Source organism: Clostridium sp. KLE 1755 (assembly GCF_000466465.2).
In the GTDB taxonomy this organism is placed as follows: Bacteria; Bacillota; Clostridia; order Lachnospirales; family Lachnospiraceae; genus Eisenbergiella; species Eisenbergiella porci.
Map to the genome: position 1 here is coordinate 2,381 of NZ_KE992777.1, position 41,585 is coordinate 43,965.

Annotated in this window: 32 protein-coding genes; 26 read left to right on the forward strand and 6 right to left on the reverse strand. The window is 47.8% G+C overall.

Going from position 1 to position 41,585, the window contains the following annotated elements; all coding sequences use genetic code 11:
- Positions 1 to 88 precede the first annotated feature (88 nt).
- The 16 genes from HMPREF1548_RS25625 (at position 89) to HMPREF1548_RS25700 (ending at position 19,791) form a co-directional block, all read left to right on the forward strand.
- Entirely contained in the window at positions 89 to 355 is a 267-nt protein-coding gene (locus HMPREF1548_RS25625) for a hypothetical protein (protein ID WP_021639686.1), read from the forward strand.
- Between the two features lie 2 nt (positions 356 to 357).
- Positions 358 to 2,328 carry a threonine--tRNA ligase gene (gene thrS, locus HMPREF1548_RS25630; protein ID WP_021639687.1) on the forward strand — a complete coding sequence of 657 codons (1,971 nt, stop codon included), beginning with the start codon at positions 358 to 360 and terminating at the stop codon, positions 2,326 to 2,328.
- A 107-nt stretch (positions 2,329 to 2,435) separates the two neighbouring features.
- Complete coding sequence (locus HMPREF1548_RS25635) at positions 2,436 to 3,962, forward strand: glycosyltransferase family 39 protein (protein WP_021639688.1); 1,527 nt, start codon at positions 2,436 to 2,438, stop codon at positions 3,960 to 3,962.
- 84 nt (positions 3,963 to 4,046) lie between these two features.
- Entirely contained in the window at positions 4,047 to 4,358 is a 312-nt protein-coding gene (locus HMPREF1548_RS25640) for a DUF1540 domain-containing protein (RefSeq protein WP_025491291.1), read from the forward strand.
- Between the two features lie 346 nt (positions 4,359 to 4,704).
- Entirely contained in the window at positions 4,705 to 6,036 is a 1,332-nt protein-coding gene (locus HMPREF1548_RS25645; protein WP_021639691.1) for a substrate-binding domain-containing protein, read from the forward strand.
- A 97-nt stretch (positions 6,037 to 6,133) separates the two neighbouring features.
- Complete coding sequence (locus HMPREF1548_RS25650; RefSeq protein ID WP_021639692.1) at positions 6,134 to 7,642, forward strand: sugar ABC transporter ATP-binding protein; 1,509 nt, start codon at positions 6,134 to 6,136, stop codon at positions 7,640 to 7,642.
- A 15-nt stretch (positions 7,643 to 7,657) separates the two neighbouring features.
- Positions 7,658 to 9,313, forward strand: coding sequence for an ABC transporter permease subunit (locus tag HMPREF1548_RS25655; RefSeq protein ID WP_021639693.1), 1,656 nt, complete (start codon positions 7,658 to 7,660; stop codon positions 9,311 to 9,313).
- Between the two features lie 139 nt (positions 9,314 to 9,452).
- Entirely contained in the window at positions 9,453 to 11,063 is a 1,611-nt protein-coding gene (locus tag HMPREF1548_RS25660; RefSeq protein ID WP_021639695.1) for a response regulator, read from the forward strand.
- A complete protein-coding gene (locus tag HMPREF1548_RS25665) occupies positions 11,053 to 12,897 on the forward strand; it encodes a sensor histidine kinase family protein (protein WP_025491292.1) in 1,845 nt (614 codons plus the stop codon). Before HMPREF1548_RS25660 ends, HMPREF1548_RS25665 begins: the two co-directional genes overlap by 11 nt.
- A gap of 34 nt (positions 12,898 to 12,931) precedes the next feature.
- Complete coding sequence (locus HMPREF1548_RS25670) at positions 12,932 to 13,900, forward strand: sugar ABC transporter substrate-binding protein (RefSeq protein ID WP_021639697.1); 969 nt, start codon at positions 12,932 to 12,934, stop codon at positions 13,898 to 13,900.
- A 14-nt stretch (positions 13,901 to 13,914) separates the two neighbouring features.
- The gene (locus tag HMPREF1548_RS25675) at positions 13,915 to 14,955 is read left to right on the forward strand and encodes a galactose ABC transporter substrate-binding protein (RefSeq protein WP_021639698.1); all 1,041 of its coding nucleotides are present in this window, start codon (positions 13,915 to 13,917) and stop codon (positions 14,953 to 14,955) included.
- 353 nt (positions 14,956 to 15,308) lie between these two features.
- Positions 15,309 to 15,815, forward strand: coding sequence for a translation initiation factor IF-3 (gene infC, locus HMPREF1548_RS25680; protein WP_035324002.1), 507 nt, complete (start codon positions 15,309 to 15,311; stop codon positions 15,813 to 15,815).
- Positions 15,816 to 15,868: 53 nt separating this feature from the next.
- The gene (gene rpmI, locus HMPREF1548_RS25685; protein ID WP_021639700.1) at positions 15,869 to 16,066 is read left to right on the forward strand and encodes a 50S ribosomal protein L35; all 198 of its coding nucleotides are present in this window, start codon (positions 15,869 to 15,871) and stop codon (positions 16,064 to 16,066) included.
- A gap of 22 nt (positions 16,067 to 16,088) precedes the next feature.
- Positions 16,089 to 16,445, forward strand: coding sequence for a 50S ribosomal protein L20 (gene rplT, locus HMPREF1548_RS25690; RefSeq protein WP_021639701.1), 357 nt, complete (start codon positions 16,089 to 16,091; stop codon positions 16,443 to 16,445).
- A gap of 749 nt (positions 16,446 to 17,194) precedes the next feature.
- Entirely contained in the window at positions 17,195 to 19,204 is a 2,010-nt protein-coding gene (locus HMPREF1548_RS25695; RefSeq protein WP_021639703.1) for a beta-galactosidase, read from the forward strand.
- A 128-nt stretch (positions 19,205 to 19,332) separates the two neighbouring features.
- A complete protein-coding gene (locus HMPREF1548_RS25700) occupies positions 19,333 to 19,791 on the forward strand; it encodes a DUF5680 domain-containing protein (protein WP_021639704.1) in 459 nt (152 codons plus the stop codon).
- A gap of 25 nt (positions 19,792 to 19,816) precedes the next feature.
- On the opposite strand, the gene gloA2 is transcribed toward HMPREF1548_RS25700, so the two are convergent.
- Entirely contained in the window at positions 19,817 to 20,197 is a 381-nt protein-coding gene (gene gloA2, locus HMPREF1548_RS25705) for an SMU1112c/YaeR family gloxylase I-like metalloprotein (protein WP_021639705.1), read from the reverse strand.
- Between the two features lie 223 nt (positions 20,198 to 20,420).
- On the opposite strand from gloA2, the gene HMPREF1548_RS25710 reads away from it, so the two are divergent.
- The 10 genes from HMPREF1548_RS25710 (at position 20,421) to HMPREF1548_RS25755 (ending at position 37,007) form a co-directional block, all read left to right on the forward strand.
- The gene (locus HMPREF1548_RS25710; RefSeq protein WP_021639706.1) at positions 20,421 to 21,671 is read left to right on the forward strand and encodes an AfsR/SARP family transcriptional regulator; all 1,251 of its coding nucleotides are present in this window, start codon (positions 20,421 to 20,423) and stop codon (positions 21,669 to 21,671) included.
- Positions 21,672 to 21,957: 286 nt separating this feature from the next.
- On the forward strand, positions 21,958 to 22,419 hold the full coding sequence (locus HMPREF1548_RS30710) for a hypothetical protein (protein ID WP_021639707.1): 462 nt from the start codon (positions 21,958 to 21,960) through the stop codon (positions 22,417 to 22,419).
- 47 nt (positions 22,420 to 22,466) lie between these two features.
- The gene (locus HMPREF1548_RS25720; RefSeq protein WP_021639708.1) at positions 22,467 to 30,437 is read left to right on the forward strand and encodes an InlB B-repeat-containing protein; all 7,971 of its coding nucleotides are present in this window, start codon (positions 22,467 to 22,469) and stop codon (positions 30,435 to 30,437) included.
- 340 nt (positions 30,438 to 30,777) lie between these two features.
- The gene (locus HMPREF1548_RS25725; RefSeq protein WP_021639709.1) at positions 30,778 to 31,101 is read left to right on the forward strand and encodes a PadR family transcriptional regulator; all 324 of its coding nucleotides are present in this window, start codon (positions 30,778 to 30,780) and stop codon (positions 31,099 to 31,101) included.
- A complete protein-coding gene (locus HMPREF1548_RS30715) occupies positions 31,098 to 32,651 on the forward strand; it encodes an HAAS signaling domain-containing protein (protein ID WP_021639710.1) in 1,554 nt (517 codons plus the stop codon). The genes HMPREF1548_RS25725 and HMPREF1548_RS30715 overlap by 4 nt, the downstream gene beginning before the upstream one ends.
- A 141-nt stretch (positions 32,652 to 32,792) precedes the next feature.
- Positions 32,793 to 33,818 (forward strand): DUF4097 family beta strand repeat-containing protein, encoded by a 1,026-nt coding sequence (locus HMPREF1548_RS25735; RefSeq protein ID WP_021639711.1) that lies wholly within the window; start codon positions 32,793 to 32,795, stop codon positions 33,816 to 33,818.
- Between the two features lie 57 nt (positions 33,819 to 33,875).
- A complete protein-coding gene (locus HMPREF1548_RS30975) occupies positions 33,876 to 34,289 on the forward strand; it encodes a PspC domain-containing protein (RefSeq protein WP_021639712.1) in 414 nt (137 codons plus the stop codon).
- 22 nt (positions 34,290 to 34,311) lie between these two features.
- A complete protein-coding gene (locus tag HMPREF1548_RS25745) occupies positions 34,312 to 34,818 on the forward strand; it encodes a flavin reductase family protein (RefSeq protein WP_021639713.1) in 507 nt (168 codons plus the stop codon).
- Positions 34,819 to 35,108: 290 nt separating this feature from the next.
- Entirely contained in the window at positions 35,109 to 36,230 is a 1,122-nt protein-coding gene (locus HMPREF1548_RS25750; RefSeq protein WP_025491304.1) for a sensor histidine kinase, read from the forward strand.
- A 51-nt stretch (positions 36,231 to 36,281) separates the two neighbouring features.
- Positions 36,282 to 37,007, forward strand: a complete 726-nt coding sequence (locus HMPREF1548_RS25755) for a response regulator (protein WP_021639715.1) — start codon at positions 36,282 to 36,284, stop codon at positions 37,005 to 37,007.
- Between the two features lie 94 nt (positions 37,008 to 37,101).
- Here the strand turns inward: HMPREF1548_RS25755 and HMPREF1548_RS25760 are convergent, their stop codons facing one another.
- The 5 genes from HMPREF1548_RS25760 to pdxS form a co-directional block, all read right to left on the reverse strand.
- Positions 37,102 to 38,334, reverse strand: a complete 1,233-nt coding sequence (locus HMPREF1548_RS25760; RefSeq protein ID WP_035324007.1) for a DUF4317 domain-containing protein — start codon at positions 38,332 to 38,334, stop codon at positions 37,102 to 37,104.
- A 96-nt stretch (positions 38,335 to 38,430) separates the two neighbouring features.
- Positions 38,431 to 39,417 carry a pyridoxamine kinase gene (locus tag HMPREF1548_RS25765; RefSeq protein WP_021639718.1) on the reverse strand — a complete coding sequence of 329 codons (987 nt, stop codon included), beginning with the start codon at positions 39,415 to 39,417 and terminating at the stop codon, positions 38,431 to 38,433.
- Positions 39,418 to 39,622: 205 nt separating this feature from the next.
- Entirely contained in the window at positions 39,623 to 40,222 is a 600-nt protein-coding gene (locus tag HMPREF1548_RS25770; protein ID WP_021639719.1) for an ECF transporter S component, read from the reverse strand.
- A gap of 18 nt (positions 40,223 to 40,240) precedes the next feature.
- Positions 40,241 to 40,834 carry a pyridoxal 5'-phosphate synthase glutaminase subunit PdxT gene (gene pdxT / locus HMPREF1548_RS25775; protein ID WP_021639720.1) on the reverse strand — a complete coding sequence of 198 codons (594 nt, stop codon included), beginning with the start codon at positions 40,832 to 40,834 and terminating at the stop codon, positions 40,241 to 40,243.
- 13 nt (positions 40,835 to 40,847) lie between these two features.
- On the reverse strand, positions 40,848 to 41,585 hold a 738-nt coding region (gene pdxS, locus HMPREF1548_RS25780), incomplete at its 5' end, for a pyridoxal 5'-phosphate synthase lyase subunit PdxS (protein WP_021639721.1).

Here is a 41,585-nt window from a genome sequence, read left to right on the forward strand (position 1 = left end):
AGCGGGGTGCCGGTGGAGTTGCCGGCGGACAGTGCCGGCGCGGGAAAGCGCAGGTGCGGGGCCGGCTGTGTAGGAAAGGAGATTTTGTATGAGTAATTTGAGCGGGATTTCTGAGTATCTGAATCTGGCTGAGGTGAAGGAGTCGGTGCGTGAGGGCGCGGATTCTGTGAAGAAGCTGATGAAGGAGCCTTCAGGGCTGACGAAAACAGAGATGTCTCTGCTTTTGGCGGTTTTTCTGATGGCAGGGGTTATCATAGGTTTTATCTGGGCGCCGATTAAGAGGGGCCTGATTATTGCCGGTAATGATGTGATTACCGGGGAGGATGAGAAAGAGAACAAAGGAGAAAATGCGTAAAAATGAAAATCACATTAAAAGACGGTTCCGTAAAGGAATATGCGGAGAGCAAAAGTATTATTGAGATTGCGGCTGATATCAGCGAGGGTCTGGCAAGGGCGGCCTGCGCGGGACTGGTGAACGGGAAGGTGGAGGATCTGCGCACGGTGCTTGACGGGGATTGCGAGCTGGCGATCCTGACGGCCAGGGATAAGGAAGGGCTGACTGTGGTCCGCCATACGGCTTCCCATGTGCTTGCTCAGGCGATGAAGCATGTGTTCCCTGAAGCCAAGCTTGCTATCGGGCCGAGTATTGATACCGGCTTTTATTATGATTTTGAGCACGAGCCTTTTTCCAGGGAGGATCTGGATAAGCTGGAAGCTGAGATGAAGAAAATCATCAAGCAGGGTGAGAAGCTGGAGCGTTTCACCCTTCCCAGACAGGAAGCCATTGCTTTTATGGAAGAGAAGGGCGAGCCTTATAAGGTGGAGCTGATCCAGGATCTTCCTGAGGATGCAGAGATTTCCTTTTATAAGCAGGGGGATTTCACGGATCTGTGCGCAGGGCCGCACCTGATGAGCACCAAGGGGATCAAGGCCTTTAAGCTGACCTCTTCTTCAGGCGCTTACTGGAGAGGGGATTCCAACAGAACCATGCTTCAGAGAATTTACGGAACAGCCTTCAATACCAAGGAGGAGCTGGCCGAGTATCTGGAATATCTGGATAATATCAAGAACCGTGACCATAATAAGCTGGGACGGGATATGGAGCTGTTCGCAACGGTTGACGTTATCGGACAGGGACTTCCGCTTCTGATGCCCAAGGGGGCCAAGATGATTCAGACGCTGCAGCGTTGGATCGAGGATGAAGAGGAGAAGAGAGGCTATATGAGGACCAAGACTCCTCTGATGGCGAAAAAGGATCTGTATATTATTTCCGACCACTGGAATCATTATAAGGAAGGCATGTTTGTGCTGGGAGATGAGGAAAAGGAGGATGAAGTATTCGCCCTCCGCCCCATGACCTGTCCTTTCCAGTATTATGTATACAAGCAGAGCCAGAAATCCTACCGTGATCTGCCCTGCCGCTACGGAGAGACTTCCACATTGTTCAGGAATGAGGATTCAGGAGAGATGCACGGGCTTACCCGTGTGCGTCAGTTCACCATTTCCGAGGGCCATCTGATCGTAAGGCCGGATCAGATTGAGGAAGAGTTCCGCGGCTGTGTGGATCTGGCAAAATACTGCCTGACCACGCTGGGCCTGGAGGAGGATGTGACCTATCGTCTTTCCAAGTGGGATCCCAATAATAAGGATAAATATCTGGGCGACGAGGAAACCTGGGATTATGTGCAGAATATGATGCGTGATATTCTCCATCATATCGGCATTGAGTTTACGGAAGAAGACGGCGAAGCGGCCTTCTACGGACCGAAGCTGGATATCCAGGCAAAGAACGTGTACGGCAAGGAAGATACCATGATCACCATCCAGCTGGATATGTTCCTGGCAGAGCGTTTTGATATGACTTATATTGATGCCAACGGGGAGAAGAAGCGTCCTTATATCATCCACAGAACCTCCATGGGCTGCTATGAAAGAACTCTGGCCTGGCTGATTGAAAAATACGAAGGCAAGTTCCCCACCTGGCTGTGCCCGGAACAGGTGCGTGTGCTTCCTATTTCTGAAAAATATGAGGAATATGCGCAGAAGGTGAACGCGACGCTGAAGGATAACGGTATTTTAAGCACGGTGGACAGCCGTTCCGAGAAAATCGGTTATAAGATCCGCCAGGCGAGACTGGACAAGCTGCCTTATATGCTTGTGGTGGGACAGAAGGAAGAGGAAGACGGCACGGTTTCCGTAAGAAGCCGTTTTGCCGGCGATGAGGGCGTGAAGCCTCTGGATACCTTCATCAATGATATCTGCAGGGAAATCAGGACGAAGGAAATCCGTAAAATAACGGTGACAGAGGACGGAAAGCCTGCAAAATAAGCCATCCCTTTTGGCATCGGCAGTGATTTCACAGCCGGGAAAAATCCGCACGGCACATCTGCGGCGGTTTTTTCCCGGCTGGTTCCTGGTATGACGGAGATGGATAGATGAGTAATGAAAAAAAGACATGGCGGCAGACAGCAGGTATCCTGCTGTCTGTGTGCGCCCTGGGAATGGCCTGCTGCAGTTTGTTTTTATGCTTCAGCAGCGATATCTGGTATGATGAGCTTTTTACGGTGGGCTTCGTTTCCCAGCCGGTGGGGCGGATGATTTCGCTTGCGGCCAGGGACGTTCACCCACCGCTTTATTATCTGATGGTAAAGGCTGCTGTGGAGCTGGTGCATTTATTTGCGCCGGGGGCGGATGCCGTAATTATCTGCAAGGTGGTTTCCGTGCTGCCTTATCTGGCGCTGCTGGGGTATTCCCTGACTCTTATAAGGAAGAAATACGGTTGGCTTTGTTCAGGGCTTTTTTCCTTCTGCATCCTGGCGATGCCGCAGATGGCTAACTATACGACGGAAATCAGGATGTACGGCTTTGCCCTGTTTTTTATTACGGCGGCATTCCTGCATGCGGGAGAGCTTCTGGAGGGAGGCGGAAAAAGGCATTGGGCCGCCTTCACTGTTTATGGGATCGCAGCGGCCTATACCCATTATTTTGCAGCGGTTGCGGCGGCGGCGCTGTATGTGGGCGTGGCTGTGCTTTTGTCCATTAAGAAGAAGGAAGAACGGGTGAAGTATCTGCTGGTATGGCTGTTCTGTGCGGGAATCTCCGTACTGGCATATCTGCCCTGGCTGCCTGCGGCCGTTTCCCAGGTGTCCCAGGTGCGGGAAAGCTACTGGATTCTTCCGCTGACCTTAAGCTGCTTCGGCGGCTGCGTAAAATTCATGCTGAAGCCCTCCACCGGGTATCAGCTTTTGGATTACGGCCTGGCGGTGGTCCTTTTTGCTTTGCTGGCGGCTTTCCTTATCCATGCGTTTTTAAAGCGTAAGGACAGGGAACGAAATCCGGGACGGGACGGATATGCTTTTTTGGGACTCTGCGTGCTGGCGGGGACTGCGCTTTTCGGGATTGCGGTGTCTTTCCTGATGAGGCCGGTTTTCATTTACCGCTATATGCTTCCTGCGGCGGGCTGCTTCTGGTTCTGTTTTTCCTATTTCCTGAGCAGGCAGAAGAAGGCTCTGGTGTTGGTGCCTTCGCTGCTGGTGCTTCTCTTTGTGGGGGCGGCTGATTATTCCGCCTTTGTGCAGGGAGAGGTGATGAAAAAAGAACAGATGACGAGAACCGAAGAGGAGCTGGCCAAAATAGGGGCGGAGGATATCGTCCTGTTTAATTTTGACCAGGTGCAGGCCGTAACCGGCTGGTATCTTCCAAGGGAAAGCTATCTGTACGGAGGAACGCCGGAAACGCTGATAAGGGAGATGTTCCCGGGAGTATGTGCCGTGCCCGGGGAGGAATGGATAGATCAGCAGCTGGAGAGCGGAAAAAATGTGTGGTTCATCGGCAGCGGCCTAGCCAGGGACGGAATCCTTAAGGAATGGCAGAAACGGGGAATTAAGTCCGTGGAGACTGCGGACAGCTGCCTGCTGGAACGCTACTGGTTCAATATATACCGTCTGGGCCGGCAGCCATGAATAAAATCCTGAAAAAAAGACAAAATAATTCTGAAACCATAAAACAGGTTTATTTTGATATGATTTTTCAGGAGGCAACCAAAAATGGCAGAATTGAAATGTGTAGTAGAAAATTGTACCTATAATAATGACAAGTGCTGCTGCAAGGGCGATATTATGGTAGGAGGCAAGGAAGCGCAGAAGGAAAACGATACCTGCTGCGAAAGCTTCAAGGACAGGACCGGTGAGTCCGCATCCAACGCCATGAATCCCTGCAGGACTATCAGCATCGACTGCGAAGCTGTAAAATGTGTGTATAACACAAATTACAAGTGCTATGCGGAGCATGTGGACATCAAGGGCTGCGGCGCCTGTGACTGCGGTGAGACAGCCTGTGCTACCTTTAAGGAAAGATAAGCTGTAACTGATATTATCCCTGCGCTTACATGGAGGGAGCTGATTAATGCCGCCTGAGGCGGCAGCATTTATTTTCACCGGTTTTTGCAGGATATAAAAGCAGAAGCGGGAAAACGTATCATTGTGCGTTTTCCCGCTTTTTTTATTGCTTTAATCAGAAATGTTACATTATAGATAATGCTTATAAAAAATGAATAAAAATGTTATATTTGCAGCATATACGTTGAATAAAAATAGAAATTTCAATGATAATCGAAAAATATTCTATATAATACTGGATAAATATCATATAAACTATCCATATTGACAAATACAAAGAAGCGTGTCAAACAGAAGGGAGAAAAATATGAAGAGAAAATTGGGGTGCATGACAATGGCAATACTGATGGGGCTGTCTTTGGCCGCATGCGGTGCCAGCAAAACACCTGCGGCGGCTGATACACCGGCTGCGGGAAAGGAAACGACAGCTGCTGCGGCAACAACGCCGGCAGAAGCGGCGCCGGCCGACACAGGGACAATGGCGAACAAGGACAAGCCGCTGGTATGGTTTAACCGCCAGCCTTCCAGCAGCGCCACAGGCCAGCTTGACATGACAGCGTTGAATTACAACAAAGATACTTATTATGTAGGCTTTGACGCCAACCAGGGTGCGGAGCTTCAGGGTACCATGGTAAAAGATTATATCGAAAAGAACATTGATACTATTGACCGTAACGGCGACGGAACCATCGGCTATGTGCTGGCCATCGGCGATATCGGACATAATGACTCCATCGCACGTACAAGAGGCGTTCGTAAAGCTCTTGGCACAGCTGTTGACAAAGACGGCAACATCAACAGCGAACCGGTGGGAACCAATACAGACGGCACGGCGTCGGCCGTACAGGATGGAACCCTGGAAGTGAACGGCAAGACTTACGTTGTCCGCGAACTGGCTTCCCAGGAAATGAAGAATTCCGCAGGAGCGACATGGGATGCAGCAACAGCCGGCAACGGCATCGGCACCTGGTCTTCTTCCTTCGGCGATCAGATTGATATCGTTGTTTCCAATAATGACGGAATGGGCATGTCAATGTTTAACGCCTGGTCTAAGGACAACAAGGTTCCTACCTTTGGTTATGATGCAAACAGCGACGCAGTGGCCGCTATCGCAGAGGGCTACGGCGGAACCATCAGCCAGCATGCGGATGTTCAGGCTTATCTGACGCTTCGTGTCCTGCGTAATGCGCTTGACGGAGTGGATATTAACACAGGCATCGCCACAGCGGATGCGGCGGGAAATGTGCTCAGTGATGACGTATATGTATACAGGGAAGATGAGCGTTCCTATTATGCATTGAACGTGGCTGTTACTGCTGACAATTATAAGGATTATATGGATTCCACCATGGTTTATGCGCCGGTATCCAATCAGCTGGATGAGGCTACAAGCCCTGTAAAGAAGGTATGGCTGAATATTTATAATTCTTCCGATAACTTCCTTGGATCCACCTATCAGCCGCTTCTTCAGAAGTATGATAAGCTCCTCAACCTGGATGTTGATTACATCGGCGGTGACGGACAGACAGAATCCAATATTACCAACCGTCTGGGCAATCCCAGCCAGTATGATGCATTTGCCATTAATATGGTTAAAACAGACAACGCGGCGTCTTATACAAGCCTGCTCGATCAGTAAAACTCATGGAAATGAAAGCCGTGCAGGCAGGTTATTAGGGAGAAGAAATTCTCCCTAATAACCTCTTTTGGGAAGTTATAGCAGAGGAGTAAAAAATATGGCAGATAAGAAAGATGATATCGTCTTATCAATACGCGGTATGAGCAAGTCCTTCGGCCGGAACAGGGTTCTGGACCGCATCAGCCTGGATGTAAGGAGCGGGACCGTTATGGGCCTTATGGGTGAGAACGGCGCCGGAAAGTCAACCATGATGAAGTGCCTGTTCGGTACCTACCAGAAGGATGAGGGGACTATTTTCCTGAATGGGAAGGAAGTGAGCTTTTCCGGTCCCAAGGATGCGCTTGAGAACGGGATTGCCATGGTTCATCAGGAACTGAACCAGTGCCTGGAACGGAATGTGGTTGATAATCTGTTTCTCGGACGTTATCCGGTGAATTCCATGGGTGTAATTGATGAAGGCAGAATGAAAAAAGAGGCTTCCGATCTTTTCCGGAAGCTGGGTATGACCGTAAATCTTACGCAGCCCATGCGGAATATGTCCGTGTCACAGCGTCAGATGTGTGAAATTGCCAAGGCTATTTCCTATAATTCCAGAGTGATTGTTCTTGACGAGCCTACATCCTCCCTGACTGTGCAGGAAGTCGATAAGCTTTTCGGGATGATGAGGATGTTAAAAAAACAGGGGATCGCGCTGATTTATATTTCTCATAAAATGGATGAGGTTTTTGAAATCTGTGACGAGATATCGGTACTGCGTGACGGCAACCTGGTTATGACGAAGAAAACCAGCGATGCCAATATGAACGAGCTGATTGCGGCCATGGTAGGCCGTTCGCTTGATAATCGTTTTCCGCCGGTGGACAATGTCCCCAAAGGGGTGGTTTTATCCATCCGGAACCTGTCCACTAAATTCGAACCGCATCTGCAGGATGTTTCCTTTGACGTAAGGGAAGGAGAGATTTTCGGCCTGTACGGGCTGGTGGGCGCAGGGCGTACGGAGCTGCTGGAAACGATTTTCGGGGTCCGCACCAGGGCGGCGGGCCGGGTATATTTCAATAACCGCCTTATGAATTTCAGCAGCGCAAAAGAGGCCATGGAGCATGGGTTTGCCATGATTACCGAGGAACGAAAGGCCAACGGGCTTTTCCTGAAGGGGGATCTGACCTTTAATACCACGATTGCAAACCTGGAACAATATAAAAGCGGTGTGGCTCTTTCCAATGCGAAGATGATAAAGGCCACCGGAAATGAAATCAGAATCATGCATACCAAATGTATGGGGCCGGATGACATGATCTCCAGCCTTTCCGGCGGCAACCAGCAGAAGGTTATCTTTGGGAAATGGCTGGAGCGGGAACCCAAAGTGTTCATGATGGATGAACCTACAAGAGGAATCGATGTGGGTGCGAAATACGAAATATACGAGCTGATCATCAATATGGCGAAGCAGGGAAAGACAATTATTGTTGTTTCTTCTGAAATGCCGGAGATATTGGGAATCACCAACCGTATCGGCGTTATGTCGAACGGACGTCTTTCAGGAATTGTGAATACAAAAGAGACAAACCAGGAAGAGCTGTTGAGACTCAGTGCAAAATACCTATAAAGGGGAGATTGTGATATGGATAATGAAAATAATAAAACCCTTACGGCGGAACAGGAAATGCAGCTGCGTAAGCCAATTGAGGATTATGTGGGTGAAATCCAGGAAAAGATTGACAGTCTCAGAGTGGATGGATCAAACAGGGTGGTTTCCCTTCAGAGTGAAATTGACGCAATAAAGAGAGATCATGGCCTTACGAAGGAAGAAAAAACAGCACAGACTGAAGAAATCAAGTCTGAGATGTTAAAAGCAAAAGCGGTGGAAGCAAAGAATAAGGAAGAAATTTCCAAGTTAATTGCTGATGCGGAAGGGTATCTGAAGGCCCATTTTAACAAAGACTATTATCAGGCGGTGAAAGAAAGCTGCTCACAGGAATATGTGGCCGCGCAGAAAAAATATGCCGATAATATTGCAAAGCTTGAGCAGGAGCATAAAAAAACCCTGGCAAAGCTTACCGATCATAAGGAAATAAAAAACGAAAAGTATGTTTATAAAAATCTCCGTTTCGATGCCAAAATGGAGCTGGAAAAAGAGCTTGCGCAGATCAAGGACAGAAGGCATGCGGCAATTGTCTGGAAATATCATCTGATCGATATGCTGCGAATGTCTAAATTTACTTTTATGCAGATGCGGGCGCAGAAATGGGAGAATTACAAATATACCTTCAACCGAAGGACATTCCTGCTGCAGAATGGCCTGTATATCGCGATTATCCTGATTTTTATCGGACTGTGCATAGTTACACCCTTTGTAAAGCATGTTCCCCTGCTTACCTATAACAATGTTTTGAATATTCTCCAGCAGGCTTCTCCCAGAATGTTCCTTGCCCTGGGCGTTGCCGGCCTGATCCTGCTGACCGGGACGGATCTTTCCATCGGACGTATGGTTGGCATGGGGATGACGACGGCAACCATCATCATGCATCAGGGAATCAACACAGGCGCGGTATTCGGCCATGTATTTGACTTTACGGGCGTTCCCCTGGGCCTGAGAGTGATTTTTGCGCTGATAATGTGTATTCTTCTTTGCACATTTTTTACAGCCATCGGCGGCTTCTTTACCGCCAAATTCAAAATGCATCCTTTTATTTCCACGATGTCAAATATGCTTGTAATTTTCGGCCTTGTTACATATGCCACAAAGGGCGTGTCCTTCGGCGCCATCGAACCTTCCATTCCCAAGGTGATCATTCCGAGGCTCAATGGCTTCCCCACAATTATTTTATGGGCGGTGGCGGCCATTGCCATCGTATGGTTTATCTGGAATAAGACCACCTTCGGCAAAAATCTGTATGCAGTGGGCGGAAATCCGGAAGCGGCGGCAGTTTCCGGCATTTCGGTGTTCGGCGTGACTATGGGGGCATTCATCCTGGCCGGTATCCTTTACGGCTTCGGTTCATGGCTTGAATGTGCAAGAATGGTGGGTTCCGGCTCGGCAGCCTATGGCCAGGGCTGGGAAATGGATGCCATCGCGGCCTGCGTGGTCGGCGGCGTATCCTTTACCGGCGGCATCGGCAAGATTTCGGGCGTGGTAGTCGGCGTGCTTATTTTTACAGTGCTCATTTACTCCCTTACCATCCTTGGAATTGATACAAACCTTCAGTTCGTATTTGAAGGTATCATCATCATTACTGCAGTCACCCTTGACTGCCTGAAGTATGTACAGAAAAAATAGTGCCTGATATTGCAAAGAGAGCCGGAAGCAGTTCTGGCTCTTTTGTGCATGGCGCCCGCATTTACATACCTTTTGGCATTTGTTATAATCATAGTAAGGAAAAATGCGGCGCCCGGATACATGCATATGGAGAATAAATATGGATACATATACGGTGCTTCTGGCGGACGATGAGGAAGAGGTCATCAAGGCCATCAGAAGGAAAATTAATTGGGAGGGACTGGGCTTCTCCGTCATCGGATTTGCCAACAATGGTGTCAAGGCGCTGGAAATGGTGGAGGAGTTTCAGCCGGATGTGGTTTTGACGGATATCAAAATGCCTTATATGGACGGCATGGAGCTGGCAAAACGTATTAAGGCGGAGTTTACCACCACCAAAATCCTTTTCCTCACAGGCTTTGATGAGTTTGAATATGCAAAAGAGGCCGTCCATCTGGAGGTGGAGGAATATATTCTCAAGCCTGTAAACTCTACGGAGCTCATCAATGTTTTCACCCAGCTGAAAATAAAGCTGGATCAGGAAATCAGTGAAAAGCGCAACGCGGCGGTCCTGCAGAAGTACTATATGGATTCGCTTCCGTTCCTGCAGGCAAACTTCTATTCCACGCTGATTGAGGGCAGGCTGCGCGAGGAGGAAATCCCCAGATATCTGTCCAATTATCAGATTTCCTTTGAAGGACCTTTTTACTGCTGTCTTGTGGTGCACACATCCTCCAGCCAGGTGCCGGAGAACATGAATCCGCTGCTGCTGGCCGCGTCCGTCCAGAAGCAGGCCAGGGAGCATCTGGGAGAAAAATGGCAGGCAAAATGCTTTTCCTATCTGGAAAACACAGTTTTAATTGCGCAGCTTCAGAGTAAAAATGAAGTGCCGGAGCTGACGGATGAATGCGACAGGTTCTGCAGATATGCACGGCGTATCATCGGCGCGGTTGTCACTGTGGGGATCGGACAGGTCTGTGAGCGGCTCACCGGTTTATCCCAGTCCTACAGCAGCGCGAGGGAAGCTGTTTCTTACCGGGTTATCTACGGCGTTTCCAGGGCCATCAATATGAAGGAGATTGCGCCTCACGAAATAAGCAAACCGGACGGCACGCCTGATACGGAGCTGTTTAGCCTGTTCGGCATGATCCGCCTGAATTCCAAGGAGGATATCGTGGGAGCGGTCAAGCGCTATATGAAGCATATATCCTGTCCGGCCCAATCCCTGCAGCAGTATCATATCGCCCTGATGGATTTGATAAGCGCCCTGTACAGATTTGCGGTGAATAATGATATTGATGTCCCGGATTTTGCCGGGAATATCAGGAATCTGTACCTGCGGCTTCTGGATTTGGAACCGGAGGCGCTGCTGGCATGGCTTATCGGCATCTGTCTTTTGTTTCGGGAAACTTTAATCAGCGCGCGGAGCAAATCAACCCAGTCCTTTGTATTTAAGGCAAAGGAATATGTGGGCAGCCATTATTCGGATGAAGAATTTTCACTGGATAATATCTGCGAGATTCTGGGCGTGTCCAATTCCTATTTTTCCACTGTTTTTAAGAAGGAGACGGGAAACTCCTTTATTGGCTATCTGACGGAATACCGGATGGATCGGGCGTCAAGGATGCTGATTGAAACAAATGAAAAAAGCTATATCATTGCAAAGAACGTAGGTTATACCGATCCCAATTATTTCAGCTATGTGTTTAAACGGAGGTTCGGCGTATCCCCTTCAAAGTACAGAATGGAGCATGGCTCATGTGAGAAATAAATATTTCCGGCGTATGAAAAAAAATAAGTCCAGAGGGATTCAATCCACAATTATGCTGGTGTTTTCCGTAATATCCATTTCAATTATGCTGATCCTGGGAATTGTGATGTACTTCAGGTTTTCTACCCTGTCCCGGGGGAAAACGATACAGAGTACGGAAAAGCTGATGGAGCAGGCAGGGGAAAATCTGGAGGATTACCTGGTCAGCATGCGGCAGATTTCGGATGCGGTCTATTATAATGTCATAAAAGAGAATGACTTTTCCGATCAGAGCGATGTGATTCAGCAGGGAATGGATCTTTTATACGAGGCCAACAAGGGGAATCTGCGCAGCATTGCCGTGTACAACGGCAGTGGGAGCCTGATTGCGGCGGAGCCGGTTGCCAGCCAGAAGGAGGATCCCAACGTCACCAGGCAGGGCTGGTATATACAGGCCATGGAGAAAATGGAAAACATGCATTTTTCCACGCCTCATATCCAGAACCTGTTTGACGACGGCACGCTCCGTTATTATTGGGTGATTTCCCTGAGCCGGGTTGCGGAGTTTACCATACATGGGGATCCGCAGATAGGCGTATTGCTTGTGGATATGGATTATTTCAGCATTTCCCGTATGATGAGGCAGATCAATACGTTAAATAACGGGCAGTATTATTATCTGTGCGACAGCAACGGGCAGATTATCTACCATCCGCGCCAGATTCAGATAAGCGACGGGATTGCGAGCGAAAACAGCGCGGCGGCTGCAAAATACAGGGACGGCGTCTGCGAGGAAACCTTTGAAGGGGAGCGCAGGACGGTAATTGTAAATACCATAAGCTATACCGGCTGGAAGCTGGTCGGTGTGATTCCCGATTCCACATTTACCCACGGCATGATTAATGTCCGGTATTTTATCGTCATGCTTATGCTGCTGATGGTAATGACCCTTGTAATTATTTACCGGGTGGTTTCGGTCAGGATATCCAGCCCGATATGCAGGCTGAATGATTCGGTTATGGGCTATGAGGCGGGAGGAAAGCCGGAAATCTATATAGGCGGCTCTTCGGAAATCAGATACCTGGGACATTCCATACAAAGCTCCTATGAAAAAATAGAAACGCTCATGAAGAGGAGCGTCCAGGAACAGAATGAAAGAAGGAAAAGTGAGCTGGATGCGCTGCAGAGCCAGATTAATCCCCACTTTCTGTATAACACCCTGGACTCCATTACGTGGATGGTGGAAGGCGGACGGAATGACGAGGCCGTATTCATGATTTCCCAGCTGGCAAAATTCTTCCGGATCAGCCTTTCCCAGGGATGCACGGTAATCAGCATAAAGGATGAGCTGCAGCATGCGGAAAGCTATATGAACATCCAGAAGGTGCGGTATAAAAATTCTTTTTCCATTGTATTTGACATCGACCCTGATGTATGTTCCTGCTGCACGGTAAAGCTGATTTTACAGCCGATCCTGGAAAATGCCATAGCTTATGGAGTCAGCGGCATGGACGACTGCGGGGAGATCCGGGTGACAGGACGGATACAGGAAGGCAGTGTCATCCTGTCGGTGACGGATAACGGAATCGGGATGTCGGAGGAGGAGGTGCGCTTCCTTCTTACGGACAGCGGCAGGGTCCGTAAACATGGCTCCGGGGTCGGCCTTGTAAATGTAAATAACCGGATTCAGATCCTTTTTGGAAAAGAGTATGGTATTTCGGTGGAAAGCGAACCGGATGAGGGCACCACTGTCTCTGTCTGCCTTCCGGCAGTTCCGTATACGGAAGAAAACAGGAAGATTCTGGAGAAGGGGCATATATTCAACCGGGATGAAATGATGAACAAAGAGATGTAGGGCAGAGTGCCAATACGCTCTGGGGCAGGTGGAGATGAAGAACAGCAAAAAGATGTTTATTATGGCTGAAGCCCTTTTGACCGTCATGGTGATTGCCGTGGCCTTTATCATGGTGCGGGAGAAAAACGGGAAAGAGCTGGACCGGATTTCTGTGATCATCCAGGATTCTGAGGACAATCAGTGGGCGGCCTTCCAATACGGACTGAAAATGGCGGAGCAGGATCTGGAGGTCAGGATGTCTGTTGTCAGCACCGGCGGCGCATTAACGGTGGAAGAGGAAAAGAGCCTGATAGAGAGGGAAATAGATAACGGGGCAGCTGCGGTCATCGTGCAGCCTGTACCGGGCGCTGAAGAAATGCTGAGGAAAATGGCAAACCGGATTCCCGTGCTGCTGACAGAGCAGACGGCGGCTGAGAGCGGAGGGGATTCCCGGCTGCCTGTTGTAGAGCCGAACCAATATGCCATGGGAGCCGCTTTGGCGGAGGAGCTGCTGAAGGATTACAGCGGCAGCCTGGATGGAAAAGTCCTGGGGATTTTCTCTAAAACAGGGGATTCACAGGCGGTTCATGAGAGAAAAAGGGGATTCCTGGAGGCCCTGAAAAACACGGAGGCAAGTATCAGCTGGTCTGTTGCGGCTCCTTTTTCGGAAGAAGGGGAAGCGTTACTGGAGGATCAGCCGGCTGTGGATTTTGTGATTGCCCTGGATGACAACAGCTTTACCATGGCCGGAGAATATGCCGCCGCGAATGATCTGCATGGGGCGTTGGTGTATGGAATCGGGAATTCCACGGAGGCGGTCTATTATCTGGATACGGGGATTGCGGGCTGCCTGGTGGTGCCCGATGAATTCAATGTGGGCTATCAGAGCCTGACGGAGGCGGCGGAGATTCTTACACATTATTTCCACAAAATGCATGACCGGACGGTTTCCTACACCGTCCTTCGCAGGGATACGCTGTTTTCCAAAGAAAATCAGGAAATCATTTTTACGATGAGCCAGTAGAATGAGGGGATTAGATGAAGGTTAGGAAATATTGTGCAGGATTGCTGCCAATTCTCATGGCGACGCTGCTTTTGGGAGCCTGCGGCAGGCAGGCGGCCGTGCCGGATAAGGTTTATGTGGGCGTGGCATGCTATAATGAAAGCGATGTATTTATCGGGGAATTGCTTGACTGCCTGAAGGAACAGCTGAATGAGCTGTCTGAGGAAGGTGTGGAAACAACGGTGACGATCCGGGATGCTGCCGGTTCCCAGCGTACCCAGAACGATCAGGTGAAGGCGCTGATCGATGAAGGGAGCAATGTCCTGTGTGTCAATCTGGTGGATCGTGCCGATCCGTCGGAGATCATTGATCTGGCAAGGGAGAATGATGTGCCTGTCATATTTTTTAACAGGGAGCCGGTTGCTGAGGATATGATGCAGTGGGAGAAGCTTTATTATGTAGGGGCAAAAGCGAAACAGTCGGGGGTGATGCAGGGGGAGCTTGCGGCTGAGCTGATACATTCGGACAGACGGGTGGACCGCAACCGTGACGGGAAGATCCAGTATGTGGTGCTGGAAGGGGAGCCTGGGCACCAGGATTCCATCATCCGTACGGAAAATGCGGTGGACACGCTGAAAAATAACGGGATAGAGCTGGAAAAGCTCAGCTACGGCATCGCCAACTGGAACCGGGCGCAGGCCCAGAACCGGATGATGCAGATGATTGGACAGCATTCCAATGAAATTGAACTGGTTCTTGCAAATAATGATGATATGGCGCTGGGAGCCATTGACGCCTATGCGAAGCTGAATATCACGGAATCCGCTATCCCTGTTTTTTTCGGGATTGACGGCACGGACGCGGGGCTGAAGGCGGTTATGGATGCAAAGCTGGCCGGGACCGTATATAATGATAAGGAAGGACAGGCGGCGGCTATGGCAAAGCTGGCGTTTTCCCTTGTATACGGGAAAGGGCTGGAGGAAATGAAGTTTGAGAACGGGAAATATATCTATCTTCCTTATTATAAAGTTACCATAGATAATGCGGAGGAGTTCCTTAATAAGGCCGGAAAATAAAATATAAAAAATAAAATGAAATGCGTTGACATTAGAGTCTGTATGTGATAGAGTAAACAAGTACGTGAGTACAGAACTGGCAAGCAGAGTATCCGCTCTCACCCTATAGCGATTGGGCTCATAGGTGTTTACAGGTTCAGGAAACCGGCAGGAAACTGCAGGGATTGAGGGAATTCAAGTGGATAGTCTGACTATCCGCTTTTTTTGTGTGTTATGCAGATGCGGCGGATAAGGCTGGTGAACCGAGTGGTTCCGGTTTATCTATCCGGCGGCTGTGCCGGAGAAAGTTGCTTATTTTTAGATTGAGGACGCACGGAGGGTGCGGATCCTTTGTTTCTTAGGAGGGAAAGACTATTAGCGAATTATTAATTAACGAACAGATCAGAGACAGGGAGATACGTTTGGTCGGGGAAGACGGTTCCCAGTTAGGAGTTATGTCTGTCAAAGAAGCTATGAAAATGGCAGAGGAAGCGGGGCTTGACCTGGTCAAGATTGCGCCTACGGCAAAACCGCCTGTTTGTAAGATTGTGGATTATGGCAAGTACAGATACGAGCTTGCACGTAAAGAGAAGGAAGCTAAGAAGAAGCAGAGAATAATCGAGATTAAGGAGATCCGTATGTCTCCCAATATCGATACCAATGATATGAATACCAAGGTTACCGCGGCGAAGAAATTCATTACCAAAGGAAATAAGGTTAAAGTGACACTGCGGTTTCGCGGACGTGAAATGGCCCATATGCAGGCAAGCAGACATATTCTGGAAGATTTTGCACAGATGTTGTCGGATGTGGCGGTAGTTGAGAAGGCTCCCAAGGTGGAGGGCCGTACAATGACTATGTTTTTAACTGAAAAGCGTTAATACGTACAGTTAAAATAGATTTTTCAGGATAATGAGTATAGGAGGATTTTGTTATGCCCAAAATGAAGACAAGCAGAGCAGCTGCAAAACGTTTTAAAGTTACCGGAACCGGAAAATTAAAAAGATCCAAAGCTTACAAGAGCCATATCTTAACTAAGAAATCCACAAAGAGAAAGAGAAATCTTAGGAAACCGGCTATTACGGATGCAACCAATGTTAAGAATATGAAAAAGATTTTACCGTATTTATAAGTCGTAAGGAGGAAATTAAGAGATGGCAAGAATTAAAGGCGGCATGAGTGCCAGAAGAAAACATAACAAAGTATTAAAACTTGCGAAAGGTTACAGAGGAGCAAGATCCAAACAGTACAGAGTAGCAAAACAGTCTGTTATGAGAGCTCTCACTTCTTCTTACGCAGGACGTAAAGAAAGAAAGCGTCAGTTCAGACAGCTGTGGATTGCCCGTATCAATGCAGCAGCAAGAATGAACGGTTTATCTTACAGCAAATTTATGTACGGCCTGAAGCTGGCTGGTATCGATATGAACAGAAAGATGCTGGCTGAAATGGCAGTAAACGATGCAGAAGGATTCGCTACGCTTGCAGAGCTGGCAAAGTCCAAAATTGCATAACAGTAATTTCTCGCTGAGAAAATTGCAGGGCTCCGGAGTGAAAACCGGAGTCTTTTTTTCTTGTAGGATAGGTTGCGGTATGTTATAATGAAAAAAGCGGACAGGCTCCGATGAAAGATAACGCCGGGCCCTGGCCGAAAGGAGAAATGGAGGACGTCGGGAGATGGAAGTATTGCTTTTGATGGGCGGTATGTTATTGATTATTATTGTTGCTGTTGTTGTTGCAGCGGTTTCTTCCGTTGTTTCGGCTGTGGCTGCAAGCGAAGACGAAGAAGAATTTTAAGAAGGAAAAGTTACGAAGAATACAGTAAAAAGCAGATGGTTTTCGCCGTCTGCTTTTTTCGTACAGATGAATTGTCAGCCAGGTTTGTGCGGAGATACGGAGTTTTTGTAAATTGTAATAAAAGTAAGAAGATATTTTCCGCATACAATAGCTATAATGGAGCCGATAATGATTGCTGCTGCCATATTAACACCTCTTTCTTTGTGGAAAATGTATGCTTTCTATTTGTATTATAACACGTATATGGGTAAATAGATAAAAAAGATGGTTAAGATATTGCTAAGGCTTTTTACAGGGGCGTTGAAGGAGGGGAAGAAGCCCTGCCGGCCATTTTTGTATCCGGCAGGGAGAGGTATTTGCCCAAATGTGGACAGGTGACCACATATATCCGTCTTGCAGTCGGGGAGGAAGCTTTATATGATGGAAGCAGAATAACTGCCCAGAAAATTTACAGGAGGTTTGTGCCATGGAGGAATTATTATACGGGGCGGCATATTACGATGAGTATATGCCCTATGAACGGCTGGATAAGGATATCAGCATGATGAAAAAAGCGGGGATTAATGTAATCAGGATCGCGGAGTCAACCTGGAGTACGGAAGAGCCGGAGGAGGGAGTGTTTGATTTTTCCCATGTGACTAAGGTTCTGGATGCCTGCGAACGGGAGGGGCTTTATGTGATCGTGGGCACCCCGACCTATGCGATTCCGGCATGGATGGCCAAGGCCTATCCGGAGGTCATGGTTACGGACAGGAGCGGCAGGCGGCCTTATGGCGCCAGGCAGATTATGGATATCACGCACCCGGCCTACCGTTTTTTTGCGGAACGGATTATCCGCAGGCTGATGGAGGCTGTGGCGGGTTACCGGTGTGTCATCGGTTTTCAGCTGGATAATGAGACAAAGCATTTCGGTACGAGCAGTGAAAATGTGCAGCAGATGTTTGTTCGTCATATGCGGAAAAAATACGAGGGAGACCTGGAACGTTTTAACCATGATTTCGGCCTGGATTACTGGAGCAACCGGATTAATTCCTGGGAGGAATTCCCCAGTGTGACGGGGACCATCAACGGCAGCCTGGGCTGTGAGTTTGAGAAATTCCAGAGGCAGCTGGTTACTGATTTCCTGAAACGCCAGGCAGAGATTGTCGGGGAGTATAAAAGGGCGGACCAGTTTATCACCCATAATTTTGACTTTGCCTGGAAGGGCTATTCCTATGGGGTGCAGCCGGATGTGGATCATTTTAAGGCGGCAGAGGCGGTGACCATTGCAGGCTGCGATATCTATCATCCCAGCCAGGACAAGCTGACCGGGAAGGAGATTGCCTTTGGCGGCGATCTGACCAGATCCCTGAAAAAGAACAATTATTTCCTGATTGAAACGGAAGCACAGGGCTTCCCGGAGTGGACGCCTTATGAAGGGCAGCTTCGTCTGCAGGCCTTCAGCCACCTTGCCAGCGGAGCGGATTCCGTGATGTACTGGCACTGGCATTCCATCCACAATGCCTGCGAAACCTATTGGAAGGGCCTGCTCAGCCATGATTTTGAGGAAAATGCGGTGTACCGTGAGGCTTGCCGGATTGGTGGGCAGTTCCGTGAGCTGAGCCCCAGCCTGCTGCATCTGAAAAAGGAAAATAAAGCGGCAATTATGGTGAGCAATGAAGCGCTGACCGCCCTGAAATGGTTCCCGTTCCCCGGAAACGGCGCAAACAGGACAGATTATAATGATGTGGTTAGATGGATTTATGACGCGCTGTATGAAATGAATATTGAATGTGATTTTGTGAGCACGCAGGAGGAAGAGCTTTCGCGCTATGACGTTCTTTTTGTGCCCGCCCTTTATTCTGCACAGGAAGACTGCCTTAAGAGGATAAGGGATTTCGCCGGACAGGGAGGCTGTGTGATAGCCACCTTTAAAACCGCTTTTACCGATGAAAATGTGAAGGTGCGCACCCAGGTGCAGCCGTATCTTCTGAAGGACTGCTTCGGGGTGAAGTACCACCAGTTTACGGCGCCTTCAGGAGTGAGGCTGACGGGAGATTCCTTTGCGCTTGCGGATGAGGAAAGAAACGCGGAGCTGTTCATGGAACTGCTGGAAACGGAGGATGCGCAGGTGATTTCCGGGTACGATCATTATGCCTGGAAAAAATATGCGGCGGTTACCAGGAAGGACTTCGGTAAGGGGCTGGGGATTTATTTTGGGTGTATGACTTCTCCGGCATATCTGAAGGCTCTGCTGGCTTCTTTATGGAAGGAAAAGGGCTGGTGGACCTGGAAACAGGAAATCCCATTCCCGCTGGTTATCAGAGAAGGAACGAATGGCAAGGGAAAGCGGATTACCTACTATCTGAACTATTCCGGCGAAGCGAAGGCGTGTGCCTGCGGAGGAAGCGGCAGGGAGCTGTTTTCCCAAAAAGCGGTAACGCAGGGAGAAATCCTGACCGTTGCACCCTGGGATCTGCTTATTGTGGAAGCATAATATTTTCATTAGTTTCCCGGCGGCCTGTTATCAGGCGGCCGGGAAAGCTATGTGTAAGGACGGAGAAAGGCTTCTGGTATGACAGAGTGCAGGCGTTATTCCATGCTTTATGAAAAGGGAACCTCAGGTTGTCAGAATGGCAGGCGGTGGATTTCCTGCTTCGGGCGAAGCGGCAGACCTATACCGGGAATGGCGGGGAGGAAAAAGAACCCTGCAGGCCGGGCGCCCATGATTTCCGTTATGAGGAAGAAGATTATTTTTATATGGACACGTATCTGGGAGGACGGCTCTTCACCGGAGAGGAAGCGGTCTGGCAAAAGCAGGAAAAGGCAGCGGTACCGATTTGGTCAATGAATTATTCCGGCCGCACGCTGGCCGACAGCTTCGATACAGGCTTTCTGAAGGAAGCGCTGGGCCTTGTGGATGAAAAAAAGCCTTTCCGGGGCCCTGCGCTTTACCGGAAAGGCGAATACCTGTACCACTGTTCTTCCTGCGGCAGTTTGGAATGGTTTCAGGGACAGGAAGAAATTTATTATGGTACCGTTAAAATTTATGAGTGCATTTTTCATGGAGGGGCTGTTGCATAGCCCTTCTTTTTTTACAATATGTTGGTTATTCGTGCAGTTCCAGGGGCAGGCCGTCAGGATCCTTAAAAAAGGTCATTTTTTTTCGGGTAAATTCATCGATCCTTACAGGCTCCGTCTCAATCCCCAGCCCGTTTAATTCCCTTATTGTGTCCTCAATGCAGGAAACATGGAAGGCAAGATGCCTCAAACCGCAGGCCTCCGGATAGCTTGGACGCGCCGGGCTGCCGGGGATGGCAAAAAGCTCAAGCTCACAGTCTCCCAGCCTCAGGTCCAGCTTATAATCACCTCTGGCCTCCCGGTAATTTTCCCGGATAATTTCAAAACCCAGCAAATCCACGTAAAAATGCCGGGAAGCCTGATAGTCGGAACAAATCAGGGCAACATGGTGTATGGTATCCAGTTTCATAAGTTTCTCCTTTTATAATTATGATCGGGTAAAGATTTTACACGTTATATCCGGAGCCTTCCAGCAGAGGGAAAGTGCGGAAAATAGCCGGATTTAAGTATATTATACTATGCTTCTGTATTTTTTACCAACATCCTTTTCGTTGACAAAGCGGAATATTGTTTCTATACTTAACTTAGAAACAGTTGAATGGATTTAGCTGCGACATGGAAGAAGAGGATCTATGAAAGAGAAAAGGATTGTCAGTATTAACATGTTCGGTGGTTTTTCGGTTTCCTGCGGAGGGACGCCTGTTGTTCTGGATTACGCAAACACTACGAAGATGATACATCTTCTCATCTGTGTGCTTGCTGTCGGCAAAGAAGGAATTCCCAGAAAAGAACTCATCAGCCGGCTTTACGGACATGATGAGCTGGAGGATCCGACCGTGACTCTCCGGGTCAATGCTCACAGGCTCCGTAAATATCTGAAAACGAAGGAATGCTTCGGTGATGCAGATTGTATTAAAATCAAAGCGGGAAGCTATTTCTGGGATCGGGAGGAACAGCCCGTTGTTTTGGATACGGAAGTTTTTCTTGAGACGGCCGGTTTGGCTCTTAAGGAAATGGACGAGGATGAGAAAATTGCCTTGCTGATAAAAGCCTGCCATATTTATCAGGGAGAGTTCCTTCCTGAGCTTGCGGGGGAAGAATGGGTAGCCGTATCCGGCATGGAATATCAGAAATTGTATTTTGACTGTCTCAGGGAAGCGGAGGCGCTTCTGAAAAGCAGAGGGCGTTTTGAAGAACTGCTGGATTTGAGTACCCGGGCCTGCAGTATTTATCCGTATGAGGAATTTTATCTGGGCCAGATAGACTGCCTGATGTCTCTGGAGCGTTTTAAGGAAGCCATGGATGTTTATGAAAAGGCCACCTCCTTCTATTTTGAAGAACTTGGGCTGACGCCGTCGGAAGAGATGATGGAACGCTTCCATGCCATGAGCGATAAGGTTCAGTTCAGGGCTGCAGTGGTAACGGATATCAAGGACGGGCTGCAGGAGGAAAAGGAGAAATACGGCGCGTATTTCTGCACCTATCCCGGCTTTACGGACTGTTATCATATCGTATGCCGTATGCTGGAAAGGAACGGTCAGGCGGCCTTCCTGATGCTGTGCACCATGGTAGACCGGGAGGGACAGCCTCTGACAGATGAGAACAAGCTGGAAAAATATATGGAAAAGCTGAAACAGGCAATTGGCTCCTCACTGCGCAGGGGGGACTTTTATACCCGTTACGGAGCCAACCAGTTTCTGATTCTGCTGATTGGCCTGCACCTGGAAGACAGCTCTGTCATCCAGAACAGAATAGACAGCCGTTTCCTCAGCTTTGGACTGAAGGCTCGTGCTGCTATTGAGTATAAGGTACAGCCTGCGGTAGAGGAAGACAGGCCGGGAGAAGAACTGTCGTTCAGACAGGCCGGTTCTATTTGGAACTGACAGGAAACAATTGCATATACATAAAGAGATATGGAAAAGGTATAACCGTCCGGAGAACATCCGGGCGGTTTTTTTGTGGATAAAGCGTGGAAGCGGCTGATATCAAACAGGAGAAAGAACAGGGTATAATGCCTGTGCTCTTTTTATTCTGATTATCTGTTATTTTCTCTGGTTAAATCAAAAAATTAAAAACTATTTAAAAAAAATTCAAAATTCCCTCTGATGTAACGCTTGGTGTTACAGGTGGTTCGCTATACTCAAATTAACAGCGAAAGGGAGGTGCTTTATGCAGAATACTCCATTACGGGCCGGACCAAAACCCAAAAACATTGTCAGTGTCTGCATAGATGAGATAAATGAAGAGCTTGTAGCGGGCAGAATGTATCATTGTTATTCTGAATCCCCCGTTTTATTTTCCAATCAGCTGCAGCTGATAACGGAAATGGAAACGTTATATGACAGGCTGAATTTTCCTCAGGCATCAACCCGGGACAGAACACTGAAATCGAGAAAGGTACAGTCGGCAAAAGGCGAGGAGGCGGAAGCAATGAGGGATGAACAGGACGTAAAGAACCAGGTCGGACGTAAAGCTTCCTTCATTGTCCGGGTAAACAGCAGGCAGAATGCAACATGGCAGGGCTCCATATCCTGGACGGAAAAGGGGGTCACAAAGCATTTCCGGAGCGCCCTTGAGCTGCTGAAGCTCATGGACAGTGCCCTGGGAGATGAAACAATGAAAGATGATTAATTAATTTTGTTTAGTGAGTTATAAAAAATGGAGAGGAGAAACAAAAAATGAAGAAGGCAAAGCATTTGCAAAGATTTTGGGCGTTTCTACTGGCTTTTGTTCTTGTCAGTACGACTATAGCCAGTGACGGTATGAGTATCGTTGCGGCTGAGGGCGAAACTACGACAGAACAGACTGTAAGCGATCCAAAAACAGCGGAACAGACATCCAATAAGGGAGGATCAGCTTTTACGGCCGAGACTGAACAGCAGGGGGAAACACCTCAGGTAGAGGAAGGTTCTAAGACAGGCGGAAACACCTCTGGCGGCAGCAGTGAGAGCTCAACCGAAGAAAGTGTTGTGGAATCGGAATCCAGTACGGAAACAGGAACAAGTGGGGAATCGGTTAGTACAGAAGATATTGTTACAACTGAAGAAGGAACAGAAGAAACTTCGACAGAGGTAACTACGGAAGTGACTACTGAGACTGAAACAGAGACATTTACCGAAACAGAAGGAGCAAAAGCTGAAACCTTCACATTTACCTTTGATATAAGCGGTAAAGGCAGTGTAACAGATGAAGAAGGCAATAATGTGGGAAGTACTGTAACCGGTGAGACCGGAAGCGTCTATAAGTTCAATGTTGAAGCAGAAGGTACTGATGTTTCCATATTAGTAGACGGAAATGAAATCGGGACATCGAACGGTTCCTATGAAGTAGCCTTTGATGCAGATAAGAAGATTACGGTAACATTTGCTGAAACAGAGTCAGAAGTAAAAGAAGAAAAATATACAATTACATTCCAGATAACCGGTAATGGTAAAGTTACGGATACGGAAGGAACGGAAATCAATAGCTTGACCGGAAAAGTCAATGAAGAACTTCGCTTTAAGGTAGAAGCGGAGAATGCCGACAGCAAGGTTACAGTTAAAATGGATGACAAAGAACTGACGGCAGCAGATGGAGTGTATACGGTACAGGGCAAGTCCGATACGGCAGTTAATGTCAATATCGAAGAGCCTGAAAAAGAAGAAATTGCATATACTCTGTATGTAGAACATTTTCTTGATACAAATAGAGGAAGGTATCACAGAGTAGATGCACCGGTTGAATTAACAGAAGCAGATTTCAAAGACGGGAAGATAGATGTAAGTAAATATGAATTTAAGCGTACCGGTATGGTATTAGTATCCGCCGAAACCCTTACAAAAGAAGATTTTGATAAGGATGGTAAGGGATATGCTGAAATTCATTACAAAGTAGCAGACGGATGGAAGATCGTTGATAACAGGCCTTCTTACCGTACCATATATCTGGGAAATCTTGATGAAGATAATCCGGATATCGTACCGGAAGGAGATTATTTTACACTGAAAGTGAAGTTCTCTTTTGAGGACGGTTCCTCCGTGGCAAATGATTTTACGGCAAAATATCTGATTGATGAAGATTCTTCCAAGAATACATATACGATATCTGTACCGAAGCAGGAAGGCTATTATCCGACCATCTCTGATACGGATGTAACATTATCCGCAGACGGAACCAGCCTGAACGGTAGCTACAGTGAAAAAGGAAGCAGGGAAATCACTGTTGTTTATAAGGTAAAACAGCTTCAGTATACGGTAAAGCATGCGTTTGAAAAGGCAGATGGAACCGAGTATACGGTTGATGATAGTCTGACGGAAACCTTCAGCGGCGATTATGGTGAGTTAACCGAAGCGAAAGCAGTTGCAGTGGATGGTTTTACACCGGAAGAGATTGCTAATGAAGTTCTTACGCAGGATGGTATTGTCATAACGATTAAGTATGACAGAAATACTTACTGGCTGACCTATGATGCCAATGGTGGTACCTATGTGGCCCGTGAATCCGGTAAGTATGAGCAGGTAATGACTGTAAAGGGAAATGATGCAACTACGCGTGTTGGATATACCTTTGATGGATGGTATCTTGATAAAGAGTTTACAAAAGAAGTTGGCAGGACCATTGAATTGAAGGAAGATACAGTACTTTATGCTAAGTGGGAAGCCAAGAAGGTTGGTTATTCTATTGTTTATCTGGCTGAAGATGTTAATGGGGCGGAAGGAAACCACGACAGGTATATTAAAACAGTATATATAGAAGCCACGAATAGGCGGAATACTACTAAGGCTGGAGATAAAATTGTAATTCCGGATTGGTATCTTCAAAATAGTTCACTTGGAGAGGAGCATTATCATCAAGCAGGCTATAATACAAACGTGATAGCTAAAGCAGATGGAACGTCTGAGGTTAGAGTGTATTATGACTTGAATGTATATAATTTTATTTTTAATGTAGCAACAAAATATTCGCCAAGCTGGAACTCATCATATACTGTTGCTGGCAAAATTACATTTGGAAAAGATACTTATACAGGAAGCCAATATAGATTTCAGGCGAAATATGGACAGAATGTATCTAGTGTATGGCCGGCTGCACAAAATGTTACCGGAACCTATAGCAACAATAAAAAGTGTTATTTTGCTACATGGGGAGATAGTATTGCTACTAAGCGTTTGATTATAGGAGACGCTGAAGTGCCGGATGAACATGTCGATGGAGCATCTAGGACTTTTAAGGCTACATGGACTGGTCGAGATACTATGGTCGTAGGTCATTATTTCTTTGAGAAAGTGGATGGCAGTGGCTATGTAGAGGATCCGGTTTATAAATCTACGGTTTATGCAGATAGTTTAAGCCAAAAGGAAATTGAAGGATATATAAAAGCTGATGAGTATAAAGACCCTGAATATAAAAATGGTGCATGGAATTATTATTTTAAATATAAGCGTCAGAGCTATAAACTATATTTCTATAATGACTCCACAAGTCCTGTAAGACAGGAAACCCTAAAATATGGCTACCCGTTAACAAACTATAATTATACACCTAATGCGCCTACAGGAAAGAACGACTATACCTTTGGCGGTTGGTATGATAACAGTGCATGCGAAGGCGCCAGAATAGATTTGACAAATATGACAATGCCCAAAGCCAATCTGGCCTTATATGCAAAGTGGATTGCCCCTGAATACGATGTAAACTTCATTTCAGAAGGCAAAACATTACATACAGATAAAGTCGAGAAAGGCAATACAGTTAATCCCTATACAGATCCTGTAAGAAACGGCTACTCCTTCATAGGCTGGTATGAGTCAACATCACCCGATGCAAAGCTATTTGACTTCGCAAAGCCTATTACAAAAAATACAAACATCTATGCACATTGGAAAGCAAATACAGAAACAACCTATATTGTCCGTTATCTGGATAAGAATACCGGAAATCCTGTTTATCCGGAAACAGCTCCAATCAGCGGCAAGGTTGGAAGCAATGTAGTAGCGAAGGCGATTAATGTAGATGGGTATTTTGTGGATGCAAAATCGAAATCCATCGTATTGTCTGCAGAAGCGGAAAATAATGTAATTGTTTTCAACTATTATAAGATAGGTTCTGTTGAATTCCAGTATGTTACCAAATATGTGGATGATAATAACAACGTAATTTATTCTTCCGGGAATTTAACAACAAAGGACAATATTTTAACAGTGGCAGCAGATGCAAAAAAAGCCCCTGGCTATATTATTACACCTACAAGAATAACAAAAAATATGACAGTCGGGGAAGTTACTGAGTTTGTATTTAACTGTACTGCAAAGAGTTATAACATCACATATGTTAATGTAGAGGGAACAACCTGGAATGGGGCAGGCACGAATCCCAATCCCTCCACCTACAAAACAACAGATGCGGATATAACTCTCGTTAATCCAAGCAAACCTTATTTTGAGTTTACCGGATGGACCTGCAGCGTTGAAGATACTGACGGAGAGCCGCATGATCCGATGCATACCGTTATATCCACAGGTTCCTATGGAGATCTCGTATTTACGGCAACCTGGGAAGAAGTATTCCCTACGGAAACGATAACCATTACTGCAGCATCTGATGAGAAGATGTATGATGGAACGCCTTTAACAAATAATGGCTATACCTACACTCAGGGAATTTTGCATCCTGGAGATAAATTGACGGCTGTAGTTGTCGGATCGCAGACAGATGCAGACAAAACAGGTGTGAATGAAGTAGAAAGCTATAAAGTAACGCGTACCACCAGTGATGGAACCATTGATGTAACATCAAAGTATAAGATTACGACTGCTTCCGGAGAACTTAAAGTAAATAAGCGCAGTGTGTTTTTTACATCCGGAGACGGTTATAAGGTATATGATGGAACAGCCCTGACTAACAGCAACGTGGTAATAAGTGGCGATGGCTTTGCAGATGGTGAAGGAGTTTCCTTTAATGTAACCGGAAGCCAGTTAGTGGCAGGAGAATCTGAGAATACCTTTGCCTATACTTTGAATGAAGGTACAAAGGCTGTAAACTATGATATTCATATACAGTTAGGAAAGCTGGTGGTTGATCCGGTAAGTGGTGAATTTAAAGTAGTAGCCGGCACAAGCTCACGTATGTATGACGGAACACCTTTTTCCTACAATGTATATAATTTAGTGGAGGGAACTTTAGTATCTGGTGATAAGCTTGTAGTAACCATAGAAGGACAACTCACAGATGTAGGAGATACAGAAAATAAAATAACCAGTGTAAAGGTTATGAATGGCACTGTAGATGTTACAGCAAGTTATCCTAAGATTAGTACGATTAATGGTAAGCTTACAGTTACTCCCCGCACAGTTATCCTGACATCAGGCTCAGCAGAAAAAGAGTATGATGGAACACCTCTGACAAATGCTACGGTAACAGTAAGCGGCTCGGGCTTTGCAGCCGGTGAAGGAGCAGTCTATGATGTAACCGGAAGCCAGACTGAAGCAGGAAGCTCTGCAAATGCATTTACTTATCAGCTGAATGATGGAACAAAGAAGGATAACTATAATATAACGAAGGCAGAAGGTACCCTGAATGTAACTAAGAGGCTTGCAACAATTACTGTAACAGCAGGAAACGACAGCAAGAAATATGATGGTACTGAATTAAGGAGTAATACCTATTCCAGCACCGGAAAGCTTGCAGACGGTGAAACCCTCCTTGTTATGGTAGAAGGAAGCATTACCAATGTTGGTTCCACAGAAAACAAAGTAGCCAGTGTTAAGGTAATGCGCGGAGAGAAAGAGGTAACCTCCAATTACGAAAATATAGTAAAGATATCCGGGAAGCTTACGGTTACCAAGAGGAACGTGATTCTCACCTCAGCTACTGACAGCAAGGCCTATGACGGAACACCGCTTACCAACAGTAATATTACTGTCGGAGGAGATGGTTTTGCAGAAGGAGAAGGTGCAGCCTATGATGTAACCGGAAGCCAGACGGTTGCGGGAACATCAGATAATACCTTTACCTATACCTTGAATAAGGGGACTTTGGAAGGCAATTATGACATTACAAAGGCAGTAGGTAAGCTTACGGTGACAGCTTCGGAAAATGTAATTATAGTTACAGCAGCCAGTGCAGACAAAACATATGACGGAACGCCGCTGACGGATGCTGGCTACGCCTACACCGGAGAGCTTGCAGGTGATGACAAGGTTGTTGCTACAGTGGAAGGAAGCATTACGGATGCCGGAACACAGGAAAATAAGGTTACCCAAGTCAGGATTATGCGCGGAACAGAGGAGGTAACAGACAGTTACAGCCATATCGACAAAGTATCCGGAACCCTGACGGTAACAAAGCGTAATGTAATATTAAGGTCCGCAGATGACAGCAAGGCATATGATGGAACGCCGCTGACAAACAGCAATGTTACAGCCGGCGGAGATGGTTTTGCAGCTGGTGAAGGCGCAAGCTATGATGTAACCGGAAGCCAGACAGAAGCAGGCAGTTCACCGAATACCTTCAGTTATGTATTGAATGAAGGCACAAAGGAAAATAACTACAATATCATTAAGAACGATGGTACATTGACAGTAACGCCGAATCTTACAGAAATCAGAATCAAAGCATCTGATGCTGACAAGATGTATGACGGAACTCCGCTGAGCAGGAATGCATACAGCAGAATCGGCGAACTTGTTGAAGGCGATATGCTGGAAGTAATGGTTGCCGGCAGCATTACGGATGCAGGAAGCACGGATAATATAGTAACTGGTGTGAAAGTAATGCGTGGTTCTGAGGATGTAACCTCCAGCTATGGTAATATTGTATTTGAAAATGGAACACTTACAGTTACACAACGTGAAGTTATTCTGACTTCAGCAAGTGACAGCAAAGCTTATGATGGAACTGCATTGACCAACAGTATGGTTACGGTTAGCGGTGATGGCTTTGCAGAAGGAGAAGGAGCTTCCTATAATGTGACGGGAAGTCAGACAGAGGCTGGAAAGTCTGACAATACCTTCACCTACAAGCTGAATAAAGGCACAAAGGAAGATAACTATGTTATTGTTCCCAAAGAAGGTGTGCTGGAAGTAACAAGAAATATGACAGAAATAAGTGTTACAGCAGGAAGTGCGAAGGAAAAATATAGTGGAGCACCGCTGTTAAGCAATACTTATTTCAGCACGGGTACATTGGCAGACGGCGACAGCCTTGTGGTTATGGTTGAAGGACAGATTACGGATGTGGGAACTGTTGCAAATACAGTGACCAGCGTAAAAGTAATGCGTGGTTCCAAAGATGTGACCGACAGCTATGGCAATATTATTACAGCAAACGGAGAACTTGAAGTAACAAAACGCGAAGTGATTTTAACCTCAGCAAGTGACAGCAAGGAATATGACGGAACACCGCTGACTAATGACTTGGTTACGGTAAGCGGGGATGATTTTGTAAAGGGTGAAGGTGCAGCTTATGATGTAACCGGAAGCCAGACCTTTGCAGGAACTTCTGAAAATACATTTACTTACGCATTAAAAGATAATACAAAGGCAGATAATTATGAAGTAACGACTGTATTTGGGAATCTGGAAGTAACAAATAAGGAAGCAGAGAAACGTATTATTACAATCACTGCAGCAAGCGATACAAAGCCGTATGATGGAACTGCTTTAACAAAGGCCTCCGCCGATGTAGAGGATCAGCTTCTGGCAGACACTGATACGCTGCTGTTTATAGTAGAAGGAAGTCAGACAATAGTAGGAAGCAGCGCAAATAAGGTTCAAAATGTCTCCATCATGAATGGTACGGAGGACGTAACGGATTACTATACGGTTATTACAGCCGACGGTACCTTAAAGGTAACAGGTAGTATAACCTACAATGAAAATGGCGGTTCCGGAAACGTGCCTGAAGACAGTAATCAGTACGATTATGATGCGGATATTACCTTAATGGGCGCAGGAGAGTTATATCGTGACAATGCAGTTTTCCTGGGATGGAGTGAAGCTCCGACAGCGCTTGTTGAAAGCCAGGAAGCAGAAGCTGCGGCAAATATTCTTGGAAGTACAATCAGGATGGGTGAGACAAATATCACAGTATATGCGGTATGGGCTATCGATGAAAATGGTCCGGATGGCGGCCCTGATGATACGCCTGATTATAAAGAATATCCGATTACCTATTATGGCAATGGAGGAAGCGGCAGTGTAACAGATACCAATATTTATCCTGTAGATTATGATGTGACATTGCTTGCAAACGGATTCAGCAAGGATGGAAATCATTTTACAGACTGGGGAATTGATGCGCAGGGTTCTGCTGTATATCAGCCGGGCAACACGCTGAGTATGGTGGAAGGCGGACTGTCAGTATATGCACAGTGGGCAGCCAACTCTGCTCCTACTCCTGAGAATCCCGATCCTAACCCTAACCCTAACCCGAATCCGACCCCTGACACGACACCGTCTACAACAGGAGTACTCGGCGAGGCACTTCCTCCCGCACAGCCTGAAGTAGGAGTCCTTGGTGAAGCGGCAGGACCGGAGGTAGGAGTTCTTGGCGAAAGCAAGGGACCTGGAACCGGAGATACAGCTCCAATCGCAGGCTGGTCATTCCTGATTATAGGTGCAGTTCTTACCCTGGGAATTACCGCCAAGAGACGGAAAAAAGACGAAAAATAATTTCCCTTTCAAAAACAAGTACTGAAATTTAAGATATAATACCAGAAAGTACCACAAAGAATTGGCGCCCGTCGGAAATAACCCGGCGGGTGCCTTTTTTATGCAAAGGATACTTTGTTAATACGCCAGGAAAGTCGTGGAATACGTTCCCGATACGCTTCCTGCGCGAAAAAAAGGCTTTTCCCTCTTAAGAATTTCTTTCGTTTTTTATCCACAATTTTTCGCTGTTTCTTCCCTGCTTATTCCTTGACTGTTTATAGTATATAGAATATAGTATACCTAAAGAACAATATTATATCTCATATAATATCATAAGTCCCAATGGAAGGGAGTGTACAATATGGTTTTTAATACAGGAGCGGCATTGTTGGATGCAATTGTGCTCGCTGTTGTCTCCAAGGAACCGGAAGGAACCTATGGATACAAGATAACCCAGGAAGTACGGCAGGTAATAGAGCTGTCGGAGTCCACCTTGTATCCGGTATTAAGAAGACTGCAGAAGGATGACTGCCTTGCAGTTTATGATATGGAATGTGCCGGCAGGAACCGCCGTTACTATAAAGTTACGGAAAAAGGAATGGCACAGCTTGCATTATATGAAGAGGAATGGAAAAAATATTCCGCCAAGATAACAGGAATGTTCGAGGGAGGTATTAATCAATGAACAGACAGGAATTTATGAATCAGCTGGAAATGCTCCTTTCGGACATTTCCCAGGCAGAACGGGATGAGGCGCTGCAGTACTATAATGATTATCTGGATGACGCGGGAATTGAAAATGAAGAGTCTGCCATCCGGGCACTGGGTTCACCCATACAGGTAGCCGCCAATATTAAGGAAGGCCTGAAAGAGGGAAATGAAGCCGGGGAATTTATGGAAAACGGCTTCCATATGAATAATGAAGAAAAGGATATGATGATTCTTCCCGGCGAAGCTTCTTCAGAAGACGATAAGGCTGCGGAAGAAACCAGGTTCGCAGACGGAAATACGGATGGTGTGTTTGACGCCATATTAAGCTCCGGCGGAGCCAATGCGGATATTGAGACGGTAGACGCAGAAATCATGAAGGCTGAGGTTGTAGATGCGGCTGTAGTGAATACGGATGCAATGGATTTGGATGTGGTGACGGCCCACAGTGATAGCGCGGATAGCAATGGAGCTGGCAGTAATGGCTTGGTTAGCAATAGCGCAAACACAGACATTACAAAAAAAGAAAATACAGCTCCGGCAAACAGCTCAGAGCCGGAGAAGGCACAGGAAGGCTTTGTGGATATCAATCCCGATCCGTTCCGCGGCCTTTACAAGGATATCGATTCCTGCCAGATTCACGGCAAAGAGCAGAATATGGATTCTGCGCAGGCAGGCCAGGGGTACCAGGGCAGCGGCCAGGGCCAGGCAAGTGGCGGCCGGAATAATCAGAACAGTTATGGAAATCAGTACGGCGGCCAGTACCAAAACGCCGGGCCGAAGCCTGAAAGCTATCAGAATCAGGCAGGCGGCCAGGACATGAATGGATATCACAATCCCAATGGCGGTCCCAACTTTGCCGGATATCAGAATCAGGGCGGGTATCAGAACCAGAACGGGTATCAGAATTACAACGGATACCAGAACGGATATCATAATCAGAATGGCGGCCAGTACCAGAGCGGCCCTGACGGATATCAAAACCAGAACGGCTATCAGTATCAAAATCCTAACGGAGCCCCGAATCCCAACGGCTATCAGAATCAGGGCGGTCCCAACGGATATCAGAATCAGTACAGCAATCAATACCAGAATCAGTATCAATACCAGAACCAGTACGGAAACGGCTGCCATCAGCCGCCTAAGAAGAAAAGCAGTGCCGGCAGAATCGCATTAATTGTTCTGCTGTGCATCTTCGCCCTTCCGGTCATCCTGCCGCTGGGCATCGCGGCAGTAGCGGTGGTATTCAGCCTGTTGGTATCGGTCATTGCGGTTCTTGGTTCCCTGGTGGTTGCAGGAGTGGTCATTCTTATCGTGGGAATCGCACTTGTCATCACCGCGTTTCTTAAGCTCTTCCTTATGCCGGCGGCAGCGCTTTATCTGTTGGGCGGCGGACTGGCATGTACCGGAATTGGCCTGGCTATGACAGCAGGAATGATATGGCTGGTAGTCAAAGTGGTGCCGGTAATGTGCAGAGGCTTTGTAAATCTGTGCAGATGGCCTTTTACCAGAAGAAATGCAGCATAAATTTAAGGAAGCAATGGCTGAAGGGAAAGCGCTTTCGGCCATCCTGGTTCAGGAGTGACTTTAATCATATGTCCGCGGAAGCGGGCGGATGGGAATTGATGCAGTATCGCAGGCAGACCTGCGATATGCGGGAGGTATAAAATGAATAAATTTTTAAAAATATCCTTACTCGCTGCGCTGGTAATGGTGGTTCTGGGAGCTGTCCTGGCGATGGCGGGAAGAGCGGCCGGCGGCAGGGCGCAGGTGGATGAAATGTACAAAAACGGGGACCTGGATCTTCCCTTTGTGAACATGCCCTATGGCTGGCACGGCGGATATTATAATGATGAATATGTGGATTATGAATATTCAGGGGACTATGATTATGATGACTATGAGGATTACAATGGATTTACGGTAGGCGACAGCGTGGAATTTGACAGTAGCTATCCGATACACAAGGCTGATTTTAAGGATACGATTCCTTATTCGGCGGCCTCTCAGACAGCAGCTTACCTGGATGTGGATATGGGCGGCGTCGGATTTTATGTAAAAAAATCCCCGGACAGCAATATTCATCTGGAAGGCATAAATGTTAAAAAAGTTCAGTATTTCCTGGAAGACGGTACGCTCTATATCAAGGCCCTTGACAGGCACAACATGGAGCATATGGACAAAATCAGCGATACGGCCACCAAAGTATACCTTTACCTGCCTGATACCTGCGCTTTTGTGGATGCGGTTATGGAAATAGGCGCGGGGGAAGCAGAAGTGTCCGTGATGGATACGGAAAGTCTCACATGTACGGTAGGCGCCGGCAGCCTGACCTTCGACGATTTAAAAGCGACGGATACCTATTTCGAACTGGGAATGGGTAAGCTTGTCCTTAAAGAAGCTGCTTTGGAAAATATGAATTTTGACATCGGTATGGGCAGCATGGAATATGAAGGAAGCGTAACCGGGGACGTATACGGCAGCTGCGGAATGGGAAGTATGTCAATGCGGCTGGACGGATATGAAAAGGATCATAATTACGAAGTGGAAGCATCTATGGGGACCGTAATTATCGGAGATAATGAATTCGGCGGGATGTCTTCAGAGAAAAGCCTGAATTACGGAGCTGACAGTTATTTTGACTTATCCAGTTCCATGGGAAAGATAGAAATTTACTTTACAAATCCGGAATGATGAACGATAATATAAGAAAGCGGCAGCCGATTTGAACGGCGGAACTTGGAGGAAATTATGGACGAATACAATAATAATGAAAATATGAACCAGGGACAGAACCAGAACACGGATCAATATGGCAGCAATGGAAATTTTAATTCCTATAATAATAACGGCTCTTATCAGCAAGGGAATGACTGGCAGAATGGCGGCTATGGGAACAGCGGTTATAATGGCGGTAGCAGTTTTAACGGAAACGGCGGTTATAACGGCGGCTACAGCAACAGCGGACGCCAGCCCGGAAGACGCCTGAGCAAATCCACTACCAATAAAATGGTATGCGGTGTGTGCGCGGGAATCGCGGAATATTTTAACTGGGACCCGACGATAATAAGAATTATATGGATAGCGGCCAGTATTTTCCTGGGAGCAGGCTTCCTGGGACTGATTGCTTACTTCATCGTAGCCGTTATCATGCCTGAGGGCTGAGACTGACAGGAGGTAATGAAGCATGTGGGATAAGATCAAACCTGAAGAACTGACGGAGAATGTTTTCCATCTCATCAATGATGACTGGATGCTGGTAGCGGCCGAGGATGGCGGCAGGACGAATGCCATGACGGCGAGCTGGGGAGGCGTAGGTATTTTATGGGGCAAGAAGGTAGCCTTCGTATTTGTACGGCCTCAGCGCTACACCAAAGAATTTATAGACAAAAGCGATAAGCTCTCGCTCAGCTTTTTTGATGACAGCTGGCGTAAGATGCTGAATTATATGGGAACCGTATCCGGAAGGGATGAGGATAAAATCGCGGCAAGCGGCCTGCATGTGGAAATGGTCAACAGCGCGCCGGTATTTAAGGAAAGCCGCATGGCTCTTATCTGCCGGAAGCTTTATGAACAGCCGATGACGGAAGAAAGCTTTGTGGACAAAGAGCTGGCAGCGCAGCATTATGCACAGAAGGACTTCCATACCATGTATGTGGTGGAAATAGAGAAGATTCTGGTACAGAACCAGTAAATCAATAAAGAAGCGGAAGACCGGGGAGAAACTATAAGCTCCGGCCTTCCGCTTTTTAGTAACAGTTCAGCCTTCGGCCGAACTGTTACTGCATCCGCCCATGATAAGTCGCCTTCGGCGAGGGGCGGATGCCTGCTGCCACCACGTTTTCTCACGGTTTGCGCAGTGAATGCGCAAACCTGCCTGAACTGATACGCTTTTTTCGTCCTGCTTTTTGCGGCCGTTGACAAAGCGGCGCGGCCGAACGTATAATAATTGCGTATGCAATGACACAGGACGGAGGAAAAGCAATGGATAAAAATGGCGGCTGGCGGAGGGGAAAGGCAGCGTTTCTCAACCAGCTGTGGCAGTGTACATGGAAGGATGCGGCAATTACCTTTGGAGTGCTTTTCATAGCCACGGCTGCGGCTTTTGTGTATTACAGAATATCGGCCAGCAATATTAATGTAGTGATGTTTTATACCCTGGCCCTGCTGTTTATTTCGCGGCTGACCAGCGGATATCTGCCGGGGATTGCAGCGGCGATGGTGAGCGTGGTATGCGTGAATTATCTTTTTACCTATCCCTATTTGCAGCTGAATTTTACGCTGGACGGATACCCGGTTACCTTTATCTGTATGCTTGTGGTCTCTGTGATAACCAGCGCATCCGCATCCCATATGAAGCAGCAGTCCAGGATTCTGGCCGAGCGTGAAAAAATGCTGGCTGAGGCCGAAAAGGAAAAAATGCGCGCCAATCTGCTTCGTGCGGTTTCCCATGACCTGCGCACTCCGCTGACCGGCATTATCGGCGCCAGCAGCTCCTATCTGGAAAACGAGGAAAAGCTGGATACGGATGAAAAAAGGGCGCTGGTCAGCCATATCGGCGAGGATGCCAACTGGCTGCTGAATATGGTGGAAAATCTGCTGACTGTCACCCGTATCAGAAATGATTCCGCCAGCGTGAACAAATCCTTAGAGCCGGTGGAAGAGGTTATGTCCGAAGCCGTATTCCGTCTGAAAAAGAGAATACCGGATGCCAATATAAGGGTGCTTCTGCCGGAGGAATTTGTCATGATTCCCATGGATGCGACGCTGATAGAGCAGGTTCTGGTAAATCTTATGGAAAATGCGGTTTTTCATGCGGGAAGTACGGAGCCGATAGAATGCCGCGCCGAAATAGGCAGGGATACGGTTACCTTTTTTGTGACGGATCAGGGCGTGGGAATTGACGAGGATAAGCTGGAAACCATTTTTGACGGAACAGGGCAGACGGAAAACAGCAGCGCTGACGGACACAAGGGAATGGGAATTGGACTGTCGATCTGCAAGACGATCATAGTTGCCCATGGGGGGACCATAAGCGCCAGGAATCTGGAACGGGGAGCGCAGTTTGGTTTTACCCTGCCCAGGGGAGAAGCAAATGAAGACTGACGGTAGCGGTTTGGTTATATGAACAGCTACGGCTGACGAAGGAGAAAAACAATGCAGGCAAAGGTAACCATTCTTATCATAGAGGATGAAAAAAATATATGTGATTTCATAGCAACGACCCTGAAGGCGCAGGGCTACAAAACGATTACAACGGGCCTTGGCAGGGAGGGAATTTCCCTCACAGCCTCCCAGTGCCCGGACGTGATCCTGCTTGATCTGGGGCTGCCGGATGTGGACGGCATGGAGGTTATAAGACAGGTCCGTTCCTATTCGGCCATTCCCATAATCGTCATATCCGCAAGGACGCAGGAGAAAGAAAAAGTAATGGCGCTGGATCTGGGAGCGGATGATTATATCACCAAGCCCTTCGGCTCCTCCGAGCTTTTGGCAAGAATCCGCACTGCGCTGCGGCACGGGAACCGTCCGGTGGGAGGGAGCGCAATGGTTGACCGCCCTTATAAGGCCAAGGGGCTGGTTATTGATTTTGACCGGCGTCTGGTGACGGTGGAGGGGGAAGCGGTCCATCTTACCCAGGTGGAGTTTAAAATCGTGTCCTTCCTCGCCAGGAATGCAGGCCGGGTCATGACCTATGACACTCTTATTTCCCATGTATGGGGGCCATATGCAGACGATAACAACCGTATTCTCAGAGTGAATATGGCCAACATACGCAGAAAGCTGGAAAAAAATCCGGCAGAGCCCCAGTTCATCCTGACGGAAATCGGGGTTGGCTACCGGATGGCTGAGGACGAAAATCAGGAAAACGATACGGAGTAGCGCTTATTTAAAAGGCGCCGGGAGGATAAAGAAAAATATCCTGCCGGCGCCTTTTATGTATTTATGGACACGAATGATTTTCGTTTGATTAAAACTATGCCTGTGTGGCTCCGAAATCAATAGGAGCGTCGGAGGCGGCGGGAGCGGATGCCGGAATGGCTTCTTCAAATTCTTCCTCGTAATCCTCATCCCTCTGGGGAGCAATGGTCCGTACATTCACGCCATTTACTTCTATATGATCATTTACCGTGATCACCAGGCATTCCTTGCCGTCAATAATTCTTGTCTCGATTAAATCCGTGCGTTCGGGATTGACCTTAATCACCACATCCGGCGTCTCGATGTTAAATTTCCGGACACTGGCAATATTTGTGGCAAGCAGGGAGGCCTTTTCCCCGGCAGCGGCTTCAAAGGTCTGGTCAAAGGTTTCCATTTTTTCTTCAGGAACGCCGCTCAGCTCGAAAAGACGCTTTACATCCGGCTTGGTGAGCACGAGAGGGTCGGGAGAATCCTTGGTCTCCTCCACCATTTCCGTCAGATGCTCATGGATATTCTTAACGACCTCATAATCACAGTCTTCACCCAGCGTATCCTCAATCAGATAATTAAAGGTTTCCTTCTGGCTTTCTGCCGTGAGAGGGATGAGCGTGCAGCCAAACATGTTCTCTATGAACTCCGGCTGCAGTTCTTCCGCCTGCTTGGAAAAATAAAGCATGGAATGGATATCGGAATTACGGTCGTTGAAGGCCGGGAACAGAAAGCCCTTGGCCGGCGGATCAACAATCCAGTCACGAATCCGGTTTTCAATATTGTTGGTTTCCGTGTTGTAGAAAAGGCCCGGCTTTGAGAGCTTGACCGGACAGAGGCTGCAGAGCAGGTACTCATAGACATCCTCGGAGGCATCGAACATTTCCGAGCCATCGGTGGATTTTCCGGGGATATCGTAAGCCACATGGATGAGGATGATGTAATAATTTTCCGGAAAATAGTAGTTTTCAATTACTTTCTGGTAAAACTCCTCCAGCAGGACATCATCCTGGAGCTTGCTGTCACGCAGCTTCAGCAAAAATTCCTGGGGGCCTCCCGGATTTTCCGCATCCAGGGGAAATTCCAGGTTCAGCAGATTTTTTCCCAGAGTGCCGGAAAGGGTCTGCTTGAAAATATTAAAATATTTAAAGGTTTCTTCTTCAGGAAGGGAAAGGAACGCTTCCTTGATCTGTGTTTTGATGTTTTTTTCTCCGTCCACGTAGCAGCCGCAGATACGGGAAATGGAACATTTTTCGTGGGTATACTGCTTTCTGATTTCAAGGACTTCTTTTTTGTTCATACATTTACCTCTTTTTATATAGAAACGTCCTATAGGACGATCCTGTTTGCATGGAAGGCGGGGCAGTTGTTATGATAGCATATTTTTCACTGAAAATCAATTTGGGCAGGCGCCGTCATGTTGGGCAGGCGGCGTCAGCAGGTTTTGGCAGGCAGGCGGCGTCAGCAGATAGAGGAAGTTTTCAAAGCAGACGCCCTGGGGCTGCGGAATATGCAGCTCAGAGGATGCCTTGGTGCAGGTGCGGACAAAGGCGGCGGCCTTTTCCACAGAAGCGGGGAAAGGTATGCCGTTTACAGCGTCGGCAGCTATGATGGAAGCAAAAATGTCCCCGGTTCCCGGCCGGGATTCCCCTGCGGCGTGCATCCGGCAGCAGCTGTGAAGGCGGCCGGCCTTTGCGGCGTTTTCATCAGCTGCGGCTGCGCCGCTGTTGCAGGAGATAAAATTAATGAAATCTTCCTGCTCCTGCATGCCCGTAATCACAATCCGATCCGGTCCCATGGCATGCAGCCTGTCCGCGAGCGCTGTCAGTTCTTCCGCCGTCCAGCCGGATTCCCGGTAAGGGATGTCCGCCAGAAGGCAGGCCTCCGTAATATTGGGGGTGATGATATCAGCCAGGGAAAGAAGCTCCTTCATCCGTGCGCAGTGCTCAGGGGTGACGGTGCGGTAGGCTTTTCCGTGATCACCCATGACGGGATCGAGAATTACTGCGGGCCGTGCCGACAAGGCTTTCGACTCCTGTATTTCTATCTGGGAAACAAGAAAATCCCTGACGATTCCGATTTGCTCCACGCTGCCGAGAAAACCGCAGTAGATCCCGTCAAAGGTCAGCTCCAGCTCCTGCCATTTTTCCAGGTACTGCGGCAGGATAGGGGTGCAGTCGTGCATAAAATGAACCGGAAAGCCGGTATGATTGGAAAAAACTGAGGTGGGAACCGGGCAGACCTGGACTCCCATGGCGCTGATAATGGGCAGGGAGACGGTGGTGGAGCAGCGGCCGTAGCCTGCAATATCGTTGATCATGGCTATTTTTTTCGGAATTCCGCAGCTGATTCGTGCTTGCTCCGTCATGTTTTGAACTGTCATGGAATTATACTTCCTTTTCTGAAAATATTGTTATTATAATGCAGGCAGTGCGGAGGAGAGATAGCTTCCGTAAGCTGCCTGCGGCATTACAACTGATTCGCAGGCGGGTGGATTATTGCCTGAACCAGTCTATTATAACAAAAACAACGGCACTCCGGCTACCGGAATGTCGTTGTTTTAAGAAATTATTTTTTAGTTCAGAAGATTATTTCGCTTCGTCTGTTTTCCCGATTTTGAAGAAAAGGCCTGCCTTCTGAAGCGCCGGGCGCAGGGCCATATAAACGGCAACAGCTACGATTGTGGAAAGTACGGCATTGATGGAGGTGGAAGCGATGTTCCAGGCCAGGGTGATGTCCGCCGCGGGTTTTCCAAGGATCAGCAGCTTATAGAAATAGCCCACCAGGGGATCTGCTACCATATTAAAGGCGAGGCCGCCGATTGCGGCAAACAGCGTCCACTGGAAGATTTTCTTTTTATCGCTGATATGTGTGATTTTGCCGCATTTATGTGCGATAAGGCCGGTGATCAGGCCGATGCACAGCTTCAGCAGGAAGGTTTTCGGCGCATATACCACATATACCGGGTCAAAAATATCGCCGATGGTCATTCCCAGAGCGCCGCCGATGCCTCCGTAAAGCCCGCCCAGAATCAGGGCGCCAAGGACGCATACCGCGTTACCCAGATGGATGGATGTGGCATCTCCGCCGGGCAGGGTGATTTTAATCTGCAGAAAGGTGAATACCACATAGGACAGGGCGGCAAATACGCCTGTCATTACCAGCTTCTGTACTTTTTCATTTCTCATAACTGTCTCCTCCTCAAATTAACGGTTTTGGTACTTTTTTATCATATCCAGGAAAAAAGCATGGACGGCAGGGTTATCCGTAAGCTCCGGGTGAAAGGACATGGCCAGCTGGCTGCCAAAGCGTACGGCGGCGATCTGTTCACCCTCCGGCCTTTGTATGGCGGCCAGAATTTCCGTTTCCGGCGAAGCGCGCAGGATGAGCGGGGCGCGGATAAAGGTCATGGGGACGGGGCCGATTCCTTTAAAGTCCCCTTCGGTACGAAAGCTTCCCAGCTGTCTTCCGTAGGCATTTCTGCGGACAGTGACGGGGAGTGTGCCGAAGCAGACGGGGCCGGCATCCTCTTTTTTGCGGGCAAGAAGAATCAGCCCGGCGCAGGTTGCGAGGACGGGCAGACCGTTCTCCAGCATTTCCTTAAGCGGTTCATAAAGCTCCAGCTCCAGAAGAAGCTTGTGCATAACGGTGCTTTCGCCTCCGGGAAGCACAAGGCCATCCGGCGGTCCGTCCGCCAGGTCTTTTTTCTGCCTGATTTGAAAGCATTGGGCGCCCAGGCTTTTCAGCATGGCCTCATGCTCCAGGAAAGCACCCTGTACGGAAAGAATTCCTATTCTCACGGCTCTGGCTCCTTTACTTTCCTCTTTCTGCCATCAGGAGCTGAATTTCAGACTCGTTGATGCCGACCATGGCTTCGCCCAAATCCTCGGAAAGGGAGGCAAGAAGCGCCGCATCCTGGTAATTGGTGACGGCTTTGACGATGGCCGCCGCGCGTTTGGCGGGATTGCCGGATTTGAAAATGCCGGAGCCCACGAAAACGCCTTCTGCACCCAGCTGCATCATCAGGGCCGCGTCGGCAGGGGTGGCGATGCCGCCCGCTGCAAAATTCACCACAGGGAGCCTGCGGTTTTCATGGACATACTGAAGCAGCGTGAAGGGAACCTGAAGCTCCTTTGCGGCTTCAAACAGTTCGTCTGGCCTGAGTGAGGCGATGCGGGCGATCTCACTGTTCATTTTACGCATATGGCGCACTGCCTGAACGATATCGCCGGTGCCGGGCTCTCCCTTGGTGCGGATCATGGATGCGCCCTCGCTGATACGGCGCAGCGCTTCTCCCAAATCCCTGGCGCCGCAGACAAAAGGGACGCGAAACGCCGTTTTATCAATATGATAGACGTCATCTGCCGGGGAGAGGACTTCGCTTTCATCAATATAATCTATTTCTATGGCTTCCAGTATCTGCGCCTCCGCGAAATGGCCGATGCGGCATTTCGCCATGACGGGGATGGATACGGCCTCCTGTATGCCGCGGATCATTTTGGGATCGCTCATACGGGATACGCCGCCGGCAGCCCGGATATCGGCGGGGGG

Bases quoted from the DNA above. Each gene is read 5' to 3' on its own strand.
- HMPREF1548_RS25625 (WP_021639686.1), top strand. From the start codon at position 89: ATGAGTAATTTGAGCGGGATTTCTGAGTATCTGAATCTGGCTGAGGTG.
- thrS (WP_021639687.1), top strand. From the start codon at position 358: ATGAAAATCACATTAAAAGACGGTTCCGTAAAGGAATATGCGGAGAGC.
- HMPREF1548_RS25635 (WP_021639688.1), top strand. From the start codon at position 2,436: ATGAGTAATGAAAAAAAGACATGGCGGCAGACAGCAGGTATCCTGCTG.
- HMPREF1548_RS25640 (WP_025491291.1), top strand. From the start codon at position 4,047: ATGGCAGAATTGAAATGTGTAGTAGAAAATTGTACCTATAATAATGAC.
- HMPREF1548_RS25645 (WP_021639691.1), top strand. From the start codon at position 4,705: ATGAAGAGAAAATTGGGGTGCATGACAATGGCAATACTGATGGGGCTG.
- HMPREF1548_RS25650 (WP_021639692.1), top strand. From the start codon at position 6,134: ATGGCAGATAAGAAAGATGATATCGTCTTATCAATACGCGGTATGAGC.
- HMPREF1548_RS25655 (WP_021639693.1), top strand. From the start codon at position 7,658: ATGGATAATGAAAATAATAAAACCCTTACGGCGGAACAGGAAATGCAG.
- HMPREF1548_RS25660 (WP_021639695.1), top strand. From the start codon at position 9,453: ATGGATACATATACGGTGCTTCTGGCGGACGATGAGGAAGAGGTCATC.
- HMPREF1548_RS25670 (WP_021639697.1), top strand. From the start codon at position 12,932: ATGAAGAACAGCAAAAAGATGTTTATTATGGCTGAAGCCCTTTTGACC.
- HMPREF1548_RS25675 (WP_021639698.1), top strand. From the start codon at position 13,915: ATGAAGGTTAGGAAATATTGTGCAGGATTGCTGCCAATTCTCATGGCG.
- rpmI (WP_021639700.1), top strand. From the start codon at position 15,869: ATGCCCAAAATGAAGACAAGCAGAGCAGCTGCAAAACGTTTTAAAGTT.
- rplT (WP_021639701.1), top strand. From the start codon at position 16,089: ATGGCAAGAATTAAAGGCGGCATGAGTGCCAGAAGAAAACATAACAAA.
- HMPREF1548_RS25695 (WP_021639703.1), top strand. From the start codon at position 17,195: ATGGAGGAATTATTATACGGGGCGGCATATTACGATGAGTATATGCCC.
- gloA2 (WP_021639705.1), bottom strand. From the start codon at position 20,197: ATGAAACTGGATACCATACACCATGTTGCCCTGATTTGTTCCGACTAT.
- HMPREF1548_RS25710 (WP_021639706.1), top strand. From the start codon at position 20,421: ATGAAAGAGAAAAGGATTGTCAGTATTAACATGTTCGGTGGTTTTTCG.
- HMPREF1548_RS30710 (WP_021639707.1), top strand. From the start codon at position 21,958: ATGCAGAATACTCCATTACGGGCCGGACCAAAACCCAAAAACATTGTC.
- HMPREF1548_RS25720 (WP_021639708.1), top strand. From the start codon at position 22,467: ATGAAGAAGGCAAAGCATTTGCAAAGATTTTGGGCGTTTCTACTGGCT.
- HMPREF1548_RS25725 (WP_021639709.1), top strand. From the start codon at position 30,778: ATGGTTTTTAATACAGGAGCGGCATTGTTGGATGCAATTGTGCTCGCT.
- HMPREF1548_RS30715 (WP_021639710.1), top strand. From the start codon at position 31,098: ATGAACAGACAGGAATTTATGAATCAGCTGGAAATGCTCCTTTCGGAC.
- HMPREF1548_RS25735 (WP_021639711.1), top strand. From the start codon at position 32,793: ATGAATAAATTTTTAAAAATATCCTTACTCGCTGCGCTGGTAATGGTG.
- HMPREF1548_RS30975 (WP_021639712.1), top strand. From the start codon at position 33,876: ATGGACGAATACAATAATAATGAAAATATGAACCAGGGACAGAACCAG.
- HMPREF1548_RS25745 (WP_021639713.1), top strand. From the start codon at position 34,312: ATGTGGGATAAGATCAAACCTGAAGAACTGACGGAGAATGTTTTCCAT.
- HMPREF1548_RS25750 (WP_025491304.1), top strand. From the start codon at position 35,109: ATGGATAAAAATGGCGGCTGGCGGAGGGGAAAGGCAGCGTTTCTCAAC.
- HMPREF1548_RS25755 (WP_021639715.1), top strand. From the start codon at position 36,282: ATGCAGGCAAAGGTAACCATTCTTATCATAGAGGATGAAAAAAATATA.
- HMPREF1548_RS25760 (WP_035324007.1), bottom strand. From the start codon at position 38,334: ATGAACAAAAAAGAAGTCCTTGAAATCAGAAAGCAGTATACCCACGAA.
- HMPREF1548_RS25765 (WP_021639718.1), bottom strand. From the start codon at position 39,417: ATGACAGTTCAAAACATGACGGAGCAAGCACGAATCAGCTGCGGAATT.
- HMPREF1548_RS25770 (WP_021639719.1), bottom strand. From the start codon at position 40,222: ATGAGAAATGAAAAAGTACAGAAGCTGGTAATGACAGGCGTATTTGCC.